Raw genomic sequence first — 57522 nt, forward strand, 5'->3', positions numbered from 1 at the left:
GCTCGCTTGTATGGTAGGACTTGAAGGGAGGAGGAGGGACAAGGCTCGATTCTGACTGTTCGCGCAGTACAGACCGTGGGAGATTTCACCCCTCCTCCTTTCACCCAAGCGCCGATAAAGAATGCATCTGGCCTAGACCGACGATAGGAACAAGCCTGCGCCTCTGGGTGAACCCTTCAAGTGTTCAAACCTTAGCGCGGAGGATTTTCAATGGCAATGCCGGTTTCTGTCGCAAAGCCGATCGTGGGGGTTGATGTCGCCAAAGATGAGTTGGTGATTTATCACGCAGAAACAGATCGACTGCAAGCGATCCCCAACACCAAAGCTGCGATCAAGAAGTGGCTCAAGGAATTGCCTGCGCCAGTGGATGTCGCCATCGAGGCCACCAATATCTATCACCAGGACTTCGCCGACCTGGCTTATGCGCAGGGCTGTGTGATCTACATGATCGGCGGCTACGAACTCAGCCATTACCGCAAAGGTGTGAAAGTTCGCGCCAAAACCGATGCGCTGGATGCTCGGTTGTTGGCTCGCTACTTGAACAACGAAGGCCACCAGTTGCACCCGTGGACCCCGCCATCGCCCCTGTATTGCCGGCTTATAAGCCTTTTCCGGCGCCGGGCAGCCTTGGTTCAGGCGCGTGTCAGCCTCAAGCAAAGTTGGTCGAACGAACCGTTGCTCAAAACGGCCTTTGAGAACCAGATAAAGGCCATGCAGCGACTGGAAATCTTGCTTGAGAAAACAATCCAGACGCAATTGGATGCAGCCGGTCTGGGCAGTCAGCTCAAGCGCTGCATGAAAGTCGAAGGAATCGGGCTGTTGAGCGGTGCGCGTTTACTTACGTCGTTTCAGCGTGGAGATTTCAGAAATGCCGATGCCTTCATCGCTTTTCTAGGGCTGGACCTGCGCATATCGGACTCGGGAAAAAAGAAGGGACGCCGCTGCCTGTCTAAGCGAGGTGACCCGGAGGCGCGCCGATTGATGCACAACGCCGCGATGTCGGCGAGCCGCACAGCGGCGTGGAAGGGTTTTTATGGGGCTTTGCGGGCTCGAGGGCTAAGCACAACCGAAGCATTAGTGGCACTGGCCCGCAAGCTTGCCCGAGTGGTATTCGCCCTGTTGAAGAACCAGAGCGAATACTTACCAAAAGGCATCTAAGGGCTAGCCATGCACCATAGAATCTCCCACAGGGTTAACAGAGCGTCAGATCAACTCACCGCACAGATCCAGCTCAACCAACCGCCGAACCTCATCCACCGGCAACCCCGCGCCAATCAATGCCTGCAACTTGCCGAACGCCGCCTCGCGGGTCATGCCGCCGCCGGACAGCACGCCAACGCCGCGCAAACGGCTGCCGGCTTCGTACACGTCCAGCTCGACGCCGCCTTCATGGCATTGCGTCACTGCCACGACCACCACGCCGCTGTCCCGCGCCCGTGCCAGGCTGGCGAGGAACGCCGGGTTGTCGCTCGGCCCGGTGCCGCTGCCGTAGCACTCCAGCACCAGGCCCTGGATGCCACTGCCCAGCAGGCCATCGATGATCTCGGCTCCGATGCCGGGAAACAGCGGCAGCGCCGCGACATTCGCCAAGTGTTTGGGCTGGTTGTAATTCAGCTGGGTTGGCAGGGAAGCCGCCTTGATGCCCCCGCCCTGACGTTCCAGACGCTTGAACGGATGACGGCCGAAGCTGCGCACTTTCGCGCAACGGGTCGGCGCCAGCAGTTCACCGTGGAAATAAAGGTGTACGCCCGGCGCCAGGCCTTGGCCCAGGGCGACCAGCGCGCCGCTGAGGTTTTCCCAGGCATCGCTGTCGGTCACGCCGGCGGGCAGCATCGAACCGGTGAAGCAGACCCGCGCATGCAGGCCCAGCAACTGGAAGCTCATCGCAGCGGCGCTGTAGGCCAGCGTGTCGGTGCCGTGGAGGATCAGCACGCTGTCGCAGCCTTGCACATCCACGGCATCGACCACCGCTTCGCGCAGTTGCTGCCAGTACGCTGGCGTCATGTTGGCGCTGTCGATCAGCGGCGCCATTTCCCGGAAGCGCCACTGGGGCACGACCAGTTCGGGTTGGCTGTGCAGGTAGTCGCGCATCCGCGCTTCGAAGCCGGATGCCGGGGCCAGGCCGTTGGCGCTGGCTTGCATGCCGATGGTGCCGCCGGTGTAGAGCACCATGACGTGCTGGGCGGCAGGATAGGTCGAGGCATTCATGGGAAGTTCTCCGAGGACGAAAACAGCAGCTTCACTCGCTGCCGCAACATAAGGTCGAGCATGACGCCGACCTTATGCTGTGTCACGCCGGACGCAGGGGATGCGCCCGGTTTTTTTCCAACAGACCGTTGATCAGCGTTGCGCTGCAGCCAGGCTTGCCGGAGCGTTGCCGGAGTCGGCGGCAGGCGCCGACGGGCTCGCTGGCCAGGCTTTGCGGTCCAGGTCCAGGTCAGGGAACTTGCTCGAATCGAAGACAGGCACCTTGATGCCGGCCGAGCGCTGGTCGTCGTAGTCGCGCAGGATGCGCATGCCGACTTTGAACAGCAGGAACAGCGCGATCAGGTTCACGAACGCCAGCAGGGTCATGGTGATGTCGGCGAACGCGAACACGGTGCCCAGGTTCTCGATGGCGCCCCAGAAAATCAGTGCCAGGACCAGGGTGCGATACGCCATCAGCGCCTTGCGGTTTTCACCCAGCATGAAGCGCAGGTTGTTTTCGCCCAGGTAGTAGTTGTAGAGGATCGAGGTGAAGACGAACAACGACAGGGCCACGGAGATGAAGACCCGGCCCCAGTCACCGACCACGGCCGCCAGGGAGTTCTGGGTCAGGGCAATGCCGTCGCCTTCGAAGCCTGGAGTGTAGAAGCCCGACAACAGGATCAGCAGCGCGGTGCAGGTGCAGATCACGAAGGTATCCAGGAACACGCTGAACGCCTGGACCACGCCTTGGGCGACCGGGTGCTCGACGGACGCAACGGCCGCGACGTTAGGCGCGCTGCCCAGGCCGGCTTCGTTGGCGAATACGCCACGCTTGACGCCCATGACAATGGCGCTGCCAATCAGGCCACCGAAAGCCTGGTCCAGGCCAAAGGCGCTCCTGACGATAGTCGCCAGCATGCCCGGCACGTGTTCGAACTGCAGCACGATCACGTAGAGGGTCACGGCGATATACGCCAGGGTCTTGACCGGTACCAGCAGGTCGGCCACTTTGGCGATACGCTTGATCCCGCCGATGAACACCAGGCCCAGCAATACCGCCAGGCCCAGGCCGGTGTAGGTGGTGTCGAGGCCAAAGGCGTTGTTCAACGAGTGAGTCACGGCGTGGGCTTGCAGGCCGTTGAAGGCGAAGCCAAAGGTGATCAGCAGCAGGAATGCCATGATCATGCCCAACCAGCGCTTCTGCAGGCCGTGCTGGATGTAATAGGACGGGCCGCCACGGTACTGGCCTTCGGAGTCGCAGCGCTTGTAGAGCTGGCCGAGGGAGCATTCGAAGAAGCTGCTGGACATGCCGACCAGCGCGGTCACCCACATCCAGAACACCGCACCCGGACCACCGAGGGTCACGGCAATGCCGACACCGGCGATGTTGCCCGCGCCGACGCGGCCGGCCAGGCTGAGCATCAAAGCCTGGAACGAACTGAGCTGGTCGGTGCTGCTTTTCAGGCTGTCACGGAACACCGCGAACATATGAAAGAAATGACGGAACTGGACGAAACGCGAGCGGATCGTGAAGTAGCCACCGAGCCCGACAATGAGCGCGATCAGCACTTTCCCTGAGAGGAAGTCGTTGATGACTTCGAGCATGAGTATTCCTCGCTGTTTTTTGTTAAAAGCAAATGCTGGCCATTTGGAAACATCGTGTTACATCCGTCGGCACGCGGCTCGACAGAGGGGGCGATGTTTCGTCCCGGTCCACTTCGCGGGTTTGTTATTAGTTCGGTTTTCGCATGTTTCGAGGCCTCGTTGACGACGACCACCCATGCGAAGAGGGGCGGCACTATACCTATCAGTGCGACGCCCGTCTGCACAGTTGTGGTGCATACGACGAAACGAACCCTTTTATCTCCTGGCCTTTCGGTCAGGTTCCTGAAGGAGCAAGCCGGTTCGCGATGGCTGGCGACGCGGGGTACAACGGCAGCGCGTCGTTGTTTGTCGCGAGCAGGCTTGTTCCTACAAATTTCGCTGGCGCCTCAGTTGACGGTTAAAAAAAAGGGCTTGGGGTACGAGTCCCCAAGCCCTCAAAAGGTGAGAGGTGTCTAGTCCCTCGACCTGGTGAGCGGTGGTGGCGTCGATCAAGCCTTGAGCGGGACCAGACGCGGAGCAATCATGTTTTCCGGGCGCAGGATGTCGTCGAGCATGGCGTCGTCGAGCAAGCCTTCTTCGCGCACCAGCTCCAGCACGCCGCGGCCGCTTTCCAGGGCAACACGGGCGATGCGGGTGGCGTTTTCATAGCCGATGTACGGGTTCAGGGCGGTGACCAGGCCGATCGAGTGCTCGACCAGCTCGCGGCAGCGCGCTTCGTTGGCGGTGATGCCGACGATGCAGTGCTCGCGCAGCATGTCCATGGCCCGTTGCAGCAGGCGGATCGAGTCGAAGATCTTGAAGGCGATCAGCGGCTCCATCACGTTCAGTTGCAGTTGGCCGCCTTCGGCCGCCATGGTCAGGGCCAGGTCGTTGCCGATGATCTGGAATGCCACTTGGTTGACCGCTTCCGGGATCACCGGGTTGACCTTGCCCGGCATGATCGAGCTGCCTGGCTGGCGGGCCGGCAGGTTGATCTCGTTGATGCCGGTGCGTGGGCCGCTGGACAGCAGGCGCAGGTCGTTGCAGATCTTCGAGAGCTTGACCGCGGTGCGCTTGAGCATGCCGGAGAACAGCACGAAGGCGCCCATGTCGGAGGTGGCTTCGATCAGGTCGGCGGCCGGCACCAGCGGCTGGCCGCTGATGGTTGCCAGGCGCTGTACGGCCAGGGCCTGGTAGCGTGGGTCGGCATTGATGCCGGTGCCGATGGCGGTGCCGCCCAGGTTCACTTCGGTCAGCAGCTCGGGCGCCAGGGTCTTCAGGCGCGCCAGGTCTTCGCTCAGGGTGGTGGCGAAGGCACGGAATTCCTGGCCGAGGGTCATCGGCACGGCGTCTTGCAGTTGGGTGCGGCCCATTTTCAAGACGTGGCTGAATTCCTCGCCCTTGGCGGCAAACGCCTGGATCAGGCTGTCGAGGCTGGCCAGCAACGCGTCGTGGCCCAGCAGCAGACCCAGGCGGATCGCGGTCGGGTAGGCGTCGTTGGTGGACTGCGCCATGTTCACGTCGTTGTTGGGGTGCAGGTACTGGTATTCGCCCTTCTGGTGACCCATGGCCTCCAGCGCGATGTTGGCGATGACTTCGTTTGCATTCATGTTGGTCGACGTGCCGGCGCCGCCCTGGATCATGTCCACCACGAATTCTTCGTGGAAATCTCCGCGGATCAACCGTGCACAAGCTTCGCTGATCGCGGCGTGCTTGGCTTCGCTGAGCTGGCCCAACTCACGGTTGGCGTCAGCGGCGGCTTGCTTGACCATTGCCAGACCGACCACCAGTTTAGGGTAATGCGAGATCGGGACACCGGAGAGACGAAAGTTGTTGATCGCTCGTAGGGTCTGGATGCCGTAATACGCTTGCGCCGGTACTTCGAGTACGCCAAGCAGGTCTTTTTCTGTGCGGAATGATGCAGCGGAGGACATGATGGAAATCATCTCAATAAGGACCCGGTCAGAGCCGGAACGCTGTGAATCCTAGGCTTTCAGAAAAATTTGGGCCAATGCTGTTAAACACTGGCCTATGCATATTCGGCATAATGCCCGTGTGACGCCGACAGTGCGGCGAGCGTGTGACCTGTTTTGGTGCGTCCCTCGGGAGGACGGTAATGAATCTAGAAAGCAAATGGCTCGAGGACTTCAGTGCCTTGGCCGCGACGCGCAGCTTTTCCCAGGCGGCCGAACGCCGCTTCGTGACGCAACCGGCCTTCAGCCGACGGATCCGCAGCCTTGAAGCGGCGCTGGGGCTGACGCTGGTCAACCGCTCGCGCACGCCGATCGAATTGACGGCGGCGGGGCAGTTGTTTCTGGTGACGGCGCGCACGGTGGTCGAGCAGTTGGGCGAAGTGCTGCGGCATCTGCATCATCTCGAAGGCGGGCAGGGAGAAGTCATCCAGGTGGCGGCGGCCCACTCCCTGGCGCTGGGCTTCTTCCCCCGTTGGATCGCTCAACTGCGTAACGAAGGCATGAACATCGCCACGCGGCTGGTCGCCACGAACGTCGGCGATGCCGTGCACGCCTTGCGCGAGGGCGGTTGTGACTTGATGCTGGCTTTTTATGACCCCGATTCAGCCATGCAGATGGATCCAGAGATTTTCCCTTCGTTGCACTTGGGCCAGACCGAGATGTTGCCGGTGTGCGCGGCCGATCCACACGCAAGGCCCTTGTTCGACCTCGAAGGCGAAGCCAGCGTGCCGCTGTTGGCCTACAGCGCGGGGGCATTTCTCGGGCGTTCGGTGAACCAATTGCTGCGCCAGCGTGCGCTGCGCTTTACCACGGTGTACGAGACGGCCATGGCCGACAGCCTGAAAAGCATGGCCCTGGAAGGGCTGGGCATCGCCTGGGTGCCTCACCTGAGCGTGCGCAACGAACTGGCCCGGGGCGAGCTGGTGATCTGCGGCGGGGCGCAATGGCATGTCCCGCTGGAGATCCGCCTGTACCGCTGCGCCCTGGTGCGCAAGGCCAATGTGCGGTTGCTGTGGCGCAAGCTCGAGGGTGGGGTAGTGCAGGGTGTCACGGGATCTTGATAGCACTGCAAACCCTGTGGGAGCGAGGCTGCTCGCGATGGCGGACTAGCAGGCAATACTTGCTCGACTGATACACCGCTATCGCGAGCAGGCTCGCTCCCACACAGGGATTTGCAATGCTGCAACATTGACTTCTAAGTCAATAAAACCACCGCTTCAGCACAAAAGGCAGATGGTCGGCGAAAGTGCGTTTAATCCTTCGTTTTCGGTATACTGCCCGGCCTTCGGTCGGTTCATCCGGCCATCATTCGTACAACAAGCCACGCCGGTTTCCTGCGTGGCTTGTTGTTTTTTGACGCGCCCCAGGGCGCCCAGAGAGAAGAGGCACGACGATGAGTGCACTGGTTGGCGTGATCATGGGCTCCAAGTCCGATTGGTCCACCCTTAGCCACACCGCCGATATGCTGGAAAAGCTCGGCATCCCTTACGAGGTGAAAGTGGTGTCTGCCCACCGTACCCCGGACCTGCTGTTCCAGTACGCCGAAGAAGCCGACGCGCGTGGCATCGAAGTGATCATCGCCGGCGCCGGTGGTGCGGCCCACTTGCCAGGCATGTGTGCGGCCAAGACTCATTTGCCAGTACTGGGCGTGCCGGTGCAGTCCTCGATGCTCTCGGGTGTCGATTCGTTGCTATCGATCGTGCAGATGCCGGCCGGCATTCCGGTCGCTACCCTGGCCATCGGCAAGGCCGGCGCGATCAATGCCGCCCTGCTGTCGGCGAGTATCCTGGGCGCCAAGCATCCCCAATTTCATACCGTGCTGAAAAAATTCCGCGCTGAGCAGACAGACAGCGTCCTGGACAATCCGGACCCACGCATTGCCTGAGGTTGTTGAAGAATGAAGATCGGTGTAATCGGTGGCGGCCAGTTGGGTCGCATGTTGGCCCTGGCGGGTACGCCGCTGGGGATGAACTTCGCTTTCCTGGACCCGGCGCCGGACGCCTGTGCCGCTGCCTTGGGTGAACACCTGCGGGCCGATTATGGCGACCAGGATCACTTGCGCCAATTGGCCGATGAGGTCGACCTGGTGACCTTCGAGTTCGAAAGCGTCCCGGCTGAAACCGTGGCCTTCCTGTCCCAGTTCGTCCCGGTCTACCCGAGCGCCGAAGCCCTGCGTATCGCCCGCGACCGTTGGTTCGAAAAGAACATGTTCAAGGACCTGGGCATCCCGACGCCGGCCTTTGCCGACATCCAGTCCCAGGCTGACCTGGAAGCCGCGGTCGCTTCAATCGGCCTGCCGGCCGTGCTCAAGACCCGTACCCTGGGTTACGACGGCAAGGGCCAGAAAGTCCTGCGCAACCCTGAAGATGTCGCCGGCACCTTTGCCGAGCTGGGCAGCGTCGGCTGCCTGCTGGAAGGTTTCGTGCCGTTCACCGGTGAAGTCTCGCTCATCGCCGTGCGTGCCCGCGACGGTGAAATCCGCTTCTACCCGCTGGTGCACAACACCCACAAGGACGGGATTCTCAAGCTGTCCGTCGCCAGCACCGACCATCCACTGCAAGCCCTGGCCGAAGACTACTCCAGCCGCGTGCTCAAGCAGCTTGATTACGTTGGTGTGATGGCGTTCGAGTTCTTCGAAGTGGACGGCGGCCTCAAGGCCAACGAAATCGCCCCGCGTGTCCACAACTCCGGGCACTGGACCACTGAAGGCGCCGAGTGCAGCCAGTTCGAAAACCACCTGCGGGCGGTCGCTGGGTTGCCTCTGGGGTCGACCGCCAAGGTCGGTGAAAGCGCGATGCTGAATTTCATCGGCAAAGTGCCGGACACCGAGAAAGTCCTGGCAATCGCCGACTGCCACCTGCATCACTATGGCAAGGCTTTCAAAGTGGGGCGCAAGGTTGGCCACGCCAACCTGCGTTGCGCCGACCGTGCCACGCTGGCCCAGCAGATCATCAAGGTCGAAACGCTGATCGCCGAACAATAGTCTGCAACGGCGGTGGAACCATTCATCGGCTAACCTCTCTCATGGCTAAGTGCCAAAACCCGATCAGGGTTTTGGCTTAGCGTTCAATCAGAGGGAAATGCCATGGGAATCATCGGAACCATTTTAATCGGCTTGATCGTTGGCCTGCTCGCACGCTTCCTGAAGCCCGGCGATGACAGCATGGGCTGGATCATGACTATCCTGCTCGGTATCGGCGGTTCGTTGGCGGCCACTTACGGCGGCCAGGCCCTGGGCATCTATCAGGCCGGCGAAGGCGCGGGCTTCATCGGCGCCCTGGTGGGTGCCATCGTGTTGCTGGTGATCTACGGCCTGATCAAAAGAAACTGATCAAACCTGATGAAGCCCTCTCCGCGCGGCGCACGGAGAGGGCTAAACTGCCCGGCGTTTCATTCCATTCTTTGCCGAGCCCTTTCATGCGCCGTCTAGTGTTGACCCTTCTTTTGCTGGGCAGTGGCCTGGCCCACGCCGCCGAGCTACCGGAAACCGACTGGCTCGAACTGATGCCCAAGTCGGACCAGAAAGCCCTCGAGGCGATGCCCGAGATCGATCACGACTCCCCCGAAGCCAGTGGCACCTTCACTGAAAAAGGTGGCTTGAAGCAAAGCAAAGGCTTGCCGGCGGTGATGTACTCGACCAAGACCGTGGCGTCGATGAATGACAAGCACCTGCGCATTGGCGGCTATCCGGTTCCTTTGGAGACCGACGCCAAAGGCCGCAGCACGTTGTTTTTCCTGGTGCCTTACCCGGGCGCCTGCATCCACGTTCCCCCGCCGCCGCCCAATCAATTGGTACTGGTGCGCTATCCCAAGGGCGTGAAGCTCGACGACATCTATACGCCGCTGTGGGTCACCGGCACCCTGAAGATCGAGAAGGTCGACAACGACCTGGCGAGCGCGGCGTATGCGCTGGATGCGGAGAAGGTGAGGGTGGTGCAGGAGGCGGATTTGTGACCGGCCGGTTGACCTGACACAGTTCCAATTGTGGGAGCGAGCTTGCTCGCGATGGCGATACGTCAGTCGATGCAGGTGTTGACTGTCAGTCCGCTATCGCGAGCAAGCTCGCTCCCACAGTAGCCTTGCGGTGTCAGAGCGGCTTGCTGCAAATACTCACGCCAAGGGTATGGCTGGCGTCCGGCAACAACGTCACCGCATCATCCATCACGTTGGCCGTCTCGATGCAAAGCATGCGCTGCCAGCCATCGTCGGCCATGTCGCTGAAGGCCTTGGCGCGCTCGGTCCAGGGGTTCCAGATCACCGCCGAGCGTGATCCGCTAGCGGTCAGTTCTATGCGTCGATTCCAATGGGGGTCGACGATGCTCAGTGTCGGTGGGGTATCGAGATAGATACGGTCGGTTTCACCGACGAAGCGCAGGTCGCCCGCCTGGGTGTGTGTATTCCAGTCGTCCAGCGTCTCGATGTAGTCCAGGCCGTCGACCCCGTCGACCTGTACGTTGCGCACATCGCTGACCGCGAAATAGCTGTGCAGCGCCTGGCTGAGGCTGACGGTCTCGCTGCCTCGGTTATGGCTGGTGAGGCGGATATGCAGTTGCTCATCCATCACGATGGTCAGCGTCAGGTCGACCTGATGGGGCCACCCAGGCAGCCCGTTTTCCGGGTAGGGCAGCACGAATTCGATTTTCAGGCGCTCGCCCACGGCCTCGATGCCTTTCAATTCCCAATCCATCGCTCGCACCAGGCCGTGGGCCGTGGCCGGTTCATTGCTGACGCGCATGGCCTGGATGCTGTCGGGGTTGCGGGTCAGGTTGCCGAACCAGGGCCAGCACACCGGCACACCGGCGCGGATGCTCTTGCCCGCCTTGAACGTAGCCTGGTCATTGAGCCAGATCAGCGGCGGCTGGCCATCCACCTGATAGCTGAGGATATGCGCGCCTTGCTGGGCCACCAGCAACTCGGCCTGACCGTGGCGGATGCGCCAACCGTTCAGTTCATCCAATTTGACGGCTTCGACATTGGGCGTAGGCATGGGGCGCATCTCGTTCAGGAACATGGACTGCAATGGACCGCAAAACGGCCCCCGCGTTTAACGGGCGCGTGGTGGAACCGAGCGAGTGCGGCCACTGCCGTCGATGGCGACGAAGACGAACACCGCCTCGGTGACCTTACGCCATTCGCTGGACAACGGATCATCGCTCCACACCTCGACCATCATCTGGATCGAGCTGCGGCCGATCTCCAACGCCTGGGTATAGAAGGACAACTGCGCACCCACCGCCACCGGCACCAGGAACGCCATGCGATCAATCGCCACGGTCGCCACGCGGCCGCCCGCCACCTTGCTGGCCATCGCAGTGCCCGCCAGGTCCATCTGGGACACCAGCCAGCCGCCGAAAATGTCGCCGAAGCCGTTGGTATCACGGGGAAGCGCGGTGATTTGCAGGGCCAGGTCGCCTTGCGGGATTGGATCTTCTTGTTCGAGCTCTATCATGCCGGGGGTGCCTCTGACCCGTAACTCTGTCTTGTCTTTCAGGTGAATAGCCGTCTTTGTAAAAAACGATTCAGCCCGAACTGCCACGTTCGTCACGTTTTTCGTAAAGGCGCGCCAAAGGGAAACTCTGCGAAACCGGCTGATCTTGTACTACATCACCAACGGCGTTTTCGCACAGCAACCCCTTACAGAGTGTCGCAAGGTTGCGAGTATATCGGGCGATAGACGTCGAGACGACCACTGGGTTCTGATTTTGACTGTCAATTACGCGCCTCTATGTGCTTTTTCGAACAATTTGCTATCGTGCCGAACCTGCCCGGGCTCTCATCAGTGTTGTCGGGCCGAGAACCGACTATAAGAGAAACCCTTGCCATGACCACTGCGCCTTCGAGCACGGCGACGCCCGCACAACCCGCCCGTCCGCTGACCCGTAACGACTACAAGACCCTGTCGCTTTCTGCCCTGGGCGGCGCGCTGGAGTTCTACGATTTCATTATTTTCGTGTTCTTCGCCACCGTGGTCGGCAAGCTGTTCTTCCCTGCTGAAATGCCCGAATGGCTGCGCCTGATGCAAACGTTTGGCATTTTTGCCGCCGGATATCTGGCCCGGCCGCTGGGCGGGATCATCATGGCTCACTTCGGCGACCTGCTGGGGCGCAAGAAAATGTTCACCCTGAGCATTTTCATGATGGCCGTGCCGACCCTGATCATGGGTTTGTTGCCGACCTACGCGCAGATCGGCATGTGGGCGCCGATTCTCTTGTTGCTGATGCGCGTGATCCAGGGGGCGGCGATCGGTGGCGAGGTACCGGGGGCCTGGGTATTCGTTTCCGAGCACGTGCCGGCGCGCCACATCGGCTACGCCTGCGGCACCCTGACCTGCGGCCTGACGGCGGGGATTCTGTTGGGTTCGTTGGTCGCCACCGCCATCAATAGCATTTATACGCCGGTGGAAGTGGCGGATTACGCTTGGCGGATCCCGTTCCTGCTGGGCGGCGTGTTCGGCCTGTTTTCGGTGTACCTGCGTCGCTGGCTGCACGAAACCCCGGTGTTTGCCGAATTGCAATTGCGCAAGGCCTTGGCCGAAGAAGTGCCGTTGCGCGCCGTGCTGCGCGACCATCGTGGAGCCATTGTCATTTCCATGCTGTTGACGTGGCTGCTGTCGGCCGGCGTCATCGTAGTCATCCTGATGACCCCGACGGTGTTGCAGACGGTGCACCACTTCAGCCCGACTACGGCGCTGCAGGCCAATAGCCTGGCAATCGTATTCCTGAGTTTCGGTTGCATTGGCGCCGGTGTATTGGCCGACCGCTTTGGTGCCGGCCGGGTGTTCGTGTTTGGCAGCGGTTTGTTGTTGATCACGTTCTGGACCTTCTATCACAGCCTGTTCACTCACCCCGAGTGGCTGTTCCCGCTCTACGCCTTGAGTGGCTTGCTGGTGGGCACCATCGGCGCAGTGCCCTACGTCATGGTCAATGCCTTCCCGGCCGTGGTGCGCTTCAGTGGGCTATCTTTTTCCTACAACCTGGCCTACGCAATCTTCGGCGGTTTGACGCCAATGATCGTGACCCTGCTGTTGAAAGAAAGCCCGATGGGGCCGGCGTATTACGTCGCGATCATCTGCGGCATCGGGATGGTGATCGGTGGGTATCTTTGGAAGAAAGGCCGCTAAGCGGCGCCGAACAGCCCTGTGGCGAGGGGATGAATCCCTTCGCCACAACATCCTGCAAACCTCAATGCTGGCCTTTCATCCAATTGTCATATTTCAGCCATAGAGTGTTCACACGGCTTCCCAATACTTGGCCGACTTAACACACCTATCTGCTAGGAGTAAGGCATGAAACTGAAGCGTTTGATGGCGGCAATGACCTTTGTCGCTGCTGGCGTTGCGACTGCCAACGCGGTTGCCGCTGTTGACCCTGCGATCCCGAGCTACACCAAGACCACTGGTGTGTCGGGCAACCTGTCCAGCGTCGGCTCCGATACCCTGGCCAACCTGATGACCTTGTGGGCCGAGAACTACAAGAAAGAATACCCGAACGTAAACATCCAGATTCAGGCCGCCGGTTCCTCCACCGCGCCACCGGCACTCACCGAAGGCACCGCCAACCTGGGCCCGATGAGCCGCAAGATGAAAGACAACGAGCTGCAGGCCTTCGAACAGAAGTACGGCTACAAGCCAACCGCTATCCCGGTTGCCGTGGACGCCCTGGCCGTGTTCGTGCACAAGGACAATCCGATCAAGCACCTGACCATGGCCCAGGTCGATGCGATCTTCTCCTCGACTCGCCTGTGCGGCGCCAAGGCTGACGTCAAGACCTGGGGCGACCTGGGCGTGACCGGCGACCTGGCCAACAAGCCAGTCCAGCTGTTCGGTCGCAACTCGGTGTCCGGCACCTACGGCTACTTCAAGGAAGAGGCCCTGTGCAAGGGCGACTACAAGCCAAACGTCAACGAGCAGCCGGGTTCGGCTTCGGTTGTGCAGTCGATCAGCAGCTCGCTTAACGGCATCGGCTACTCGGGTATCGGCTACAAGACCGCCAGCGTGAAAACCGTTGCCCTGGCCAAGAAAGAAGGCGGCGAGTTCATCGAAGACACCGAAGAAAACGCCCTGAACGGCAAGTACCCGCTGTCGCGTTTCCTCTACGTCTACGTCAACAAGGCGCCGAACAAGCCTCTGGCCCCGCTGGAAGCCGAGTTCGTGAAGCTGATCCTGTCCAAGCAAGGCCAGGAAGTCGTGGTCAAGGACGGCTACATCCCGGTTCCAGCCAAAGTTGCCGCCAAGGCACTGGCTGACCTGGGTCTGCAGGAAGGCGGCAACGTCGCCAAGAAGTAGTACCTGAGCCCGGGCCAACGCCCGGGCTGCGGTGGGAGTGCAGACCACTGCCACCGCCCAATTTTCCCATCCGCTGCCGCTTCTAGCTGGCGGCGGATTTGTTGCGTCACTTCACTGTCATCTTTCTGTCATACAGGATCGCTAGGGTGTGCGCATGAATGATCTGGCCAACTCCACAATGACTACGACTTCCCCTCCCAAGCGCATTGACTTCAATACGCCTGAGCTGCAACGCAAGCGCCGCATCCGCGCGCTCAAGGATCGCCTGACCCGTTGGTACGTGCTGATCGGCGGCCTCGCCGTACTGGCGGCCATTACCCTGATTTTCTTTTTCCTCGCCTATGTCGTGGTGCCCCTGTTCCAGGGCGCGGACCTGACCGCCAAGGACTCGATCACCCCGGCCTGGATGCAAGACGCCGGCAAACCGCTGATGATCGCCATCGAAGAACAGAACCAGGTGGCCATGCGTATTTCCGACAAGGGCCAGGCATTGTTCTATGAGCTCGACAGCGGCGCCGAGCTGCGTCGCGTCGACTTGCCGATTCCGGCCGGCGCCAGTGTGGTTTCCATCGGTGAAGACCAGCCCGGCAGCCCATTGGTGGCGATCGGCCTGTCCAACGGCCAGGCCCTGGTGTTCCGCCACACCTATAAAGTCAGTTACCCCGATGGCAAGAAAACCATTTCGCCCGCGATCGAATACCCGTACGGCGAGGCGCCGATCGCGCTGAACGAGCAGGGCGCGGCTTTGGAACACGTCAGCCTCAACGCCACCGATTCGACGCTGCTGCTGGCCGGCTCCAGTGGCGCGCAGCTGTATGTGCTGTCGCTGACCAGCGAAGAAAACATGATGACCGGCGAAATCACCAGCGAGCAGACGCGTATCGACCTGCCGCAGATGACCGAGCCAGTGAAGGACATCTTCGTCGACCCGCGCCAGCAGTGGTTGTACGTGGTCAACGGTCGCGCCCAGGCCGACGTGTTCAGCCTGCGCGACAAGAGCCTCAACGGTCGCTACAAACTGCTAGAGAACGCCGACACCCAAGTCACCGCCGCCGCTCAATTGGTGGGCGGGATCTCGCTGATCATCGGCGACTCCAAGGGTGGCCTGGCCCAGTGGTTCATGGCTCGCGATCCGGACGGTGAATCGCGCTTCAAACAGATTCGTACTTTCCAGATGGGCAGCGCGCCCATCGTCGAGATCAGCGCCGAGGAACGCCGCAAGGGTTTCGTGGCCCTCGACACCGCCGGCAAGCTCGGCGTGTTCCACAGCACCGCCCACCGCACCTTGCTGGTGGACCAGGTAGTCGACGGCCAAGGTCTGTTCGGCATGTCCCCACGGGCCAACCGCCTGATCGTGGAGCAGGGCGGCAAGCTGCAACCGTTGATGCTGGATAACCCACACCCGGAAGTGTCCTGGAGTGCGTTGTGGAGCAAGGTCTGGTACGAAAACTACGACGAACCCAAATACGTCTGGCAATCGACCGCCGCCAACACCGACTTCGAACCCAAGCTGAGCCTTTCGCCGCTGACCTTCGGCACCTTGAAGGCCGCATTCTACGCGATGCTGCTGGCCGCGCCGCTGGCGGTTGCCGCCGCGATCTACACTGCCTACTTCATGGCGCCGGGCATGCGCCGCAAGGTCAAACCGGTGATCGAGCTGATGGAAGCGATGCCGACGGTGATCCTCGGCTTCTTCGCCGGCCTGTTTCTGGCGCCGTACGTCGAAGGGCACCTGCCGGGCATCTTCAGCCTGCTGATGTTGCTGCCGATCGGCATCCTCGTCGCCGGCTTCGTCTTCAGCCGCCTGCCGGAATCCATTCGCCTGCGGGTGCCGGATGGCTGGGAAAGCGCGCTGTTGATCCCAGTGATCCTGTTCGTGGGCTGGCTCTCGCTGTACATGAGCCCGTACCTGGAAGCCTGGTTCTTCGGCGGCGACATGCGCATGTGGATTTCCCATGACCTGGGCATCACCTACGACCAGCGCAACGCCTTGGTGGTGGGCCTGGCGATGGGCTTCGCGGTGATCCCGAACATCTACTCGATTGCCGAAGACGCCGTGTTCAGCGTGCCGCGCGGCCTGACCCTGGGCTCTCTGGCCCTCGGCGCCACGCCGTGGCAGACCATGACTCGCGTGGTGATCCTCACCGCCAGCCCGGGCATCTTCTCGGCGCTGATGATCGGCATGGGTCGCGCGGTGGGCGAGACCATGATCGTGCTGATGGCCACCGGTAACACGCCGGTCATGGAGATGAACCTGTTCGAAGGCCTGCGCACCCTGGCGGCCAACGTGGCGGTTGAAATGCCTGAGTCCGAAGTCGGGGGCAGCCATTACCGCGTGCTGTTCCTGTCGGCCTTGGTGCTGCTGTTGTTCACCTTCGTCATGAACACCCTCGCCGAGCTGATCCGTCAGCGTCTGCGCAAGAAATATTCGTCGCTTTAAGAAAGGTAGAAGTCTGTGAAACAGAACTCCCTGAAAGGATGGTTCAAGAGCGGCGCCCCTGGCGTCTGGATCAGCGGTGGCGCGGTGTCCATCGCGGTCATCATGACCATTGGCCTGCTGGCGGTGATTGCCGTGCGCGGCCTCGGCCACTTCTGGCCGGCGGACCTGATCCACGCCAATTACAACGTGCCGGGCATGCCTGCGCACCTGGTGGTAGGCGAAGTCGTACAGAAAGAAGAAGTGCCTCGCGAGCGCCTGAAAAGTGCTGGCCTGCCGGTGCCGGACGAAGGCCCTGAGTTCATGACCCGTGAATTGGTCAAGGTCGGCAACCGTGACCTCAACGGCACCGACTTCACCTGGATCGTCGGCGACTGGCTGACCAACCAGACGACGCCACCGGAGCTGATGGCCCTTGAGCGCCGCGAGTGGGGCAATTTCTACGGCTACCTGGTCAACGTCAAGGAACAAGGCAAGGTCATCGCCGAGGGCGAAGCGGCGTGGCCGCAGTTGCAGGCGCGTATCGAGCGGGTCAACCAACTGGCCGACGAGCTCAAGACCCTGGAAAAAACCGACATCGGCGCGATCAACGCTGGCCTGGAGCGCATCCGCCTGCACGGTCGCAAGCTGGAGCTGGACGGCAAGCTCGACGCCGCCGCCCAGGCCGACCTGGAAAGCGAACGCGCCGAACTCAACGCTCGCTACAAGGACATCGAGGCGCGCCTGGCCGACCTGCATGGCCAGTTCAATCGCGACAGCCTGACGGCCCGCGACGCCAACGGCAAGGAAGTGGAAATCGAAATCGGCAAAGTGGTGCATGCCTACCAGCCAAACGGCATGGGCACGCTCACCAAGCTGGGTTTCTATTTCAGCAAGGTCTGGGAATTCCTCAGCGACGATCCGCGTGAAGCCAACACCGAAGGCGGTATCTTCCCGGCGATTTTCGGCACCGTGATGATGACCCTCATCATGGCAATGATCGTGACGCCGTTCGGCGTGCTGGCGGCGGTTTACCTGCGTGAATACGCGCGCCAGGGGACGATGACCCGTCTGATCCGCATTGCGGTGAACAACCTCGCCGGTGTCCCGGCCATCGTCTACGGCGTGTTCGGCCTGGGCTTCTTCGTCTACGTGCTGGGCGGTTCGGTTGACCGACTGTTCTTCCCCGAAGCCTTGCCGGCGCCGACTTTCGGTACCCCAGGCCTGCTCTGGGCATCGTTGACCCTGGCGTTGCTGGCGGTGCCGGTGGTAATCGTCGCCACCGAAGAAGGTCTGGCAAGGATTCCACGTACCGTGCGCGAAGGCTCTCTGGCCCTCGGCGCGACCAAGGCCGAGACCCTGTGGAAAATCGTCCTGCCGATGGCGAGCCCGGCGATGATGACAGGCATGATCCTCGCGGTGGCCCGTGCCGCTGGCGAAGTTGCGCCGTTGATGTTGGTGGGCGTGGTGAAACTGGCGCCGTCGCTGCCGCTGGATGGCAACTACCCGTACCTGCACCTGGACCAGAAGATCATGCACCTGGGCTTCCATATCTATGACGTCGGCTTCCAGAGCCCGAACGTCGAGGCAGCCCGCCCGCTGGTCTACGCCACGGCGCTGCTGTTGGTGCTGGTGATCGCGATCCTGAACCTGTCGGCGGTGTGGATTCGTAACCACCTGCGCGAAAAGTACAAAGCACTGGATAGTTGATTACACATCGATTTCCTGTGGGAGCGAGCCTGCTCGCGATGGCATCACCTCGGTTCTAAAATCAGACCGAGTCGCCTGAATCGCGAGCAGGCTCGCTCCCACACATACACAGATCGGCCTGGCCACTCATTGGCCAACCGAACCGAATTTGTTAGCACAGGGAGCCTCCCATGCAACACGAAGCACACACACACGGCATCAACATGTCGGCCCTGGGCCGCGACAAGCAGAGCTTGAACCTGGCTCAGGAAACCGTCGCCATCGAAGTGCCCGGCCTGAACCTGTTCTACGGCCAGAAGCAGGCGTTGTACGACGTCAGCCTGAACATCCCGAAACAGCGCGTCACCGCGTTCATCGGCCCGTCGGGCTGCGGCAAGTCCACCTTGCTGCGCACCTTCAACCGCATGAACGACCTGGTGGACGGTTGCCGCGTCGAAGGCGAGATCAACCTCTACGGCAACAACATCTACCGCAAGGGCGAAGACGTGGCCGAGCTGCGCCGCCGCGTTGGCATGGTGTTCCAGAAGCCCAACCCGTTCCCGAAAACCATCTACGAGAACGTGGTCTACGGCCTGCGCATCCAGGGCATCAACAAGAAGCGGGTCCTCGACGAAGCCGTGGAATGGGCCCTCAAGGGCGCGGCGCTGTGGGACGAGGTCAAGGATCGCCTGCACGATTCGGCCCTGGGCCTGTCCGGCGGTCAGCAGCAACGTCTGGTCATCGCCCGCACCATCGCGGTGGAGCCGGAAGTCCTGCTGCTCGACGAACCTTGCTCGGCACTGGACCCGATCTCGACACTGAAGGTCGAGGAGCTGATCTACGAGCTCAAGTCCAAGTTCACCATCGTCATCGTGACCCACAACATGCAGCAGGCGGCGCGTGTGTCCGACTACACCGCGTTCATGTACATGGGCAAGCTGGTGGAGTTCGGCGACACCGATACCTTGTTTACCAATCCGGCCATGAAGCAGACCGAGGATTACATCACAGGTCGCTATGGCTAGCCCTAGAGCCGCAAGCGTCAAGCTGCAAGCGGCAAGTAAAAAGCGATCCGAGTAACGACACACATCAGCTTGCAGCTTGAAGCTTGCAGCTCACAGCTTTTGCGGAGCAAAACCATGATTTCGAAGGAAGGCCTCACTCATCACATTTCCGCGCAATTCAACGCCGAGCTTGAAGAGGTGCGCAGCCACCTGCTGGCGATGGGCGGGCTGGTGGAAAAGCAGGTCAACGACGCGGTGACCGCGCTGATCGAGGCTGATTCCGGCCTGGCCCAGCAGGTGCGCGAGATCGATGACCAGATCAACCAGATGGAACGCAACATCGACGAAGAGTGCCTGCGCATCCTTGCCCGTCGCCAGCCGGCCGCTTCCGACCTGCGTCTGATCATCAGCATCTCCAAGTCGGTGATCGACCTTGAGCGGATCGGCGACGAAGCCACCAAGATCGCCCGTCGTGCCATCCAATTGTGCGAAGAAGGCGAAGCCCCGCGCGGTTACGTCGAGGTTCGCCACATTGGCGACCAGGTGCGCAACATGGTTCGCGACGCGCTGGACGCCTTTGCCCGTTTCGACGCCGACCTGGCGCTGTCGGTGGCGCAGTACGACAAGATCATCGACCGCGAATACAAGACCGCCCTGCGTGAACTGGCGACCTACATGATGGAAGACCCACGCTCTATCTCGCGGGTCTTGAGCATCATCTGGGTGCTGCGTTCCCTGGAGCGTATCGGCGATCATGCGCGCAACATCTCCGAATTGGTCATCTACCTGGTGCGTGGCACCGATGTGCGCCACATGGGGCTCAAGCGGATGAAGGAAGAAGTGGAGGGCACCCCGTCCGAAACCGCTAATGTTCCCGGTGAAACTGACGATAAGTAAGATTGCCAAGAAAAGCGCCCGGCCTTCTGGTCGGGCTTTTTTTTGCGCTTTTTTTAGTCGAAAGCAGCACCCCGCGAACGAAAAGTCCCGGCGTGACTGAAGCTTTTTGGCAATACGCCATCAGTAAGGCGGTATGCTTGCCGGGATTTTTTAGAGGTGTATCTGGATGAGTAAGGTCAGTGTGTTGGTCGTGGACGATGCTTCGTTCATTCGTGACTTGGTGAAGAAGTGCCTGCGCAACTACTTCCCAGGTATCCGCATCGAAGACGCGGTGAACGGCAAGAAAGCCCAGGCCCTGCTGGCCCGTGAAGCGTTCGACCTGGTGCTGTGCGACTGGGAAATGCCGGAGATGTCCGGCCTGGAACTGTTGACCTGGTGCCGCCAGCAGGACAACCTCAAAGGCATGCCCTTCGTGATGGTGACCAGCCGTGGCGACAAGGAGAACGTGGTCCAGGCCATCCAGGCCGGCGTATCCGGCTACGTCAGCAAGCCTTTCACCAATGAACAGCTGCTGACCAAGGTCAAACAGGCCCTGAACAAGGTTGGCAAGCTCGACACACTCATGAACAGCGCGCCGACCAAGATGAACTCGGCGTTTGGCAATGACTCCCTCAGCGCCCTGACCGGTGGCAAGCCCCCGACGGCGGCTGTTGCGTCGGCCCCCGCCGCCCCTGTGCCCGCCCCAGCTGCTCCAGCCCGTGGTTTGCTCAACAGCCCGCCGGTCAAGGCACCGGCCGCCACCACTTCGCCGACCAACCGTGGCCAAGGCCAGTTGCGCCTGTCCAGCGGCACCCAGCAATGCGTGATCAAGGCCCTGAGCCTCAAGGAAGCGCTGCTGGTGGTCAAGCGCACCGATACGCTGCCGCAAGTGCTGGAAAGCTCGGTACTGGATATGGAACAGGGCGACAACGCCGAGACCGCTCGTCTGAACGGCTACCTGCACGCCATCGTCGCCCATGAGCAGACGCCCGACAGCGAATGGTTGCAACTGACCTTCCGCTTCGTCGACAAAGACCCCCAAAAACTCGACTACATCTCCCGCCTGATCGCCCGCGGCACCGCCCAGAAGCACTTCGTACCGGGCGCCTGATACGGCGGCGCCCCTCAGTCCGCTTTCGTCGGATCGCCGCCCGGAGCAAGCTCGCTCCCACACTGATCTGTGTTTGTCACAAAATTTGTGTCCGCAGCAGATCCCTTGTGGGAGCGAGCCTGCTCGCGAAGAGGCCATCAGCTCCAACACCGACCGCTGATCCATTTTTGAAACATCTGCCGACTACGCTGGTCCATCCCAGCTGCTAGGCTGCTTTGCAGGCCTTCATTTCGACAGAATTCTTGCCCATGCTCGTGCCGTTGTTGTTCGCCTGTGGTCTCGTCCTGGCCGCCACCCCGGCCCTGGCCATGACCATCTACAAATCCACCGATGCCAATGGCGTGGTTTCCTATAGCGACCGCCCCAGCAAAGGCGCCCAGGTGTTCGTGTTCCGTGATCGGATGGTCGAACGCCTGGAGCGGCAGGTGTTCCTCGATATCAAGAAGCAGAAGGGCGCGGACGCGGTTTACGTGCGCAATGACCTGTATGCGCCCGTCGAGATCGAGTTGAGTTTCGTCGGGTTGCGCAACGTCAGCGGGGCGCCGAGCCGGCCGATTCGTAGGGTGATGCCGGCGCGCAGCAACCTGCGCCTGGCGCTGCTCACCGCCACCCGGCCCGGCAGGCCCCTCGTGTACACCCCAAGGTTCGAATATTCCCTGGGCGACCCGGCAGGCACCGCGCAGGCGTATCGCTACCCGCTGCCCTGGGTCGGCGGGCCGTTTCGACTGAGCCAGGGTGCCAATGGCCAATACAGCCACTACGGTCCCAAGAACCGCTACGCCATGGACATCGCGATGCCCGAGGGCACGCCGATCATCGCGGCGCGGGGCGGCGTGGTGGTCAAGACCGAAAACTCGCAGACCGGACGCGGCACCGACCCTTCCGGCAACTTCGTGCGCGTGCTGCATGACGACGGGACCATGGGTGTCTATCTGCACCTGCAAAAGGGCTCGGTGAGCGTACGGGAAGGGCAGCGGGTGGCGGTCGGTACGCCGTTGGCGCTCTCGGGAAACACCGGCAACAGCTCCGGCCCGCACCTGCATTTCGTGGTACAGCGCAATACCGGGTTGGGGCTGGTGTCGATTCCCTACCAGTTCAACCAACCGGTGGGCGACCTGCCCAATTTTGCGGTGGGTAAGCAGTAGACGTTCGCGGGGGCTTTTCGTGGCGAGGGAGCTTGCTCCCGCTGGGCCGCGAAGCGGCCCCAAAAGCGACGACTGCTGCGCCCGAAGCGTCGGACCGGCCGAGCGGGAGCAAGCTCCCTCGCCACAGGAGGCCCGCCGGGACGGTCAATCGAGCATCAACACCTTCGCCAGGATGATCTTGGGCCCCTTCATCTTTTTGATGATGATCCGCAGGCCTTCGACTTCCAGCACTTCTTCCTCTTCCGGCACGCGCTTGAGGGTTTCATAGACCAGCCCGGCCAGGGTCTCGGCCTCGATGTGGTCCAGGTCGATCCCCAACAGGCGTTCGACCTTGAACAGCGGCGTGTCGCCGCGCACCAGCAGCTTGCCCGGCTGGTAGGCCAGGATGCCGCGCTCGGCCTTGCGGTGTTCGTCCTGGATGTCGCCCACCAGCACTTCCAGCACGTCTTCCATGGTCAGGTAGCCGATGATGTTGCCATCGGCCTCTTCGACCACGGCGAAGTGCGAGCCGCCCTTGCGGAATTGTTCCAGTAATTGCGACAACGGCATGTGCCGCGACACGCGCTCCAATGGCCGGGTCAGTTCGGCCAGGTTGAACGATTCGGGAATGTGATCCAAGGCCGCCAGTTCCAGCAGCAGGTCCTTGATGTGCAGCAGGCCGACGAACTCCTGGCGCTCGCTGTCGTACACCGGATAACGGCTGAACTTGTGGCGGCGGAACATCGCCAGGATTTCCTTGAGCGGCGCGTTGAACTCCAGCGTCACCAGGTCTTCCCGGGAGTTGGCCCAGTCCACCACTTCCAGCTCGCCCATTTCCACGGCGGAAGCCAGCACGCGCATGCCTTGGTCGCTTGGGTCCTGGCCACGGCTGGAGTGCAGGATCAGCTTCAGCTCTTCGCGGCTGTAGTGGTGTTCATGATGAGGCCCGGGCTCGCCTTGGCCGGCGATGCGCAGGATGGCGTTGGCGCTGGCATTGAGCAGGTAGATCGCCGGGTACATGGCCCAATAGAACAGGTACAACGGCGCGGCCGTCCACAAGGACAGCAGCTCGGGTTTGCGAATCGCCCAGGATTTGGGCGCCAGCTCGCCGACCACGATGTGCAGGTAGGAAATGATGAAGAACGCAGTGAAGAACGACACGCCCTTGATCACTTCCGGCGACTCGACGCCGATCGCGCCCAGCAACGGCTCGAGGATATGGGCGAACGCCGGCTCACCGACCCAGCCCAGGCCCAGGGAGGCGAGGGTAATACCCAGCTGGCAAGCCGACAGGTAGGCGTCGAGCTGGCTATGGACAGTGCGCAGGATATGCCCACGCCAGCCATGCTGCTCGGCGATGGCCTCGACCCGGGTCGAGCGCAGCTTGACCATGGCGAACTCCGCCGCAACGAAAAATCCGTTGAGCAGGACCAGGATCAAAGCAAAGAGAATCATGCCGAATTCGGCGAAGAGCGTAACGAGGGACAAGCCAGGGGAAGGGTCCATGATGGAGTTTTGCAGGTTCCGTAAGTGCGTAAGGTTCGAAATCAGTGCCTGAAAAGGCAGGCATAAGTCAGCCAATGTAGCGGCTGACTTGGCGATTGCCTAGAGGGAAGGGCTGGTCGGCGTCACTCGTCGCGGTTGGGGAGGCGCGCGCGAACCACCTGTGCTGGAGCGAAATGGCAGGTGAAGGTGCTGCCGTGACCGGGCACGCTGCTGATTTCCATGCGTGCACGGTGGCGCAGCAAGACGTGTTTGACGATGGCCAGTCCCAGCCCCGTGCCGCCGGTGTTGGAGTTGCGGCTGGAGTCGACCCGGTAGAAGCGTTCGGTCAGGCGCGGCAGGTGCTTGCTGTCGATGCCGATACCGGAATCGCGCACGCTCAGGTGCGCGCCCTGTTCATCGCCCCACCAGCGGACGTGGATCCGTCCTTGTTCGGGCGTGTACTTGACCGCGTTGAACACCAGGTTGGAAAACGCGCTGCGCAGTTCCGCCTCGCTGCCTTTGAGCTGGACGGCCGGGTCGGCTTCGAGGGTGATGGCCTGTTGCTTGGGGCCGGACAGTTCCTGTGCATCCTCGACGATGATCTGCAGAAGTTCGTCGATGGGTACCGGCTGGTTGTCCGACGGGTAATCGGTGGCTTCCAGTTTCGCCAGCAGCAGCAAATCGTTGAGCAAGGTCTGCATGCGCCCGCCTTGTTGCTGCATCTGCTGCAAGGCCCGGCTCCAGCGCGGGTTCACTTCCTCGACGTTGTCGAGCAAGGTTTCCAGGTAACCGCAGATCACCGTCAGCGGGGTACGCAGCTCGTGGGACACGTTGGCGATGAAATCCTTGCGCATCTGTTCCAGCTGATGGATGCGCGTCACGTCCCGCACCAGCATCAAATGCTCGTTGTTGCCGTAGCGGGTGATGTAGAGCTGGATGCGCAATCGATCGTTGGTGGGCGAAGGGATTTCCAGGGGTTCGGCGTAGTTGTCCTGCTCGAAATATTCCTTGAACCGCGGATGGCGAACCAGGTTGGTCACCGGTTGGCCACTGTCCTGGGGGGTCTTGAGGCCCAGCAGGGTTTCGGCGGCGCGGTTCCACCACTCCAGGTTGCCTTCGCTGTCGAGCATGATCACCGCGTCTTTGAGCGCCGCGGTGGATTCCTGGACGCGGTCGATCACCGCTTGCAGGCGGCCACGAACGCGCTGGTCGCGCCGTTGCAGATGATAGATGCTGTCGAACACCTCGCCCCACAGGCCGTAGCCATCGGGCGGGGCTTCGTCGGGTTGGTGCAGGCGCAGCCACTCATGCAGGCGCAGCAATTGCTTGAGGGTCCAGGCAAGGTAAAGCGCCAGCCCCACGGCCAGGCTCCAGCCGTAATATCCGGTGATCAGGCCGATCAACAGGCATCCGGTAACCAGCAACAACATATGGCGGATGAGGGTGCCATGCCAGTTTTGATTCACGTGAACGCGCGTCCTTGTCAGCTTGTCGGGCGGTAAGGGCTCGTATCAGGCCTTTGTCGAGAAACGATACCCGGTGCCGCGCACGGTTTGTACCAGATTCTCGTAGGCATCGCCGAGGGCCTTGCGCAGGCGCCGGATGTGCACGTCCACGGTGCGTTCCTCGACGTACACGTTGCCGCCCCAGACCTGGTCCAGCAGCTGCCCGCGGGTGTAGGCGCGCTCCTGGTGAGTCATGAAGAATTGCAGCAGGCGGTATTCGGTCGGGCCCATCTCGGCGGGCTTGCCGTCGATGGTCACCCGGTGGCTGATCGGGTCGAGCAGCAGGCCGCCGACTTCGATGGGCGCTTCGCCATCCGTCGGCCCGGCACGACGCAGCACGGCCTTGAGGCGCGCCACCAGTTCCCGAGGGGAAAACGGCTTGGTGATGTAGTCGTCGGCGCCGACTTCCAGGCCCTGGATCTTGTTGTCCTCTTCGCCCTTGGCGGTGAGCATGATGATCGGAATGTCGCCGGTCAGCTCATCGCGCTTGAGGCGCCGCGCCAATTCGATGCCAGACGTGCCGGGCAGCATCCAGTCCAGCAAAATCAGGTCCGGCTTGCGGTCGACGATGATGGCGTGGGCCTGTTGGGAGTTCTCTGCTTCCATGCAGTCATAGCCGGCCATCTCCAACGCAACGGCGATCATCTCGCGAATGGGCGCCTCGTCGTCGACGATCAGAATGCTCCTGCCAACCATGGGTTAATCCTCTTGTCATTTAACTGTCTTGCGCCGCATTAGATAACGGAATTATTGCAGCTGTGTGACAGTTATTTCCACGAGCTGCAGCAAACGAGATCCTGGACTACGCTTTGAGTCCGAATCCTGACAACTGCAAAGGAAGGTTTCCATGAATTATTACACCCGATCCATCAAGGCGCTGGGGCTGGTGGCTGCTCTGGCATTGCCGGGAATGGCGTTTGCGGCTGACGAGCCGGCGATGGTCAAGGACGGTGTGCTGGTCGATCACAAGGGCATGACCTTGTACACCTACGACAAGGACGGCGATGGCAAGTCGGTGTGCAACGGCCAATGCGCAACCAATTGGCCGCCGCTGATGGCCGAGAAGGGAGATGAATCCAAGGGGGACTGGACCGTAATCAAGCGTGACGATGACTCGATGCAGTGGGCCTACAAGGGTAAACCGCTGTACACCTTCGTAATGGACAAGAAGGCCGGAGACATGACTGGCGACGACAAGATGGACGGTGCATGGAAAGTGGCCAAGACTAAATGACCTTCGGCGTTCAGATTGCGCTTGTGGAAGCTTGCTCCCGCTGGGCCGGTCCGACGCTTCGGGCGAAGCGGCCCCACAATCCAGCGGTCGCTGCGCTACCGAGCGGGAGCAAGCTTCCTTGAACAACATCGAGCCTTCACGTCACATTGACGTCCCGCTCACGGCTTTTTAACCAACGCCGCCGGAAACTGACCGCCTTAGCCCCGTGGTCTTCCGGTCGCCGCCCAATGCTCAAGTTCCGCCTTCACCCCGTGTCCTGCCTGGTTCTGCTGCTGATGCTCGCCGCCCCCGCAACCCAGGCTGCGGAGACGACGCAGGCGCGGCCTGCCGAATGGGCCCAGCCGGTGGGAAAGCAGTACAACCTCTACCAGATGTCCCCGACGCTATACCGCAGCGCGTTGCCGGATGAAGGCGCCGTCTCCCTGCTAAAAAGACTCGATATCGGCACGGTCATCAACTTCTTGCCCGATTCGGATGCCAGTTGGCTGGCGGCTCCGGGCATCGAGCGGGTTCAATTGCCTTATCGCACCAATCACGTCGACGACAGCGATATTCTAAAGGCCCTTCGAACCATCGAGGATGCCGAGGCTCATGGCCCGGTGCTCATGCATTGCAAGCATGGCTCGGACCGCACCGGCTTAGTGGCCGCCATGTACAGGATTGTCGTCCAGGGCTGGAGCAAGGAGGACGCGCTGGACGAGATGACCGAGGGCGGCTTCGGTGACAGTCACTCTTTCAAGGACGGGGTCCGCTACGTCATGCGGGTTGACGTGGAGAAACTGCGCACGGCATTGAAGAACGGCGATTGCAGCACCAGCGTTTTTGCCCTGTGCTCGCTCAAGAGCTGGGTCAACTCGACGACGACGGCGCATCATCTCGACCCTCAGACGCTTGTTCCTTCCCGTTGATCGGTCGCCTGCAAGAATTCCGCGATGGACTCGGACAGTGGCCGTGAATCGCCGCGTTCCAATATCGTTTCGCGTAGCGCCTTGCCGGTCTTTCGGTCAAACAACCCGTTGCGCTTGAACCGCTTGAATACGGTCTTGGCCAGGGTTCGGGACCAGGCGTAGGCATAAATCCCGGCGTCATAGCCCGTGACCATGTAATCCAGGCCATTGGGCCAGCGTTCGTTCTCGAACGCCGGCAAATGGCCGACTTGCTCGCGGACCTGATCGAACACTTGCTGGGGCGTCCGCCCGTCGCCGTGGCTGCGGTGCAGCTCCATGTCGAATAACGCAGCGCGCAAAAGCCCCGCATCGACCCAACTGGTTTGGGTCTTCAGATACGTCAGCAATCGGTCGGCGACTTCGTTCGGCAACGATGCCCCGGTCTGGTGGTGCTTCGATACTCGGATCAGAAATTGTTTGGAGAAGCACCACCGTTCGAACAGTTCGCCAGCGAATTCGGCGGCGTCCCGACTGAGCTCGATGATGCCCGACACGTCGCGGTATTCGACCCGGCTCAACACATGGTGCAGGCAATGTCCCAATTCGTGAAAAAGCACTCGTAACTGACGATGGTCCAGCAACAGCGGGGTCGCAGCGGAGCCTTGTGGCAACCAGCCGTTCAGCACTGCCACAGGATAACGAGGCCGCCCCTCGGCGGTGATGCGGCGGTTTCGCAGGGTGCTGGTTTGTGGAAAGCCGTTCTGGTCCGCGTGTTCGAAAGGATCGAAATAGAAATAGCCAACGGTTTCGCCTCGCTCGCTGACCTCGTAAAGCCGCACCTGCGGGTGCCAGGTCGTCACGTCCGCACGCACGATGATATCCACGCCAAACAGGTCCCGGGCGACCAAAAGCAACCGTGCGAACGTCGGCTCCAACGGGAACCAGGCGCTGACGTCCTGTTCCGAAACGCCGGCCGTTTGCCGACGAAGCTGCTGGGCCAGGTAGAGATAATCCCAAGGCTCCACCTTGCTGAAGCCTTGCGTCCTGGCGAATGCATCGAGCTGCTTCCTGTCCTCGTCGAACGAGGCTTGGTGCTGTTCGAGCTGCCCGTTGAGAAATGTCAGGACCTCCTCTGGTGACTGTGCTTGCTCCGCCTCGATCGCCATCTGCGCGTAATTCGAATAGCCGAGCAGCGTCGCGAATTCATGGCGATCCTTGAGCAACTGGCGCAGCACTTCGCCGTTGTCGTAAATCCCGGCATGGGGTCCTTGATCCGAAGCGCGCGTGCTGTAGGCGACGTACATTTGCTTGCGCAGGCTGGAGTCGTCGGCATAGCGGGTGACGATGCGAAACGATTCATCGTCAAGTGTCAGCAACCAACCGGACTGGCCCTGTTCGCGCGCTTGCCTGGCCATTTGCTGCTTGAACGCAACGGGCAGCCCGCCCAATGCTGCTTCATCCTGGAAGGACTTGCTCCAGGCCTTGTTTGCCTCATGCAAGTGTTCCAAGAACAGGCTTCGCGCACCCTCCATACGCGCCTTCAAATCTTCCAGGGTTTCCTGCGCGGCGGAGCCCATCCCGTCCCGGTGCCACTGCCGCAGGATTTTTTTCAGCGTTCTTTTCCTGACCGGGGAAAAATGCACGGCGATCTCACTGTCCGCCAGGCGCTGGTAAAGTTGAAACAATTGGGTATTGCGCAGCAGCGATCGCTGGAAATCATCCAGGCGCTCCTCGCAGTCGAGTGAAGCCCGCGCCCAGGCCTCGCCACTTCTGGTGGATGCCATGCGGTCCAGTACATAGCCGAAGCCTTTCAGTCGCCCATGGATTTCGTCCATCGCCAGCACCAGGTCGTCCCAGGTCGGGAAGGGGGCCTGGGTCTCGATGATCTCGGCGACCTTGGCCCGGCTCTCGGCAAGAATCTGGTCCAGGGCCGGGGAGAAGTGTTCGGCCTGGATCTTCGAAAAGGGCGGCAGGTCGTAAGGCTGCAGCAGGGGGTTATCAGCGTGTTGCATGGGGGCTTCCTGTCAGTCGGACGTGTCAGGTCAGTCTGATCAGGAAAGGGGGCAACCTTGCGGTAACTATGTATCGCTTCCGGGCCGAGCGGCCCGGAAGGTGATGCCGAAGATGTCAGTCGGGTTTTTTCTTCAATTTCGGGTTGGGAAAAAACTGCACCGCCTGGACTTTCGCATCGGGCGTCTTGAGCGCCGATGTGTTGACCCGGGTGCCCAATTCCTTGGGCACCGACAGGCCTTGCTCGTTGAGCGTGTCGGAATAACCACAGGCCACGCATTCGCGATGGGGCACGCCGTCTTCGTTCCACATCATCAACTTGTCCGGCTCGCTGCACGCCGGGCAGACTGCCCCGGCAATAAAGCGTCGTTTGGTAATCACAGGCCCCTCGCTCATGCTGCCGCGTCCTCGCTCAGGCCGCTATGACGCAAGAGTGCGTCAATCGACGGCTCGCGGCCACGGAAGTCGACGAACAGCACCATTGGCTCCTGGGAGCCGCCGCGCGCCAGGATCGCTTCGCGGAAGGCGCGGCCGGTGTCGGCGTTGAGCACGCCGTCCTCTTCGAACTTGGAGAACGCATCGGCCGACAGCACTTCCGCCCATTTGTAGCTGTAGTAACCCGCCGCGTAGCCGCCAGCGAAGATGTGCGCAAAACTGTTCGGGAAGCGGTTGTAGGCCGGCGGACGCATCACCGACACCTCGTCGCGCACGCCTTCGAGCACTTCCAGTACGTTACGGCCGTCGCCGTGGGTGGCGTGCAGCTCGAAGTCGAACAGCGAGAACTCCAACTGGCGAACCATCATCAGGCCGGACTGGAAATTTTTCGCCGCGAGCATTTTCTCCAGCAGGTCCTGGGGTAGCGGTTCGCCGGTTTCATAATGGCCGGAAATCAGCGCCAGACCTTCGGGTTCCCAGCACCAGTTTTCCATGAACTGGCTAGGCAGCTCCACGGCGTCCCAAGCCACACCGTTGATGCCGGACACGCCGGCATGTTCGACGCGGGTCAACAGGTGATGCAGGCCATGGCCGAACTCGTGGAACAACGTGGTGACTTCGTCGTGGGTCAGCAGCGCCGGCTTGCCGCTGTCGGCCGGGGTGAAGTTGCACACCAGGTTGGCGACCGGGCTTTGCAAGACGCCGTCGACGGTGCGGCGGCGATCACGTGCGCCGTCCATCCAGGCGCCGCCACGCTTGTTGGCGCGGGCATAGAGGTCGAAGAAGAACCGGCCGACGTGCTGGCCGTTTTCCTTGATCTCGAACAGGCGCACATCCGGGTGCCAGCTGTCGAAGCCCTTCAGCTCGGCGATCTCGATCCCATAGAGGCGCTGCACAATGGTGAACAGGCCGCTCAGCACCTTATCGATCGGGAAGTAGGCGCGCAGGGCTTCCTGGGCGACGCTGTAGCGCTGCTGGCGGAGTTTCTCGCCATAGAAGCCGCTGTCCCAGCTTTGCAGGTCGGGGCAGCCCTGTTCGGCGGCGAACGCTTTCAGTTGCTCCAGGTCCTGGGCGGCAAACGGTTTGCTGCGCTTGGCCAAGTCACGCAGGAAGCTGAGCACCTGATCGCTGGACTCGGCCATCTTGGTCGCCAGGCTCAACTCGGCGAAATTGGCGAAGCCCAGCAGGTGGGCCAGTTCCTGGCGCAGGTCGAGAATCTGTTCCATCACCGGGCCGTTGTCGTTCTGACCGGCGTTCGGGCCCTGGGCCGAGGCGCGGGTGCAGTAGGCCGCGTAGACTTCTTCGCGCAGGGCGCGGTCTTCGGCGTAGGTCATCACGGCGTAGTAGCTAGGGAATTCCAGGTTGATCAGCCAGCCATCCAGCCCTTTGGCCTGGGCGGCGGCAGCCATTTGCGCCTTGGCCGAGTCGGTCAGGCCGGCGAGGGCGGCCTCGTCCGTGACGTGCTTGGTCCAGGCCTGGGTCGCGTCGAGCAACTGGTTGGAAAAGCGGCTGCCCAGCTCGGACAATTTGCTTTGCACTTCGGCGTAGCGCTTCTGCTGCTCGGGCGGCAGGTCGATGCCCGACAGGCGGAAATCGCGCAGGGAATGTTCCAGGATGGTTTTTTGCGCCACATCGAAACCGGCCGCCTCGGGGCTGTTCGCCAGGGCTTCGAAGGCCTGGAACAGCTCGCGGTTCTGGCCCAGCTCGGTGGAGTAGGCACTGAGCGCCGGCAGGCACGCCTCGTAGGCTTCGCGCAGTTCGGGGCTGTTGCGCACGGCGTTCAGATGGCTCACCGGGCTCCAGGCCGCGCCGAGGCGATCGTTGAGCTCGTCCATCGCCAATACCAGGCCGGCCCAGGTAGGCTGCTTGACTTGGGTCTTGAGGATTTCGGCGATGGCGGCACGGTTGTCAGCCAGGATCTGCTCGATGGCCGGTTGCACGTGTTCGGCGCGGATCGCCGAGAATGGCGGCAGGTCGTAGGGCTGCAAAAGAGGGTTGTTCACGCTCACGGTTGACACCTTCGCTGGAAGAAACATCGGCCCATCTTAATTACAATCGGCGTTCACCGCAGCTAGCAGCGCCTATCACCCGATAAGAGAGAGCCTATCGTGACCCTTCGCACGTACCAGAATCACAGCCCGCGGCTTGCCCGTGGGGCTTTTGTCGACAGCACCGCGGTGGTGATCGGCGACGTCGAAATCGGCGAAGACAGCTCCGTCTGGCCGCTGACGGTCATCCGCGGCGACATGCACCGCATCCGTATTGGCGCGCGCACCAGCGTCCAGGACGGCTGCGTGCTGCACATCACCCACGCCGGCCCGTTCAACCCCGATGGCTTTCCGTTATTGATCGGCGATGACGTGACCATCGCCCACAAAGTCATGCTCCATGGTTGCGCCGTCGGCAGTCGAATTCTGATCGGCATGGGCAGCATCGTCATGGACGGCGCGGTGGTCGAGGACGACGTCATCATCGGCGCCGGCAGCCTCGTGCCGCCGGGCAAGCGCCTGGAGAGCGGCTTCCTGTACGTCGGCAGCCCGGTGAAACAGGTCCGCCCGCTGACCGACAAGGAACGCGCATTCTTCACCTACAGCGCGGCGAACTACGTAAAGCTCAAGGACCTGCATCTGGCCGAAGGCTACGACCAGCCCTGAACCGTCCCGCCACTGCCCAGGAATTTTCATGCACTACCAGACTGTACTCTTCGACCTCGACGGCACCCTTACCGACCCCAGGGAAGGCATCACCCGTTCGATCCAGTTCGCCCTGAGCAAACTGGGCATCGACGAACCCGACCTGACCCGCCTCGAACACTTCATCGGCCCGCCTCTGTTGCAGGCTTTCATGCAGTTCTACGGCTTCGATGAAGCGAAAGCCTGGGAGGCGGTGTCTTTCTATCGCGAGCGCTTCAAGGTCACCGGCCTGTACGAAAACCGCGTGTTCGATGGCGTCCTGCCGCTGCTGGAAACCCTCGCCGACCAAAATCGGCAGCTGTACATCGCCACGTCCAAGCCCTGGGTTTTCGCCCGGGAAATTGCCCGCCATTTCGACTTCGCCAAGCACTTCAAAGTGATCTACGGCAGCGAACTGGACGGCACCCGCACCGACAAGGTCGAGCTCATCGCCCATCTCATGGCCGAAGAAAGCCTGGACCCGGCCGCCACCCTGATGATCGGCGATCGCAAACACGACCTGATCGGTGCCCGGAGCAACGGCCTGGACGCGGCAGCAGTGGGGTATGGGTTTGGCAGTTTCGAGGAATTGAGCGCGGAAAACCCGGTGCACCACTTCCAGACGTTGGATGAGCTGCACCGGGCATTCCTGCGAACCTGATCAAGACATTGACAAAGCCTGACAGCTTGCCTAACGCCCGTGGCGAGGGAGCTTGCTTGCGCTGGGCCGCGCAGCGGCCCTAATAATCTTGCGTTCGCTGCGCAACCGAGCGGGAGCAAGCTCGCTCGTCACGGGACCGAGGGCGTCGCTGGGCCGTCCCTCTGGGTGCTACCTAAAAATGAGACTGGCGTCATGGCCTCGAAAACGCTCTCTCCAGGCACCTTGATTGTTGCCATTCATTGCTTGAAGATCTCTCGCTCGTTGATGCCTCCCTCTGCCTGGAAACGACCCGAATCATGACGCTCTACCGCCTCCACGAAGCCGATCTCGACATCCCTGACAGTTGGCAGGACCAGAGCATCAATATCTTCAAGCTGCCTGCCGTTGGCGGTGCCAAGGAAGCCAGTTTCGTCATCAGCCGCGATCCGAGCCGGGGCGATACGCCGTTCAACGACTATGTCGACCAACAACTGGCGAGCGCCGAACAGCAGTTACCGGGTTTCAAGCTGATCAAGCGTTGGGATTTCTTGCTGCATGAGCGCGCCGCAGTGTTGCTTGATTACAGCTGGCAGCGCGAAGGGCGCGAGTTGATGCTGCGCCAGGTGTTTATCGACCGCCAGCCCGTGGGGCTGATTACCACGCTGACGACAACGCCGAACGATCTCGTGTTTCACGAGCCGGCCTGGAAAGCGGCCATGCATTCCTTCAAGGTCTTGCCGGCGACCGCCTGATCATTCCAGGAAGAAGACAACGCAATGGACATGCTGGCTGCTGCGCGCCTTGGCGATGAAATAGCCCACGGTTTTGGTGTCGCCGCGATGGTCGCCGGTGCCGTGGCCGGGGCATTGATCGGCGCGGCGGTTGTGGCGGCCACCGTGGCGACCGGGGGCGTGGCGCTGGCAATCATGGCCGGTTCGATTGCCGCCGGCGGGTTGTCGATGTTCCAGATCCTCAAGGGCCTGAACACCATTTTCAACTTGCCCGAGCCCACGACAGGGGCGTTGATCATGGGCAGTCTCAACGTGCACATCAACCGACGCAATGCCATGCGCGCTGGCGTCGATATGTCGGCCGGTTGCACGGGGCTGCCGATGAACCATCCGATCTGGCCGTTCCCGGTGCTGATCGCCGAAGGCAGCGCCACGGTCTACATCAATGGGAAACCGGCGGCGCGGTTGCAGAGCAAGATGGTCTGCGGCGCCCACATCAAGACTGGCAGCGCGAATACGTTCATCGGCGGGCCGACGGTCTCGGTGGCGTTTGTCCTCGACATCGAAGGCTGGCTGCACACCGGACTTGAAGCATTGGGGTTGGTGGCCATGGGCGCTGCCGCCGTGTTGGCTGCGATGGCCGGGGCGGCGGCTTTTGCCGGGTTCGTGGTCATCGGTGGCGCCATGATGGGCGGCATGGCGCTGCTGGGCGACCTGGGCGACCGCCTCGGGCCCGGTTATCGCGATCTGCTCCAAGGCATCGCCGGCATGGCGCTGCTGGGGCTGGGGCCGAAAATGGCGCGTCTCGGCGCGGGGCCAAAACCGCGTGTCGCGGCCTACAAGCCAGGCACGACCGAGGCCGATATCATGGCGATCCCCAAGGGCAGCCGGCCACCGCCGAGCGACTATCTCGAAGGCCCATACATCGACAAGCACCTCAAGACCTTCGAGGATGAGGGCGGCAGTTTCCTCTTCACCGCCGACGATATTTCCAACCCCAAATACGGGTCGTTCAACCCGAACAAGTTCGTTATGGCGAAGTCGGACCTGAACGCGGTGGTCGCCGAGTACAAAAAAACCGGCGACGTTTCGGTACTGGAATCGGCCTTGGGTTACGATCCGGGGTCGCTGGTGGGCAAGGACATCTACATGATGAACCTGGACAAGCCCAAGGTGCTGATGCCGACCGGCAACGAGGGCGGTGTGAACTCCCTATGGCGACCCGGCGGCCTGACCCATCCAGGCGGCATGCGCGAAGCCGTGCTGGACAACGTGCCCATCGCCCACGGCAACGACATCAATGCGCTGATGACGACCCGAGACGTAGTGAGAATCCAATGAACAACCCGCAAGACAACGTGCTGCTGTTGGCCCTCGCCAATGATGAATTGGATAAATTCCTGGTGGGCGAGCCGTTCTACTTTCTCGAGGCCAAGAACGACAACGACGAGCCCCAAAACGTAGTCGCGGCGTTCGACCGGTTGATCATGCCCTACTGGCTCCAGACCCATGACCCGAGTTTCCCGGCGCGATTCGTGGCGGGCCTGTTGCGGATGCTGGCGACATATCCAGACCGGACACGGGCGATCTACATCGCTGCCGATTGGGTCTGGTATTACCGTTTCTGCCAGGACAAGCAGCGCCAGCAGCCGCTGGGCCCCTACGGCGATCTGTTCGACGTGGACATGGGCGGCGTCGCCTTGGCCCTCAAGCGCCTGTTGGAAAACCACAAGGCCGAACTGGTGGCCGATACGCGGTGGGCCGGTGCGGCGTGGAACAGCCCGGACGGCATGTGGACGCCCTTGATGCGTTCGGCGGTGATGGTGCGGGACAAGTTGGGCGGGCCGGATTTCGTGCCGGCCAATATCTGAGCCGGCCATTGCCTGGTCAGGACAAAAAGCCGACATCGCAGGTACGAAGCCGCTCTGTAGCGAGGGGTTCACGCCTGCGCATCAAAACGTCAACGAGCCCTTGATCGTCGCCCAGTGCGCTGCCTCGGCATCGCCCAGCTTCTGGGCTTTGACATAACTCAAGGCAAGCATATTGCGCGTGCCCGGCAATACCAGCGCCAGTTGATACTGGAAGACCTTCTCGTTGCCCTTGTTGAACTGGCTGCGTAATTCAATGGCTTCGACTTCCTGGTTCGCACCCACGCGCAGGGTGGCGCCCGGCTGGCAGCGCAGGTCCTGGACTTGTTTCTCCAAGCGCTTGAGCTGCTCGTCGAGATTGCTTTGCAAGGTTTCACCCTCGGCCAGCAGGCTGCGGCTGACGATCAGCGACGTGCCCAGTTCAGGGAACTTTAGGATATTGATCGAGGCGTCGAGCAACTCGGCGGGCGGCAGTTGCAGCTGGAATTCGTTGAGGCGGTAAGTCATGGTGCTTGGTTCTCTGAATTAGCCCTTGGGCGCCGGGAACGCGGCGGCGACGTTCGCGTCGATGCTGGCCTTGACGCCCTGACCGTCCGGCGTGGCGCCGGGGCCGCCGCCATTGTTCAGGTGCAGCACGCCGCCGGTGTTGAATTCGGCATCGCCGCTGGCGTAAAAGCTGATTTGCACGCCGGTCAGGTTGATCTGGCCGCTGGCGTTGAGCTCCAGGATGCTTTCACCGCACACCAGGCGCAGGTTCTCGCCCACTTCGATGACGTAGCTCTGGCTGATGCTGTCGGTCTTGCGCTGGCCCACCGACAAAATGTCCTCCTGCTTGACGATGCGCAGGCGGTTGTTGCCGATGGTCACGGTTTCGTTGTGGCCAATGCTTTTGTTGCGGTCGTGGCCCACCGAATGGCTCTCGTCCACCTCGACCACGATGTCCTGGTTGCGCTCGGCATGGATGTACAACTGCTCGGCGCCTTTCTTGTCTTCCATGCGGATTTCGTTGAAGTTCGCCGGCGTGCCGCCTTTGCTCGAACGGCTCTTCATGCCGCTCTGGGTGGCATTTTCAGGCAGGTCGTAGGGCACGGTCTGCTCGGCGTTGTAGACACGACCGGTGATGATCGGCCGGTCAGGGTCGCCCTCGAGGAAGCTCACGATGACTTCCTGGCCGATGCGCGGAATCTGCATCGAGCCCCAGTTCTTGCCGGCCCAGGACTGCGACACGCGAATCCAGCACGAGCTGTTTTCGTTGGATTGGTCGTGCCGGTCCCAATAGAAGTGCACCTTCACCCGGCCGAACTGATCGGTCCAGATTTCCTCGCCCTTGGGGCCGACCACCAACGCGGTCTGCGGTCCCTTGACGATGGGCCGGTGGGTGATCGCCATCGGCCGGAAGCTCTGTTGGGCGTCGATACAGGTCAGGCTGCTTTCGAACTGTGCCGAAGGCGCGCCGACGCCGCTCTCGCCGCTTTCCTGGGAGATGTAATAGCGCGCGCCGACGATCAGGTATTCGCGGTTCTGGTCCTGTCGGGTGAAACCGGTGAGGCTGAACAGATGCCCCGACCCCAGGCCCCGGGCGTTGCCCGCCAGCTCGACCTGCTCGTGCTGGGTCTGCAAGGCTTCGATTCGGGTGCGGGCGTAGTGCTCGCCGTCTTCGCTTTGCACGTAGGTGCCCGGGTAATCGAACAGCGGATAGTCGCCGGCAGCATGCGGGCGGGGCATGGCCGAGCGCACGTCGATGCGCGCGCTGGGGCGCTGGAAATCATAGTCGTTAAGCTCCAGCGAACCCGGCTGGACTTCCTGGGCCAGGTGCCAGTCGTGGATATGGTCGCGCTCGCGCTGCTGCTCGTTCTTCGGGTAGTAAGGCACCGATCCATAGCCGGGCGCCGTGGTGTGGGCGCCGTAGGCGTCGGCCAGCACCAGCACATGACGGCCCTGTTCATGGCGGAAGAAGTAGTAGATGCCTTCCTGCTCCATCAACCGACTGACGAAATCGAAGCTGGTCTCGCGGTACTGGACGCAGTATTCCCACTCGCGATACGGGCGGCTGAGGGTGTCTTCGAAGTCGGAAAAACCCAGGTCGCGAAACACCTGCTTGATGATCTGCGGGATGGTCAGGTTCTGGAAAATCCGGCAGTCGGAAGTGCGTGTCAGCAGCCACAACCAAGGGCGCAGCGTGGCCTGGTAACTGGCGAACTGGCCCTGGTCGACGTTCTGGCTGAAGCGCGCAACGATGCCGTGGAAATGCCGTTCGCCGCCACCGTCCAGCTGAACGCTCACGCACATCGGTTTGCCGAGCACCTGATTGAGGTCGATGGCGTTGTCCAGCGAGTGCAGCTGCAACTCATAGTTGAACAGCCGCCCCAGCTCTTCGCCGCCGCCCATGTCCTTGAGCAACAACACCTCGGGCCCCAGCGGGCTGGTGATCTTGGCCAGGCGTGAGGCTTGGTTGAATAGCATCGGTGATCTCATGTAAAGGGTAATAACTGACGGAACCGAATAGCCCTTGTGGGAGCGAGCCTGCTCGCGAAAGCGGTGTGTCAGTCAACAAGGATGTCACTGACAGATTGCATTCGCGAGCAGGCTCGCTCCCACAGGGTCGTGCGGTGTTACCTGAAGTCAGGCCGCATCGCTGAAATCGTACTTCAGTTCATTGTCCACCGCGCTGATCCGCACGCCGGCCATGGCCTTGCCTTCGAGCATGCGGGTGAGGAACTCGCGGCTCATGTCCGGCAGCAGGCTGTTGGTCAGGATGGTGTCGATCATGCGCCCGCCGCTTTCGGTTTCGGTGCAACGCGAGACGATCAGGTCGATCACCGCGTCGTCGTAGTCGAAGGTCACTTTATGGGTGCTCTCCACGCGCTTCTTGATGCGGTTGAGTTGCAGGCGGGTGATGGCCTTGAGCATCTCGTCGCTGAGCGGGTAGTACGGGATTGTCACCAGACGACCGAGCAGGGCCGGCGGGAAAATTTCCAGCAGCGGCTGGCGCAGGGCCTTGGCGATTTCTTCCGGTTCTGGGACGTTCTGCGGGTCCTTGCAGACCTGGGCGATCAGCTCGGTGCCGGCGTTGGTGGTCAGCAGGATCAAGGTGTTCTTGAAATCGATCACCCGGCCTTCGCCGTCCTCCATCACGCCTTTGTCGAACACCTGGAAGAAGATTTCGTGCACGTCCGGGTGGGCTTTTTCCACCTCGTCCAGCAGCACCACGCTGTACGGTTTGCGCCGCACGGCTTCGGTCAGCACGCCGCCTTCGCCGTAGCCGATGTAGCCCGGTGGCGCGCCCTTGAGGGTGGACACGGTGTGGGCTTCCTGAAACTCGCTCATGTTGATGGTGATGACGTTCTGCTCGCCGCCGTACATGGCTTCGGCCAGGGCCAGGGCGGTTTCGGTCTTGCCCACGCCGGAGGTGCCGGCGAGCATGAACACGCCAATCGGCTTGCTCGGGTTGTCGAGGCCGGCGCGGGAGGTCTGGATGCGCTTGGCGATCATCTGCAAGGCATGGTCCTGGCCGATGATGCGTTTTTTCAGGTGCTGGTCGAGGTTGAGCACGGTTTCCAGTTCGTTGCGGGCCATGCGGCCCACCGGGATACCGGTCCAATCGGCAACCACCGAGGCCACGGCCTGATAATCCACGGTCGGCAGGATCAATGGGTTTTCACCTTGCAGGGCGGTCAGGCGCTGTTGCAGGTCCACAAGTTTCTCGCGCAGGGCGTGGCTTTCGTTGTCAGAAGCTTCGCTGCGGTCTTCGCTGTCCACCGCGCCGACGCGCTCGCGCAGGGTGGCGCGGGTTTCCAGCAATTGGTCCACCAGGGTTTTCTCTTCGGCCCAGCGGCTTTCCAGCTCCGCCAGACGCTCACGTTCGGCGCCCAGCAGGCTTTCGCTCTGGGTCTGGCGGCTGCCGATGGCCACGCCGATGGCGTGCTCGCGGGCAATGATTTGCAGCTCGGTTCCCAGCGCTTCGATACGGCGGCGGCTGTCGTCCACTTCGGCGGGCACGGCGTGCAGGCTGATGGCGACGCGGGCGCAGGCGGTGTCCAGCAGGCTCACGGATTTATCCGGCAACTGGCGCGCGGGAATGTAGCGGTGGGACAACTTGACCGAGGCTTCCAGGGCTTCGTCGAGGATCTGCACCTGATGGTGTTTTTCCATGGTCGAGGCCACGCCGCGCATCATCAGCAGGGCCTTGTCTTCAGACGGTTCGGCGACTTGCACCACTTGGAAGCGGCGGGTCAGGGCCGGGTCTTTTTCGATGTGCTTCTTGTACTCGGCCCAGGTCGTGGCGGCCACGGTGCGCAAGGTGCCGCGGGCCAGGGCCGGCTTGAGCAGGTTGGCCGCGTCGCCCGTACCGGCGGCGCCACCGGCACCCACCAGGGTGTGGGCTTCGTCGATGAACAGGATGATCGGCTTGGGCGAGGCCTGGACGTCTTCGATGACCTGGCGCAAGCGTTGTTCGAATTCGCCTTTCATGCTCGCGCCGGCCTGCAACAGGCCCACGTCGAGGCTGCGCAGCTCCACGTCCTTGAGGGACGGCGGCACGTCGCCGGCGACGATGCGCAAGGCAAAGCCTTCGACCACGGCGGTCTTGCCCACGCCGGCTTCACCGGTGAGGATCGGGTTGTTCTGCCGACGGCGCATGAGGATGTCCACCAGTTGGCGGATCTCTTCGTCACGGCCGACGATGGGGTCGAGCTTGCCGCTGCGGGCCTGCTCGGTGAGGTCGACGGTAAAGCGCTTGAGCGCTTCCTGCTTGCCCATGGCGCTAGGGGCCATCGCGCCGCTGGCCTCGCCCGGCACCGCGCCGGCGTTGAAACCGTCGCTGGCGGCCAGGGCGTTTTCAGGCGAGTCGCCAACGTATTCATCGAAGCGTTCGCTCAAGGCTTCAACCTTGACTTTGTCGAACTCCGACGACAGGCCCAGCAGCGCGTGGCGCAGGCTCGGCGTCTTGAGGATGCCCAGCACCAAATAACCGGTGCGCACCTGGCTTTCGCCGAACATCAGGCTGCCGTAGACCCAGCCGCGTTCCACGGCTTCTTCAACGTGGGAGGACAGGTCGGTGATTGATGTCGAACCGCGTGGCAAACGATCCAGTGCCTCGGTCAGGTCACGGGCCAGGCGCGCCGGCTCGATGTTGAACTGGCGGATGATGCGGTGCAGGTCCGAGTCCTGCAGTTGCAGCAATTGATGAAACCAGTGGGCCAGCTCCACATAAGGGTTACCGCGCAATTTGCAGAACACGGTGGCGGCTTCGATGGCTTTGTAGGCCACGCTGTTGAGTTTGCCGAACAACGCGGCGCGACTGATTTCACCCATGCTCATGGCTCCTTGAGGTCTGTGAGGTGTTGGCCTGTTCGGCGTAATGCCGGGCCAGTATTAGATCGTTGGCATCTTTTTCAGGTCGTCCCAGCCAGGTGTTGAAGCCCAGGCGGAAACGGCCATTGAGTTGTAGTGGGGGCACTTCGGGCTGTTCCAGCACCAGGTTCAGGTCCCAGTCCAGCTCGTGTCCCAGGTATTCCGCGACCCAGGCCACCAGCTCGTTGAACGGTTGGCTGCCGGGCAGCATGCCCATGTAGTCATCGAGCTTGAGCGGGCCCAGGCGAATGCGGAATTTGTGCTGGCGGTCCCACACGAAACGGCCCAGGCAGAAGTCCACGCCCAACTGATGGGCGCTGACACCGACGCGGCTGCGCTCCGGCAGTTCCAGCCACTGGCCGACGTATTCTTCGATTTCCACCGGCAGGCCGAAATACTCGCTGAGGATCGCCTTCAGGCCGTCCGGATAACGGGTTTGCGCCGAGAGGTGGCCACTGTAGTGCAGCTTCGCCGTGTCGGGGATCAATCCTTGGTTGAGCAGGCTCGGCATGCCCCGGCCGCTGAGTGCCGCCAGGCGCGCCGACCAATAGTCATCGTCCGGGCGATCGTGGCTGACGGTCGGCCGCGCTTCGGCCCAGGCCCGGTAGAACAGGCTGAGCAGGCGATGGTGGAACACGTCGAGGAAGCGCTTGCTGGTGCTGTCGCCATTGTTGCGCTGGCGTTCGCGCACGTATTCGGTGATGTGCAGCGGCATCGGGCCGTTGGGGCCGCCGAGGCCGAAGAAGAACTGTTCCAGGCGCGCCGGCGCGCCGTCCACGCCCGGTTGCACCGAGGCCAGGGTCGCCGGGGCGAAGGTACAGTCGGCCTGTTGCCCGAGGCGCAACGGGTCATCGGCCAGGCGCAGGGAATGGCCCAGGCGCGGCAGTTCGGGGGTTTCACATTCGATGCGCCGCAACGCCTGGAAAAAGTCGTATTCCCAGGGTTCCTGGTGCATCGCCTCCAGGGTACTCACAGGGTCGGACGACGTCCGGGCTTGGCTTTCCATCGCATGATCTCGCCGCGTTCGGTGGTACGGATCACCGTCTCGGTAAAACTGTTGATCGACACGTAGCGTGCCAGGAAGCGCTCCAGTACCGCGCCGAGCAGGAACACCCCGGTGCCGCGAAACGCGTTTTCATCGAATTCCAGGGTGATCTCCAGGCCACGCCCAAAGACGATCGGGCCGGGCATCGGCAGGCGGCGGGTGCACGCCTTGCTGCTGACCTCCCGTAAGCCTTCGATCTGCAATTGCAGCGCGGCGTCGTTGCTGTCGCCGTACAGTCGCAGCAGCTCACGCAAGGCGGCGGCGCCTTGGCCCTGTTCGCTCAACGACAGGTAGTTCAGGGACAACTGGCTGATCAATCGCCAGGCCTTGGCGTCATGGGCATGGCTGGCCCGTGGGCGACTGGGACCTGCCACGCAACGCACCGCGCCCACCGGCGCACTGTCGGCCAGGGTGAAATCGGTCTTGCCGTTGCCCACGCTCATGAACAGCGGCAGATCGCGGTTGGTGCACAGCGCGGTCACCCCCAGCTGGCGCAAGTCGTGGCGATAGGGCGCTTGCTGGCTGTCAACCAGGCTGACAAAGGTCTCGCTGCCGACGTAGGTCGAGCGCGGGCCGTTGCGGCGCTGGTCGCTGGACAGCACGCGGGGTTCGCGGCGTACGGTGTAATAGGCTTTGTCGCGGCCGTAGCGGGACGGATCGCGCACCGCATAGAACGGCAGGAACGGTTGCTCCGGCCCGGTGCCGTGGCCGGTCAATCCGGTCAGCGAATGCACTTCGAAATCCATCGGCCGGGTGCGGTCGGCAATCACATGGTGTTCGTTGACCCGGTCCGACAAGTGAATGCGGTCCAGGCGCTTGGGAAACAGATTGATCGCCGGGGTGCAGAACGGCAGGAATTGCGAGGCGCCGACACTGCCTTCCAGGCTCGGATCGTGACGGTCGAACAGCACGATCAATTCCAGCTCCTGGCCTTCGCAGCGCTTGACCGCGCGGCTGAGCTGGGTGAAGTCGACGAACAGGAAGCGATGGGGCAGGGCGAAATATTCCTGCAGCAGCCGATAGCCCTGGAAAGCCCGCGACACCACCGGCAATGCGGCCTCGGCGTCATCGAAGCCTTGGGAACGCAATGCATCCTGGGGCAACCGTTCGACCCAATTGCCGCCGGGCTGGCGCGCGAACACCGCGCAGGCGTTGCCCAGCAGCTGTTCGTAAAGGCGGAAGGGCTGTTCGTCGGCGCCGCTGAGGTACAGCGGCAGATTGTCCAGGGCCAGGCTGTTGAACGGCAGCTCGGCGCCGGTGCGCAGGGTCAGGCGCAGGCCGGCCTTGGCTTTCGGTTCGCTGGCGGCCAAACGCCCGAGCACGGCGGACGGGTTGCCGAAATATTCGGCCTGGCTGACCTGCAACGGCCACAACGTCACCGGGTGAGCGGTGCGGTACTCGCAGCAAGTCTGGGACTCGCGACCCAGGGCGGCGCGCAGCACGGTATCGCGGGGCAGCGGGAAACCACTGCTCAGCGAGCCTTCGTCCGGGTCGGCCTGCATTTGCACCACGGTCATCGACGGCGTCGGCGCCAGGTAGTGCGGGTAGGCGATTTCCAGCAGGTTGTGGGTGAAGGTCGGGTACTCGGCGTCGAGCTTGAGTTGTACCCGCGCCGTCAGATAGGCGAAGCCTTCCAGCAGGCGCTCGACATACGGGTCGGCGCAGTCCATCCCGGCCAAGGTCAGCCGGCTGGCGATCTTGGGGTATTCCTTGGCGAACTCCGCGGCGCTTTCGCGCACGTGGTGCAGTTCCTGGTTGTACAGCTCCAGCAGGCGCGGGTTCATGGGCGTCTCCGCTGGTCGGCGTTGACGACGCGCACGTGGCCGGTTTCCAGGTCCAGGTCGGTTTGCAGCATCAGGCGCAGCGGCACCGGCTGCGCCCAGAGGTCGCCTTCGATCTCGAAGCTCAGGGCGTTGTGGTTCATCTCGGCCGTCGCCCGGGCTCGCACGCGCAACGTGTGACGCAGGATGCGCGGTTCGAACGTGGCGATGGCCTGATGGATCAAGGTTTCCAGGGCGGCGACGTCGACGTTCGACGCGCTGTTGCCCGCCAGCGCCGGCAGGCCGAAATTCACCACCGACGTGCCCGCCGGCGTGTGCAGCGTGGCATCGCCGTCGAGCAGCGAGGTGGTGTTGAGCAGCCACGCCAGGTCACGCAGCACCGAGGCTTTCAATTGCGTCAGGGAAAGCACGCGCTTGTCGGCGCTTTCCTTGGGGTTGGTCGGATCGTCGTCGGTCAGCCGGTCCAGCAAGGACGGTTGCAAGCGATCGCGGGTGGCGATTTCGGTTACCACGTGAATGGCGCTACGTACATTTTCTGGTCCGCTCCCGGGCCGCAGAATGCATAGATGCTTACCGGAGCTGCTTCAAAGCCCTGCGGCATCTGACGGATAGCCTGCATCTTGGTGATGCAATCGCGACTGGGCGCGGGCATGTGCTCGCTACGCCAAACCGCAAATATCGGTACTTCGTTGAACTTCTCCACGCGCAGCTGCTGCTTGTCCAACATAAAGCTGCAGGGCCATTCCATATCCAATTGCATGCGGCTCTGGTCGGATTTGAGCAGTGCGCACTGGCCTTGATCGTCAATCAGGCTAAGTGCTTGCCCAACGAAAACAGCTCGGGTTGCCGTCGTCTCGGTATGTTCGGCACATGCGCTCAGGCAAACCAGATTCATCGCCAGGCAAGCAGCGAGCAGGTGCTTTTTCATCATGTCAGCTCCCAGAACCAGACAGCCTTGGACCTGTAGAAAAGATCACCGGTTTGAGTCACGCCCCGGTTCCATAGATCGATGTGATCGCCGGTGCGGTTTTCCTCGGTCTGGCCCTGTTGCCGATAACAGTCTTTGAAGAATATCAACCCGGTCTTGCTCATCAACTTCTGCCGGTCGGCGGCGCTATTGCTGAGGATGGTAGGTCGCCCCAGATGGTGCTTCCACAACCAGTTCGCCAACGATTCGGCGCCCCTGGCGTGTTCATGGGCACACTTGGGTTCGGTGTAGGTGAATTTATTGACTTTGATAGTCTTCTCGGCATTGAGCGTCACGCTCATGCGTATGGCGCACTGGTTGGCCCACGGACCGTCGCAAGGCTTTGCATCGGGATGGGTTATCCGCAAATCGGAATACGCTTTCCACAAATTGATAAACGCAGGCTTGGCCATGACTCAGACACCGGGCAGGAAAGGATGGGATGCGAGCAAGCACCAAACACCCCCGGCGCGTGGCGCCAGGGGCGTGTTCGATTACACCTTGACGTTCTGACGGATGTTCCAGCCGAACTTGACCGGGCCGCCTTCCTTGGTGCCGTCGGCTTTCTGCGGCTGGTAGTCCACCAGCACCTTGGCGAAGTTCAGGGTGACGTTTTCGGTCAGGCGATCATCGCCACCCGAGCCGCCGGTGCTCAGGGAAGTGATCAGCACTTCTTCCAGGTTGATGATCATGTACTCGACCTGGTTTTCGCCGCCGGCCTTGCGCACGGTCAGCTTGACCTTGTCGACGTGCTTGCCGCTGGCGCAGTGCATCATCAGGTTCGGTGAAGCCTTGTCGACGTACTTGGTCAGAGACAGGTCCTGGATGCTCACCTTGCCCGCGCCACCGCCACTGCCCACGTGCATGTTGCCGGTCTGGGACATGCCCCAGCTCCAGTTCAGGACGTCGATCTCGTCCTTGTGGACCTTGTCCATGGACTCGCCCTTGATGTCGCCGATCTTGATGAAAATATCAACAGCCATGTTTTCTCCCTGTGTGGTCTCTACCACGTTGTTTGGTTGACGCTGACCTTGCGAAATCTGTTTTGCCGAGCGGAACTAAGGTGATCTCCAAACTGCTGAAGATCCCTTGTGGGAGCGAGCCTGCTCGCGATGGCGGCGGGTCAGGCAACGCAGGTGGCGACTGATCCACTGCCATCGCGAGCAGGCTCGCTCCCACATGTTCTATTGCGTACGTTCAGTGGGTTTTTAAGCGCCCTTGGCCGAAGGCAGTTTCGATACCAGGCGCAGCGACACGGTCAGCCCTTCGAGCTGGTAGTGCGGACGCAGGTAGAACTTGGAGTTGTAGTACCCCGGGTTGCCTTCGACTTCTTCGACGATCACTTCGGCGGCAGCAAGCGGGTGCTGGGCCTTGGTGGTCTCGGTGGAGTGCGCCGGATCACCGTCGACGTAGTTCAGAATCCAGTCCTGCAACCAGCGCTGCATTTCGTCCTTCTCTTTGAAGGAGCCGATCTTGTCGCGCACGATGCACTTGAGGTAGTGGGCGAAACGGCAGGTGGCGAACAGGTACGGCAGGCGCGCGGCCAGGTTGGCGTTGGCGGTGGCGTCCGGGTCGTCGTATTCGGCCGGTTTCTGCAGGGACTGGGCGCCGATAAACGCGGCGAAGTCGGTGTTTTTCTTGTGCAGCAGCGGCATGAAACCGTTCTTCGCCAGTTCCGCTTCACGGCGGTCCGAGATAGCGATTTCAGTCGGGCACTTCATGTCCACGCCACCGTCGTCGGTCGGGAACGTGTGGGCCGGCAGATTTTCCACTTCACCGCCCGACTCCACGCCACGGATGCGCGAGCACCAGCCGAAGTGTTTGAAGGAACGGTTGATGTTCACCGCCATCGCGTAGGCCGCGTTGGCCCAGGTGTACTTGGAGCTGTCGGCGCCGTCGGTGTTTTCTTCGAAGGCGAAGGCTTCCACCGGGTCGGTCTTGGCGCCGTACGGCAAGCGCGCCAGGAAGCGCGGCATGGTCAGGCCGATGTAGCGCGAGTCTTCCGACTCACGCAGCGAACGCCAGCCGGCGTATTCCGGCGTGGTAAAGATCTTGGTCAGGTCGCGCGGGTTCGACAGTTCCTGCCAGGAGCCCATGCCCATCACGGTTGGCGAGGCAGCGGCAATGAACGGCGCGTGCATCGCGGCGCAGACTTTCGACAGTTCGCCCAGCAGTTCCACGTCCGGTGGCGACTGGTCGAAGTAGTAGTCGCCAACCAGGCAGCCGTAAGGCTCGCCGCCGAACTGGCCGTATTCTTCTTCGTACATCTTCTTGAAGATCGGGCTCTGGTCCCACGCGGTGCCCTTGAATTTCTTCAGGGTCTTGTGCAGATCAGGCTTGGAGATGTTGAGCACGCGGATCTTGAGCTGCTCATCGGTCTCGGTGTTGTTGACCAGGTAGTGCAGGCCACGCCAGGCGCTTTCCAATTGCTGGAAATCCGGGTGGTGGATGACCTGGTTGACCTGGGCGGTGAGCTTGGCGTCGATGGCGGCGATGATCGACTCGATCGACTTGATGGCGTCGTTGGACACCAGGTCGGTCTGCGCCAGGGCCTGTTCGGCCAGGGTGCGCACGGCGGTCTCGACGGCTTCGCGGGCACGTTCGGTCTTGGGTTTGAATTCTTGCAGCAGCAGCGAGGCGAACTCGCTGGTTTCTTCGGTGGCGCCCAGGTTCTGGGGCTGATTGTCGCGTACCAAATCGTTCATGATTGTTAGTCCTTAAGCCTTGGGCTCTGCGTCGGCGGGCTTCGGCGCGCTCGCCAGGGCCTGCAACAGCGCTGGGTCCTTGATCGCCTTCATGATGATTTCCTCGGCGCCGGTCTTGCCGTCCATGTAGGTCAGCAGGTTGGCCAATTGGGTACGCGCTTCGAGCAGCTTGTTCAGCGAGTCGATCTTGCGCGCCACGGCTGCCGGGCTGAAGTCGTCCATGCTTTCGAAGGTCAGGTCCAGGCTCAGGTTGCCTTCGCCGGTCAATTCGTTAGGCACATGGAACGCCACGCGCGGCTGCATGGCCTTGAGGCGCGAGTCGAAATTGTCGACGTCGATCTCGAGGAACTTGCGATCGGCCACCGGTGCCAGAGGCTCGGCGGGCTTGCCGGCGAGGTCGGCCATTACCCCCATGACGAAGGGCAACTGGACCTTTTTCTCGGCGCCGTAGAGCTCGACGTCGTACTCGATCTGCACTCGAGGCGCGCGGTTGCGCGCGATGAATTTCTGAGAACTTTGCTTCGCCACGTTGCTGCTCCTGGTCGCTTGAGCGACGGTGTTGGCGTCATCGGGAGGTACCTATGACGTGACTGCGTGATCCGCTCGCTTTTTATTCGCTTTCCGGGCCGCGCAGGTTTTCAAATTGACTCATGCCGTCGGGAATCAGATTGCGCACGATCGCCGCGAAGTCGGCGTGCACCAGATTCTTCGCCCGATTCAACAGCACCGGCAGCGGGCTGGAGGGCTCATGGCGGGTGTAGTACGCCAGGATCCGGTCCAGGCTGCGCAGCACGTCGTCACGGTTGTTGATTTCCCCCGGGACGGTACTGCGGGGCGCGCCTGGTGAGCTGGTGTATTCGACGGGTGCGGTGTCGTCGGTTTCGACAGGATCGGCAAGGTCGCTGTCGCCGCTCTGCGGGGCGAACTGACCGAGTATCTGCAACGCCATTTTCAGCGGCTGCTTCAACGGGCCGAGGTCCACGCCTTGGGCGGAACCGACCTGGTCGCTGACCTGCTGTTCGATGGCTTCGGCGGCGCTGCGGGCTTCCAGCAGGGCGGCACGGATGACTTCCAGCTGCTCGGGGTCGCTGTCGAGCAGGGCGCCGGCGAGCTGTTCGGCGCCGAGACTTTCATCGGGGAAACTTTGCAAGCCGCTGGCATTGGCGGCGGCGCGCAGGCTGACGGCGCCGAACGTTCGCGAGCGGGCCAGGATGCTCTCGCGCAACAGGCGAATGGTGACGTCCGACGTCAGGCCGGCGAGGGCATTGATGCGCACGGTGGGGTCGTTGTCGTCATCGGCGTCCAGGCGCGGGTGCAGGTCGGCCCAATATTGCTTGAGCAACTCGCTGATCAGCGTCAATGCGCGGGCGAGGCCGGGAATGCCTTCCAGGGCCAGGGAGCTCTGCAACAGGAAATGAGTGATGCGCAGGTCTTTGCTGCGCTGCAACAGGTCCAGGCTCTGCTGCTGGATGCTGCGCCATTCAGGGGGTTCGGCGGGCAGGATCGAATCGCCCATGCTGCGTTCGGGCTGGCCTCGGGAATCACGTTCCAGACGCAAGAAATCCGCGTCATATTCCAGGTCTTCACCGCAAGGCGAATTCGCGGAAACGGCGGCGAGCAACAAAGGCACATCCACTTGGATCGATCTCCCTATCACCCGCTGAAGAAGTCGGGCAGTGCACACGCAAGTTTCGGATGAAACTTCACATGTTCCTTGAGGATAATGGCGCTATAAGAGCGTAGTGATCTTAAAGTGCCATCATGTATATTCAAGAAGTTGTGCATTTTTGGTGTAGTACTTATCCGTTGTCAAGGTAAGCTATTTCGCCGATGTGACAGTTGTGAGGTGCTTAACAACCCGCGCGACTCGTAGGTCGAAGCAGGCACTGGAACAGGTTTTTTTGTCACGCAGGCCGGTTAAGATCAGCGATCATGCTGGCAAAAAGCCGTTCCGGTCGCAGGCAAGGATCCCATGTCGCATCGACGGGGCCCCGTTCTTATGTATCGCCAGCGACAAGAAGTATTCAGCAAGGAGGCGAGATGCCGCTGTGTTTGACTATCACTAGTTATCACAAGATTACCCCCGGACAATGTTCTGAAAAGACCTTGGGTCAGGGTGTGATGGCAATTGGCCGTAGTTCCGATAATGATTGGGTTTTGCCGGATCCGGAACGCCTGGTCTCGGGCAAGCATTGCGTTATCCAATACAAGGACGGGCGTTATTACTTAACCGACAACAGCACTAACGGTGTGGAGTTGGTCAAGGCCGGTATTCGCCTGCGCAAAGGCAATAGCGAGCCGTTGCAGGACGGCGAGATCATCCGCATTGGCGATTATGAGATCCAGGCGCGGGTCGACTGCGACCTGCCGATGACCGACAGCAATCCGTTCGCCGAAGCCCCCAGCAGTTTCGAAGCCTTGATGGGCCGTCAGAGCGCATCCGTGAATACGCCTTCGCCGATGCCCGTCGCCATGCCGGCCCACTTCCAGGGCGTATCGTCCATGGACACACTGCCGGACCTGTTCGACTTCCTCACCCCGCCCAGCGTCCCGCCGGCGACCCAGCCGGATCATGTGCCGGCCGAGCAGCACGATTTCCGTGCGCCTACGCCGATCCCCCGCCCGACCCCCCCGCCTGTGGCTGAGCCGGTGTTCGAGCCAGTGGCGGGAACGCCGGCCCCGGTCATTCCGGCAGACTGGGATCTGTTCAGCGACAAGCCAGCGCCCGTGGCACCGATTCCCGTTGCGCCGCTGCCCGAGCCGGTTCCCGTACCGGCAATCCCTGTGGTTGAGGTCGTTGCGCCGATTGAATCCGCGCCGCGACCAGAAGCGCCCTTCAGCCGCGTCGAACCGACGACCTCCCCGGTGCAAACCTCTCAACCCGACCTGCTCCAGGCTTTCCTGCGCGGCGCCGGGCTGGATCAGTTGCGCCTGGACAAGGCCAACGCCGAGGCGCAGATGGAGAGCATCGGGCGCAGTTATCGCTTGATGGTCGAAGGGCTGATCGATGTACTGCGCGCCCGCAGCAGCCTCAAGGGTGAATTCCGCATCCAGCAGACGATGATCCAGCCGGTGGAAAACAACCCGCTGAAGTTCGCCCCCAATGTCGATGAAGCCCTGCTGTTGCTGTTGCGCCATGGCAACCAGGCATTCATGGCCCCGGACGTGGCGGTGCGTGACAGTTTCGATGATCTGCGCGCCCACCAGTTGGCGGTCATGGCCGGCGTGGAAGCGGCGATCAAGCATTTGCTGGCGCGCTTCGAGCCGGCGCAACTGGAAGAACGCATGGCCAAGCCTGGTGGACTTTCAGGCATTTTCAGCGGCTCGCGACAGGCCCAGTACTGGCAGCAATTCACCGAGCTCTACAGCAACATTTCCCGGGAAGCCCAAGAGGATTTCCAGGACCTGTTCGGTCGTGAGTTCAGCCGCGCTTACGAAGAGCACAGCACACGACAGCGACGCCGTTGAGCGGCGCCGCCTTAACGATACTGATCAAGACAACAACGGATAGCTCAAACGTCATTGAGGACGCAGGATGATCCCCAGGTTTTTACTCGCAGTCGCCGTAGCGCTTCTGCTGACGGCGTGCGCCAAGGATGCGGCCCAACCCCAGCCCGAAGAAGCTGAGGCCGACACCGCCGCCATCGAGCTGCACTTCCATTCCATCGCCGGGCTCAACCCCGGTGCCTCCGGCCAGCCAGCGCCGGTGCGGGTGCGTATTTTTGAACTGAAGAATGCGGCCACTTTTGGCCGCGCCGATTATTTCGCCTTGGCCGAGCGGGCCCAGGCGACGCTCGGTGCGGACCTGATCGACCAGGACGAAGTGCTGATCCAGCCGGACCAGCAATTGAGCCTGAAACGTGAGCTCGACCCGGCCACTCGGCACATCGGAATACTGGTGGGCTATCGCGAGTTGGACCAGTCGCTATGGCGCACGGTGATGAATGTACCGGCGCGCGAATACACCGAATACCAGATCAGCCTCGACGTGCGCGCCGTGCGCAGCGCCGTCGTCGTTCCCCCATCCAGCCCTGCCCAATAAGGAATCGGAGCCCCCATGTCCTGGAACAATCGCGTGGTCTGGTCGGAAGGCATGTTCATTGGAACGCAGCACTTCCAGCAGCATGACCGTTACCTGGAAAACCTCATCGACGCCCGCAGCCGCCCCTTGTCGGCCGGTGCCTGGGGTTTTTCCGAATTGCTGATCGACCAGGGCCTGCTGGCCCAGGGCAAGCTGGCCATCCTCTCGGCTCGGGGCCTGCTGCCGGACGGCACGCCGTTCAACATTCCCCAGGATGATTTGGCGCCGACCCCACTGAACATCGACGACAACCTGCGCGATGGCGTGGTGTACCTGGCGTTGCCGCTCAAGCGCGCCGGTGCCCGCGACACCGTGGACGAAGGTGAAGACCTCGGTGCTGCGCGTTATGTCAGCCAGGTGTGTGAAGTGCGCGACGACAACGCGCCGTTCGAAAACCGCGCGCCGGTGGCCGTGGGTTCCCGGGCGTTGCGCTTGTTGACCGAACAGGATGGCATCGGCGACTACGCCGCGATTGGCGTGGTGCGCATCAAGGAAAAACGCGCCGACCGGGCCCTGGTCCTCGACGACAGCTACATTCCACCGCTGCTGGATGTGGCGGCTTCCAAGCCACTGGCGGCGTTTCGCAGCGAACTGCTGGGCCTGCTGCATCAACGCGGTGAAGCCTTGGCCGGGCGGGTGGTGGCCTCGGGGGCCGGTGGCGCCTCGGAGATCGCTGATTTCATGCTGCTGCAACTGGTCAACCGCGCCCAGCCGCTGATCCAGCACCTGAGCCAGTTGACGCCGCTGCACCCCGAGCGCTTCTACAGCGAACTGGTCAGCCTGGCGGGAGAGTTCTCGACCTTTACCGCGTCAGCACGGCGGCCGCAGCCCTATCCGCAGTACCAGCACGATGACCTGGCGCTCAGCTACGCGCCGGTGATGCAGGCCTTGCGTGAGGCCCTGTCGATGTTGATCGACAGCAAGGCCACGCCGATCCCGATCGTTGAAAAAGCCTACGGCATTCACGTGGCGATGCTGGCCGACAAGACCCTGCTCGACAGCGCCAGTTTCATCCTGGTGGTACGCGCCGACGTGCCCGCCGAAACCCTGCGCGGCCGCTTCGGCCAGCAGAGCAAGGTCGGCTCGGTGGAGCACATCCGCGACCTGGTCAACCTGCAATTGCCGGGCATCGGCCTGCTGCCGTTGCCGGTAGCGCCACGCCAACTGCCGTACCACGCCGGTTCCACCTATTACGAGCTCGACCGGGGCAGCGATCACTGGCAGCAGTTGAGCAACTCCGGCGGCTTTGCGTTCCACATCGCCGGCCAGTTCCCGGGGCTGAACCTGGCGTTCTGGGCGATCCGAGGATAAACCGCGATGAGCAACGACGATCGTACCCAGTTCATGCCGACGCCCGGTGGCCGCGGCGCGGATCCGTTCCGTCCGGACCCGGCACGCCAACAGCCGACGCCCGCGCCGTTGTCGATGCCGGCCGCGCCGGTCCTGACCGGCAAGGCCCAGGGCCTCAACCCGTTGGAAAGCGCCGCCGGCCCGTTGCTGGCTCTGCTGACGCGCTTGCGCAACACCATCGCCCATCCGGCGCCGGCCAGCTTGCGCGCGCAACTGTTGGCCTACCTGCGCCAGTTCGAAGAGCGCGCCGAGGCCGCCGGCGTGGTGCGCAACGACGTGTTGCTGGCCCGCTACGCCTTGTGTACCGCCCTGGATGAAGCGGTGTTGAGCACCCCATGGGGTGGCACCAGCGATTGGGGCAAGCAAAGCCTTTTGATCACCGTGCATAACGAAGCCTGGGGCGGCGAGAAGGTGTTCCAGTTGCTGGAGCACTGCCTGCAAAGCCCGCGCGAGCGCTTGTATCTGCTGGAGCTTTTGTACCTGTGCATGTGCCTCGGGTTCGAAGGCCGTTATCGGGTAATGAACGACGGCCGCAGTCAATTGGAGGCGTTGCGCGAGCGTACCGCGGGCGTCATTCGCAGCGCTCGTGGCGACTACGAGCGCGAGCTGTCGCCGCACTGGCGCGGTGTCACCGTGGCCCGTGATCGCCTGGCGCAATTCATGCCGCCGTGGATCGCCCTGGCCATCGGCGCGGCGCTGCTGCTGGCGCTGCTGTTCGGCCTGCGCATGAAGCTGGCCTCCGACGCCGAGCCGGTATTCAAGAACATCCACTTCCTCGGTGAGATCCCGGTGCAGACCATCGACCGTCCCGTGGTCCAGCCCAAAGTGATCGAGCGCCCCCGCCTGGCCGGTTTCCTCGCCGACGAAATCCGCTCCGGCAAGGTCGCCGTGGAAGACGCCGTCGATCGCTCGGTGGTGACCATCCGTGGCGATGAACTGTTCGCCTCCGGCAGCGCCAGCATCAAAGACGATTTCCAACCGCTGATGCTGCGCATCGCTGACGCGGTGCGCAAGGTCAAGGGCCAGGTGCTGGTGACTGGCCACAGCGACAATCGCCCGATCGCCACCCTGAGATTCCCGTCCAACTGGGCCTTGTCCGAGGCGCGGGCCCGGTCGGTGCTGGACATTCTTTCGGCCAAGACCGGCCAACCCGAGCGCTTCAGCGCCGAGGGTCGCAGCGACACCGAGCCGCTGGCGTCCAACGCCACGACCGAGGGGCGCGCGCGCAATCGACGGGTTGAAATCACAGTGTTGGCGGAGGGGGTCGAGTGAAGGCGTTTTTCAGTTTCATGATCCGCTGGGTCATTCCATTGCTGGGCCTGATCGCCCTCAGTCTGATCATCTGGTTCCTTGGGCCGCTGCTCGATTGGCTGGTGCCAGAAGGCCGCCGCTGGGCGTTGATCATTCTGGTGTTCGCAGTGTGGATCGCCTACCGGGTGTTGCGCATTATCCAGGCTCGGCGCCAAGCCGCCGAAGTGATGCGCAGCCTGGCCGCGCAGACGCCGCCGGACCCCACCAGCATCGCCACCGCCGAGGAACTCGAAACCCTGCGCCAGCGCATGGACGAAGCCTTGGCCTTGCTCAAGAAAGCCAAGCTCGGCGGTGACGAGCGGCGCAACCTCTACGAGCTGCCGTGGTACGTGATCATTGGCCCGCCCGGTTCCGGCAAGACCACCGCGCTGGTCAACTCCGGCCTGCATTTCCCGTTGGCCGCGCAGCTCGGCGCCGGTGCGGTGCGCGGCGTCGGCGGTACGCGCAACTGCGACTGGTGGTTCACCGACCAGGCCGTGCTGCTCGACACCGCTGGCCGCTACACCACCCAGGACAGTGACGCGGTCGTCGACAAGGCAGCATGGCTGGGCTTCCTCGGCCTGCTGAAAAAACAACGGGCACGTCGCCCCATCGACGGCGCGTTCATCGCCATCAGCCTCTCGGACCTGCTGCTGGGCAGCGACGCCGAACGCGCGGCCCACGCCGCGGCGATTCGCTTGCGGATCCAGGAGTTGTACACCCAACTGGGCGTGCGTTTCCCGGTCTACCTCATGCTCACCAAGCTCGACCTGGTGCCAGGCTTCATGGAGTACTTCGATAGCCTGAGCAAGGAAGAACGCGCCCAGGTCTGGGGCATGACCTTCGCCCTGGACGATGGTAAGAGCAACGACAGTCCGTTGGCGCACCTGCAAAGCGAATTCGCCCTGTTGGAACAGCGCCTGAACGACCGCTTGGTCGAGCGCTTGCAACAAGAGCGCGACCCGGCGCGGCGCGACCTGATCTACGGCTTCGCGCAGCAGTTCGGTGCGTTGAAGGATTGCCTGCAAAGCTTCCTCGACGGCGTGTTCAAACCCAACGCCTTTGAAGAGCGGGTATTGCTGCGCGGTGTGTACTTCACCAGCGGCACCCAGGAAGGCAGCCCGATCGATCGTCTGATCGGCTCCATGGCCCAGAGCATGAACCTGGACCGCCAGCACCTGGCGCGCCAGACCGGCACCGGACGCAGCTACTTCATCGAAAAACTGTTCAGCGCCGTGGCGTTTGCCGAGCGCGGGCTGGTGGGGGTGGACCCGAAAGTCGAGCGCCGGCGCAAGTGGATCGCTCGTGGCGTGCTCGCGTCCACCGTTGTGCTGGTGTTGGTGGTCAGCACGTTGTGGTGGGTCAGCTATCGCGCCAACCAGGCCTACATCGCCCAGGTCGACCAGAAGGTCGCGCCGCTGGGCCAGACCGTGCAGAACCTCAGCCCGGCCCAGCGCGACGTGCTTGCGGTGTTGCCGTTGCTCAACGCCGTGAAACACCTGGCCGACGACGCCCCCGATTGGGCTGAAGGTTTGGGCCTCTATCAGGGCGACATGCTGGAAGCCGAGTCCGGTAGCGTCTACCGCAAGCTGTTGATCGCGGTGTTCGCGCCACGCCTGCTGACGCGCATCGAAGAGCAACTGCACAGCGGCGGCAATTCGGACTTCCTCTACGAAGGCTTGAAGGCCTATCTGATGCTCGCCGATAACGAGCATTACGACGCCGACTTCATCAAGGCCTGGATCGCTTTGGATTGGGATCGCAGCTTGCCACGGGACTTGCCAGCCGAGCAGCGCCAAGCCCTGACCGGACATTTGCAGGCACTGTTCGAACGGCGTCCGCCGACCGCGCGCCTGGACCCACGGCTGATCGAAGACCTGCGCCGCCAGTTGCAACAGTTGCCGGTGGCCCAGCGCGTCTACGACCGCATCAAGCGCCAGAAGCTGCCAGAAGGCATTCCGGACTTCCGCATCAACGAAGCCGCCGGGCGTGACGCTGCGCTGGTGTTCAGCCGCAAGAGCGGCAAGCCGTTGGGCGAACCGTTGAGTGGGTTCTTCACGGTCAAAGGGTATCGCCAGGGCTTTTTGCTCAGCAGCCTGAGCCAGACTGGCACCTTGGCTGAAGAGCAATGGGTGCTGGGCCATGAAGAGGCCGACCAACAGAACGTCGCCAGCCTGGCCGCCGATGTGCGTCGCCTGTATTTCCAGGACTACATGCGCCAATGGGACGCCTTGCTGGCCGACATCGACTTCGTGCCGATCACCAGCGTGGCCCAGGCCGCCGATGTGCTGCGGGTGATTTCCGGCCCGACCTCGCCGCTGAAAAAACTGCTGGTGGCAGTGGCGAAGGAAACCGACCTGCAACAGGATGAGCGCCTGCTGGCCGCCCAAGGCGCGCCGGTGGAGGGCAGCGTGGACAAGCTCAAGGAGCGCCTCGGCAGCCTGCTCGGCCAGGAACAGGCGACGTCGAACGCGCCGACGGCGAGCGATGATCCGATCACCGCGCATTTCGCCGAGCTCAACAGCATCGTCAACAAGAACGAAGGCGAACCGGCGGCCATCGACGGCCTGTTGTCCGACATGAACGCGCTGTACGTGCAAGTCAGCGCCATGGTCGGCGCCAGCGGCGATGCCTTGCTCGGCGAGGCCAAGAACCAGGCGTCGGCCGCCGCTACCCGGGTGAGCCTCAACGCCGAACGCCAGCCGCCACTTGTGCAGGGCTTGGTCAAGTCAGTGGTCAATTCCACCACCAACACCATGATGGGCGGGGTGCGCAATCAACTGAACGCGGCCTGGACCAGCGAAGTGGTGAACATCTACCGCCAGTCCCTGGCCGGGCGTTACCCGATGTCGCCAGGCAGTGCGCGGGACGCCACCCTTGATGACTTCGGCCAGTTCTTCGGCGTCGGCGGGGTGATGGACAACTACTTCCGCAAGTACCTGCAACCGTACGTGGATACCTCGACGCAAACCTGGCGCTGGCAGCCGGGCGCGGCGCAGAAGCTCGGGATTTCTCCTGGCGTGTTGCAGACCTTCCAGCGCGCGGCGACCATCCGCGATGCGTTTTTCCGCTCCGGCGGCACCCAGCCGATGGTGCGCTTCGAGCTCAAGCCGGTGGCGATGGATTCGACCATCACCCAGTTCCTGCTCGACCTCGACGGTCAGCAGCTGAGCTACGACCACGGCCCGAGCCGCCCGACCGCGCTGCAGTGGCCGAACCCCGGCAGCATCGGCGTG

General features: G+C 62.1%; 49 protein-coding genes (1 of these 49 only partly in view). 26 read left to right on the forward strand and 23 right to left on the reverse strand.

All coding sequences use genetic code 11. The features are described 5' to 3' along the window. The first annotated feature begins 210 nt into the window (after positions 1-210). The gene (locus tag ACLK1G_RS20575; RefSeq protein WP_420766120.1) at positions 211-1158 is read left to right on the forward strand and encodes an IS110 family RNA-guided transposase; all 948 of its coding nucleotides are present in this window, start codon (positions 211-213) and stop codon (positions 1156-1158) included. Between the two features lie 45 nt (positions 1159-1203). On the opposite strand, the gene ACLK1G_RS20580 is transcribed toward ACLK1G_RS20575, so the two are convergent. The 3 genes from ACLK1G_RS20580 to aspA all read right to left on the reverse strand — a co-directional run bounded on the left by ACLK1G_RS20580 (position 1204) and on the right by aspA (position 5705). Next, positions 1204-2208 carry an asparaginase gene (locus ACLK1G_RS20580; RefSeq protein WP_420767103.1) on the reverse strand — a complete coding sequence of 335 codons (1005 nt, stop codon included), beginning with the start codon at positions 2206-2208 and terminating at the stop codon, positions 1204-1206. Positions 2209-2340: 132 nt separating this feature from the next. Beyond that, the gene (locus tag ACLK1G_RS20585) at positions 2341-3792 is read right to left on the reverse strand and encodes an alanine/glycine:cation symporter family protein (RefSeq protein ID WP_420767104.1); all 1452 of its coding nucleotides are present in this window, start codon (positions 3790-3792) and stop codon (positions 2341-2343) included. Between the two features lie 488 nt (positions 3793-4280). Continuing rightward, entirely contained in the window at positions 4281-5705 is a 1425-nt protein-coding gene (gene aspA / locus ACLK1G_RS20590; protein ID WP_030139110.1) for an aspartate ammonia-lyase, read from the reverse strand. 182 nt (positions 5706-5887) lie between these two features. Between aspA and ACLK1G_RS20595 the strand changes: the two genes are divergently transcribed. From ACLK1G_RS20595 to ACLK1G_RS20615, 5 genes are all read left to right on the forward strand, one after another. Beyond that, complete coding sequence (locus ACLK1G_RS20595; RefSeq protein ID WP_420767105.1) at positions 5888-6805, forward strand: LysR substrate-binding domain-containing protein; 918 nt, start codon at positions 5888-5890, stop codon at positions 6803-6805. 332 nt (positions 6806-7137) lie between these two features. Next, complete coding sequence (gene purE / locus ACLK1G_RS20600) at positions 7138-7629, forward strand: 5-(carboxyamino)imidazole ribonucleotide mutase (RefSeq protein ID WP_420767106.1); 492 nt, start codon at positions 7138-7140, stop codon at positions 7627-7629. 12 nt (positions 7630-7641) lie between these two features. Further along, complete coding sequence (locus ACLK1G_RS20605; RefSeq protein WP_420767107.1) at positions 7642-8727, forward strand: 5-(carboxyamino)imidazole ribonucleotide synthase; 1086 nt, start codon at positions 7642-7644, stop codon at positions 8725-8727. Positions 8728-8829: 102 nt separating this feature from the next. Then, positions 8830-9075, forward strand: coding sequence for a GlsB/YeaQ/YmgE family stress response membrane protein (locus tag ACLK1G_RS20610; protein ID WP_186611365.1), 246 nt, complete (start codon positions 8830-8832; stop codon positions 9073-9075). 86 nt (positions 9076-9161) lie between these two features. Continuing rightward, positions 9162-9698, forward strand: coding sequence for a DUF3299 domain-containing protein (locus tag ACLK1G_RS20615; RefSeq protein WP_082112055.1), 537 nt, complete (start codon positions 9162-9164; stop codon positions 9696-9698). A gap of 133 nt (positions 9699-9831) precedes the next feature. Here the strand turns inward: ACLK1G_RS20615 and ACLK1G_RS20620 are convergent, their stop codons facing one another. Then, the gene (locus ACLK1G_RS20620; RefSeq protein WP_420767108.1) at positions 9832-10731 is read right to left on the reverse strand and encodes a D-hexose-6-phosphate mutarotase; all 900 of its coding nucleotides are present in this window, start codon (positions 10729-10731) and stop codon (positions 9832-9834) included. A gap of 57 nt (positions 10732-10788) precedes the next feature. Beyond that, positions 10789-11193, reverse strand: coding sequence for an acyl-CoA thioesterase (locus ACLK1G_RS20625; RefSeq protein ID WP_030139126.1), 405 nt, complete (start codon positions 11191-11193; stop codon positions 10789-10791). Between the two features lie 372 nt (positions 11194-11565). On the opposite strand from ACLK1G_RS20625, the gene ACLK1G_RS20630 reads away from it, so the two are divergent. The 8 genes from ACLK1G_RS20630 to ACLK1G_RS20665 all read left to right on the forward strand — a co-directional run bounded on the left by ACLK1G_RS20630 (position 11566) and on the right by ACLK1G_RS20665 (position 22269). Then, positions 11566-12864, forward strand: coding sequence for an MFS transporter (locus ACLK1G_RS20630; protein ID WP_420767109.1), 1299 nt, complete (start codon positions 11566-11568; stop codon positions 12862-12864). A gap of 165 nt (positions 12865-13029) precedes the next feature. Continuing rightward, entirely contained in the window at positions 13030-14028 is a 999-nt protein-coding gene (locus ACLK1G_RS20635; protein WP_420767110.1) for a phosphate ABC transporter substrate-binding protein PstS, read from the forward strand. A 154-nt stretch (positions 14029-14182) separates the two neighbouring features. Next, entirely contained in the window at positions 14183-16468 is a 2286-nt protein-coding gene (locus ACLK1G_RS20640; protein ID WP_420767111.1) for an ABC transporter permease subunit, read from the forward strand. A gap of 15 nt (positions 16469-16483) precedes the next feature. Then, complete coding sequence (pstA, locus tag ACLK1G_RS20645) at positions 16484-18154, forward strand: phosphate ABC transporter permease PstA (RefSeq protein WP_420767112.1); 1671 nt, start codon at positions 16484-16486, stop codon at positions 18152-18154. A 170-nt stretch (positions 18155-18324) separates the two neighbouring features. Continuing rightward, complete coding sequence (gene pstB / locus ACLK1G_RS20650; protein WP_420767113.1) at positions 18325-19158, forward strand: phosphate ABC transporter ATP-binding protein PstB; 834 nt, start codon at positions 18325-18327, stop codon at positions 19156-19158. A 114-nt stretch (positions 19159-19272) separates the two neighbouring features. Further along, positions 19273-20034, forward strand: coding sequence for a phosphate signaling complex protein PhoU (phoU, locus tag ACLK1G_RS20655; RefSeq protein WP_030139132.1), 762 nt, complete (start codon positions 19273-19275; stop codon positions 20032-20034). 166 nt (positions 20035-20200) lie between these two features. Then, complete coding sequence (locus ACLK1G_RS20660; RefSeq protein ID WP_420767114.1) at positions 20201-21124, forward strand: response regulator; 924 nt, start codon at positions 20201-20203, stop codon at positions 21122-21124. 248 nt (positions 21125-21372) lie between these two features. Then, positions 21373-22269: a peptidoglycan DD-metalloendopeptidase family protein gene (locus tag ACLK1G_RS20665; protein WP_420767115.1), complete on the forward strand. Its 897-nt coding sequence runs from the start codon at positions 21373-21375 to the stop codon at positions 22267-22269. A gap of 144 nt (positions 22270-22413) precedes the next feature. On the opposite strand, the gene ACLK1G_RS20670 is transcribed toward ACLK1G_RS20665, so the two are convergent. The 3 genes from ACLK1G_RS20670 to phoB all read right to left on the reverse strand — a co-directional run bounded on the left by ACLK1G_RS20670 (position 22414) and on the right by phoB (position 25934). After that, complete coding sequence (locus ACLK1G_RS20670; RefSeq protein ID WP_420767116.1) at positions 22414-23754, reverse strand: hemolysin family protein; 1341 nt, start codon at positions 23752-23754, stop codon at positions 22414-22416. A gap of 122 nt (positions 23755-23876) precedes the next feature. Further along, positions 23877-25163, reverse strand: coding sequence for a phosphate regulon sensor histidine kinase PhoR (phoR, locus tag ACLK1G_RS20675; RefSeq protein ID WP_420767174.1), 1287 nt, complete (start codon positions 25161-25163; stop codon positions 23877-23879). Between the two features lie 81 nt (positions 25164-25244). Continuing rightward, on the reverse strand, positions 25245-25934 hold the full coding sequence (gene phoB / locus ACLK1G_RS20680; RefSeq protein ID WP_003177195.1) for a phosphate regulon transcriptional regulator PhoB: 690 nt from the start codon (positions 25932-25934) through the stop codon (positions 25245-25247). 151 nt (positions 25935-26085) lie between these two features. Here phoB and ACLK1G_RS20685 point away from each other — a divergent pair, with 151 nt between their 5' ends. Beyond that, positions 26086-26472, forward strand: a complete 387-nt coding sequence (locus tag ACLK1G_RS20685) for a COG4315 family predicted lipoprotein (protein ID WP_420767117.1) — start codon at positions 26086-26088, stop codon at positions 26470-26472. A gap of 227 nt (positions 26473-26699) precedes the next feature. After that, the gene (locus ACLK1G_RS20690; protein ID WP_420767118.1) at positions 26700-27380 is read left to right on the forward strand and encodes a dual specificity protein phosphatase family protein; all 681 of its coding nucleotides are present in this window, start codon (positions 26700-26702) and stop codon (positions 27378-27380) included. Here the strand turns inward: ACLK1G_RS20690 and ACLK1G_RS20695 are convergent. The 3 genes from ACLK1G_RS20695 to prlC all read right to left on the reverse strand — a co-directional run bounded on the left by ACLK1G_RS20695 (position 27356) and on the right by prlC (position 31813). Further along, positions 27356-29371 carry a M3 family metallopeptidase gene (locus tag ACLK1G_RS20695; RefSeq protein WP_420767119.1) on the reverse strand — a complete coding sequence of 672 codons (2016 nt, stop codon included), beginning with the start codon at positions 29369-29371 and terminating at the stop codon, positions 27356-27358. The two genes, ACLK1G_RS20690 and ACLK1G_RS20695, sit on opposite strands and share 25 nt — an antisense overlap. Before the next feature lie 115 nt (positions 29372-29486). Continuing rightward, positions 29487-29765 carry a YheV family putative zinc ribbon protein gene (locus ACLK1G_RS20700; protein ID WP_420767120.1) on the reverse strand — a complete coding sequence of 93 codons (279 nt, stop codon included), beginning with the start codon at positions 29763-29765 and terminating at the stop codon, positions 29487-29489. Beyond that, complete coding sequence (gene prlC / locus ACLK1G_RS20705) at positions 29762-31813, reverse strand: oligopeptidase A (protein WP_420767121.1); 2052 nt, start codon at positions 31811-31813, stop codon at positions 29762-29764. Before prlC ends, ACLK1G_RS20700 begins: the two co-directional genes overlap by 4 nt. Positions 31814-31912: 99 nt before the next feature. On the opposite strand from prlC, the gene ACLK1G_RS20710 reads away from it, so the two are divergent. From ACLK1G_RS20710 to ACLK1G_RS20730, 5 genes are all read left to right on the forward strand, one after another. Beyond that, the gene (locus ACLK1G_RS20710) at positions 31913-32458 is read left to right on the forward strand and encodes a gamma carbonic anhydrase family protein (RefSeq protein WP_420767122.1); all 546 of its coding nucleotides are present in this window, start codon (positions 31913-31915) and stop codon (positions 32456-32458) included. Between the two features lie 28 nt (positions 32459-32486). Then, positions 32487-33137: an HAD family hydrolase gene (locus ACLK1G_RS20715; protein WP_420767123.1), complete on the forward strand. Its 651-nt coding sequence runs from the start codon at positions 32487-32489 to the stop codon at positions 33135-33137. A gap of 296 nt (positions 33138-33433) precedes the next feature. Then, positions 33434-33868, forward strand: coding sequence for a DcrB-related protein (locus tag ACLK1G_RS20720; RefSeq protein ID WP_420767124.1), 435 nt, complete (start codon positions 33434-33436; stop codon positions 33866-33868). A gap of 24 nt (positions 33869-33892) precedes the next feature. Beyond that, entirely contained in the window at positions 33893-35188 is a 1296-nt protein-coding gene (locus ACLK1G_RS20725; RefSeq protein WP_420767125.1) for a PAAR domain-containing protein, read from the forward strand. After that, a complete protein-coding gene (locus ACLK1G_RS20730) occupies positions 35185-35718 on the forward strand; it encodes a hypothetical protein (RefSeq protein ID WP_420767126.1) in 534 nt (177 codons plus the stop codon). Before ACLK1G_RS20725 ends, ACLK1G_RS20730 begins: the two co-directional genes overlap by 4 nt. A gap of 81 nt (positions 35719-35799) precedes the next feature. On the opposite strand, the gene ACLK1G_RS20735 is transcribed toward ACLK1G_RS20730, so the two are convergent. The 12 genes from ACLK1G_RS20735 to tssA all read right to left on the reverse strand — a co-directional run bounded on the left by ACLK1G_RS20735 (position 35800) and on the right by tssA (position 49201). Then, complete coding sequence (locus tag ACLK1G_RS20735; protein WP_420767127.1) at positions 35800-36222, reverse strand: DcrB-related protein; 423 nt, start codon at positions 36220-36222, stop codon at positions 35800-35802. Between the two features lie 18 nt (positions 36223-36240). After that, complete coding sequence (locus ACLK1G_RS20740) at positions 36241-38178, reverse strand: type VI secretion system Vgr family protein (protein WP_420767128.1); 1938 nt, start codon at positions 38176-38178, stop codon at positions 36241-36243. A gap of 159 nt (positions 38179-38337) precedes the next feature. Further along, positions 38338-41028, reverse strand: coding sequence for a type VI secretion system ATPase TssH (gene tssH / locus ACLK1G_RS20745; RefSeq protein ID WP_420767129.1), 2691 nt, complete (start codon positions 41026-41028; stop codon positions 38338-38340). Beyond that, positions 41021-42073 carry a type VI secretion system baseplate subunit TssG gene (gene tssG / locus ACLK1G_RS20750; RefSeq protein ID WP_420767130.1) on the reverse strand — a complete coding sequence of 351 codons (1053 nt, stop codon included), beginning with the start codon at positions 42071-42073 and terminating at the stop codon, positions 41021-41023. Before tssG ends, tssH begins: the two co-directional genes overlap by 8 nt. Continuing rightward, positions 42037-43896 (reverse strand): type VI secretion system baseplate subunit TssF, encoded by a 1860-nt coding sequence (tssF, locus tag ACLK1G_RS20755; RefSeq protein ID WP_420767131.1) that lies wholly within the window; start codon positions 43894-43896, stop codon positions 42037-42039. Before tssF ends, tssG begins: the two co-directional genes overlap by 37 nt. Next, positions 43893-44405, reverse strand: a complete 513-nt coding sequence (tssE, locus tag ACLK1G_RS20760; protein ID WP_420767132.1) for a type VI secretion system baseplate subunit TssE — start codon at positions 44403-44405, stop codon at positions 43893-43895. The genes tssF and tssE overlap by 4 nt, the downstream gene beginning before the upstream one ends. Then, a complete protein-coding gene (locus ACLK1G_RS20765; protein ID WP_420767133.1) occupies positions 44399-44824 on the reverse strand; it encodes a hypothetical protein in 426 nt (141 codons plus the stop codon). The genes tssE and ACLK1G_RS20765 overlap by 7 nt, the downstream gene beginning before the upstream one ends. Next, positions 44821-45273, reverse strand: a complete 453-nt coding sequence (locus tag ACLK1G_RS20770; RefSeq protein ID WP_420767134.1) for a T6SS effector amidase Tae4 family protein — start codon at positions 45271-45273, stop codon at positions 44821-44823. The genes ACLK1G_RS20765 and ACLK1G_RS20770 overlap by 4 nt, the downstream gene beginning before the upstream one ends. Positions 45274-45354: 81 nt before the next feature. Continuing rightward, positions 45355-45843, reverse strand: a complete 489-nt coding sequence (locus ACLK1G_RS20775; protein ID WP_420767135.1) for an Hcp family type VI secretion system effector — start codon at positions 45841-45843, stop codon at positions 45355-45357. Between the two features lie 225 nt (positions 45844-46068). Continuing rightward, entirely contained in the window at positions 46069-47565 is a 1497-nt protein-coding gene (gene tssC, locus ACLK1G_RS20780; protein ID WP_030138240.1) for a type VI secretion system contractile sheath large subunit, read from the reverse strand. Between the two features lie 12 nt (positions 47566-47577). After that, positions 47578-48093: a type VI secretion system contractile sheath small subunit gene (gene tssB, locus ACLK1G_RS20785; protein WP_186633609.1), complete on the reverse strand. Its 516-nt coding sequence runs from the start codon at positions 48091-48093 to the stop codon at positions 47578-47580. Between the two features lie 82 nt (positions 48094-48175). Further along, a complete protein-coding gene (gene tssA, locus ACLK1G_RS20790) occupies positions 48176-49201 on the reverse strand; it encodes a type VI secretion system protein TssA (protein WP_420767136.1) in 1026 nt (341 codons plus the stop codon). Positions 49202-49605: 404 nt separating this feature from the next. Here tssA and tagH point away from each other — a divergent pair, with 404 nt between their 5' ends. The 5 genes from tagH to tssM all read left to right on the forward strand — a co-directional run. Next, on the forward strand, positions 49606-51033 hold the full coding sequence (gene tagH / locus ACLK1G_RS20795) for a type VI secretion system-associated FHA domain protein TagH (protein WP_420767137.1): 1428 nt from the start codon (positions 49606-49608) through the stop codon (positions 51031-51033). Between the two features lie 67 nt (positions 51034-51100). Beyond that, positions 51101-51607, forward strand: coding sequence for a type VI secretion system lipoprotein TssJ (tssJ, locus tag ACLK1G_RS20800; RefSeq protein ID WP_420767138.1), 507 nt, complete (start codon positions 51101-51103; stop codon positions 51605-51607). A gap of 15 nt (positions 51608-51622) precedes the next feature. Beyond that, positions 51623-52957 (forward strand): type VI secretion system baseplate subunit TssK, encoded by a 1335-nt coding sequence (gene tssK / locus ACLK1G_RS20805; protein ID WP_420767139.1) that lies wholly within the window; start codon positions 51623-51625, stop codon positions 52955-52957. Positions 52958-52963: 6 nt separating this feature from the next. After that, complete coding sequence (locus ACLK1G_RS20810; RefSeq protein WP_420767140.1) at positions 52964-54268, forward strand: DotU family type VI secretion system protein; 1305 nt, start codon at positions 52964-52966, stop codon at positions 54266-54268. Then, on the forward strand, positions 54265-57522 hold the 5' portion of the coding sequence (gene tssM, locus ACLK1G_RS20815; RefSeq protein ID WP_420767141.1) for a type VI secretion system membrane subunit TssM. Its footprint extends 243 nt past the window's final position; 3258 of the gene's 3501 nt are visible here — the first part of the coding sequence; the start codon lies at positions 54265-54267; the stop codon falls past the right edge of the window. The genes ACLK1G_RS20810 and tssM overlap by 4 nt, the downstream gene beginning before the upstream one ends.

This window comes from Pseudomonas algeriensis (genome assembly GCF_048847255.1).
Classification (GTDB): domain Bacteria; phylum Pseudomonadota; class Gammaproteobacteria; order Pseudomonadales; family Pseudomonadaceae; genus Aquipseudomonas.

Bases quoted from the DNA above. Each gene is read 5' to 3' on its own strand.
- ACLK1G_RS20575 (WP_420766120.1), top strand. From the start codon at position 211: ATGGCAATGCCGGTTTCTGTCGCAAAGCCGATCGTGGGGGTTGATGTC.
- ACLK1G_RS20580 (WP_420767103.1), bottom strand. From the start codon at position 2,208: ATGAATGCCTCGACCTATCCTGCCGCCCAGCACGTCATGGTGCTCTAC.
- ACLK1G_RS20585 (WP_420767104.1), bottom strand. From the start codon at position 3,792: ATGCTCGAAGTCATCAACGACTTCCTCTCAGGGAAAGTGCTGATCGCG.
- aspA (WP_030139110.1), bottom strand. From the start codon at position 5,705: ATGTCCTCCGCTGCATCATTCCGCACAGAAAAAGACCTGCTTGGCGTA.
- ACLK1G_RS20595 (WP_420767105.1), top strand. From the start codon at position 5,888: ATGAATCTAGAAAGCAAATGGCTCGAGGACTTCAGTGCCTTGGCCGCG.
- purE (WP_420767106.1), top strand. From the start codon at position 7,138: ATGAGTGCACTGGTTGGCGTGATCATGGGCTCCAAGTCCGATTGGTCC.
- ACLK1G_RS20605 (WP_420767107.1), top strand. From the start codon at position 7,642: ATGAAGATCGGTGTAATCGGTGGCGGCCAGTTGGGTCGCATGTTGGCC.
- ACLK1G_RS20610 (WP_186611365.1), top strand. From the start codon at position 8,830: ATGGGAATCATCGGAACCATTTTAATCGGCTTGATCGTTGGCCTGCTC.
- ACLK1G_RS20615 (WP_082112055.1), top strand. From the start codon at position 9,162: ATGCGCCGTCTAGTGTTGACCCTTCTTTTGCTGGGCAGTGGCCTGGCC.
- ACLK1G_RS20620 (WP_420767108.1), bottom strand. From the start codon at position 10,731: ATGCCTACGCCCAATGTCGAAGCCGTCAAATTGGATGAACTGAACGGT.
- ACLK1G_RS20625 (WP_030139126.1), bottom strand. From the start codon at position 11,193: ATGATAGAGCTCGAACAAGAAGATCCAATCCCGCAAGGCGACCTGGCC.
- ACLK1G_RS20630 (WP_420767109.1), top strand. From the start codon at position 11,566: ATGACCACTGCGCCTTCGAGCACGGCGACGCCCGCACAACCCGCCCGT.
- ACLK1G_RS20635 (WP_420767110.1), top strand. From the start codon at position 13,030: ATGAAACTGAAGCGTTTGATGGCGGCAATGACCTTTGTCGCTGCTGGC.
- ACLK1G_RS20640 (WP_420767111.1), top strand. From the start codon at position 14,183: ATGAATGATCTGGCCAACTCCACAATGACTACGACTTCCCCTCCCAAG.
- pstB (WP_420767113.1), top strand. From the start codon at position 18,325: ATGCAACACGAAGCACACACACACGGCATCAACATGTCGGCCCTGGGC.
- phoU (WP_030139132.1), top strand. From the start codon at position 19,273: ATGATTTCGAAGGAAGGCCTCACTCATCACATTTCCGCGCAATTCAAC.
- ACLK1G_RS20660 (WP_420767114.1), top strand. From the start codon at position 20,201: ATGAGTAAGGTCAGTGTGTTGGTCGTGGACGATGCTTCGTTCATTCGT.
- ACLK1G_RS20665 (WP_420767115.1), top strand. From the start codon at position 21,373: ATGCTCGTGCCGTTGTTGTTCGCCTGTGGTCTCGTCCTGGCCGCCACC.
- ACLK1G_RS20670 (WP_420767116.1), bottom strand. From the start codon at position 23,754: ATGGACCCTTCCCCTGGCTTGTCCCTCGTTACGCTCTTCGCCGAATTC.
- phoR (WP_420767174.1), bottom strand. From the start codon at position 25,163: ATGTTGTTGCTGGTTACCGGATGCCTGTTGATCGGCCTGATCACCGGA.
- phoB (WP_003177195.1), bottom strand. From the start codon at position 25,934: ATGGTTGGCAGGAGCATTCTGATCGTCGACGACGAGGCGCCCATTCGC.
- ACLK1G_RS20685 (WP_420767117.1), top strand. From the start codon at position 26,086: ATGAATTATTACACCCGATCCATCAAGGCGCTGGGGCTGGTGGCTGCT.
- ACLK1G_RS20690 (WP_420767118.1), top strand. From the start codon at position 26,700: ATGCTCAAGTTCCGCCTTCACCCCGTGTCCTGCCTGGTTCTGCTGCTG.
- ACLK1G_RS20695 (WP_420767119.1), bottom strand. From the start codon at position 29,371: ATGCAACACGCTGATAACCCCCTGCTGCAGCCTTACGACCTGCCGCCC.
- ACLK1G_RS20700 (WP_420767120.1), bottom strand. From the start codon at position 29,765: ATGAGCGAGGGGCCTGTGATTACCAAACGACGCTTTATTGCCGGGGCA.
- ACLK1G_RS20715 (WP_420767123.1), top strand. From the start codon at position 32,487: ATGCACTACCAGACTGTACTCTTCGACCTCGACGGCACCCTTACCGAC.
- ACLK1G_RS20720 (WP_420767124.1), top strand. From the start codon at position 33,434: ATGACGCTCTACCGCCTCCACGAAGCCGATCTCGACATCCCTGACAGT.
- ACLK1G_RS20725 (WP_420767125.1), top strand. From the start codon at position 33,893: ATGGACATGCTGGCTGCTGCGCGCCTTGGCGATGAAATAGCCCACGGT.
- ACLK1G_RS20730 (WP_420767126.1), top strand. From the start codon at position 35,185: ATGAACAACCCGCAAGACAACGTGCTGCTGTTGGCCCTCGCCAATGAT.
- ACLK1G_RS20735 (WP_420767127.1), bottom strand. From the start codon at position 36,222: ATGACTTACCGCCTCAACGAATTCCAGCTGCAACTGCCGCCCGCCGAG.
- ACLK1G_RS20740 (WP_420767128.1), bottom strand. From the start codon at position 38,178: ATGCTATTCAACCAAGCCTCACGCCTGGCCAAGATCACCAGCCCGCTG.
- tssH (WP_420767129.1), bottom strand. From the start codon at position 41,028: ATGGGTGAAATCAGTCGCGCCGCGTTGTTCGGCAAACTCAACAGCGTG.
- tssG (WP_420767130.1), bottom strand. From the start codon at position 42,073: ATGGAAAGCCAAGCCCGGACGTCGTCCGACCCTGTGAGTACCCTGGAG.
- tssF (WP_420767131.1), bottom strand. From the start codon at position 43,896: ATGAACCCGCGCCTGCTGGAGCTGTACAACCAGGAACTGCACCACGTG.
- ACLK1G_RS20765 (WP_420767133.1), bottom strand. From the start codon at position 44,824: ATGATGAAAAAGCACCTGCTCGCTGCTTGCCTGGCGATGAATCTGGTT.
- ACLK1G_RS20770 (WP_420767134.1), bottom strand. From the start codon at position 45,273: ATGGCCAAGCCTGCGTTTATCAATTTGTGGAAAGCGTATTCCGATTTG.
- ACLK1G_RS20775 (WP_420767135.1), bottom strand. From the start codon at position 45,843: ATGGCTGTTGATATTTTCATCAAGATCGGCGACATCAAGGGCGAGTCC.
- tssC (WP_030138240.1), bottom strand. From the start codon at position 47,565: ATGAACGATTTGGTACGCGACAATCAGCCCCAGAACCTGGGCGCCACC.
- tagH (WP_420767137.1), top strand. From the start codon at position 49,606: ATGCCGCTGTGTTTGACTATCACTAGTTATCACAAGATTACCCCCGGA.
- tssJ (WP_420767138.1), top strand. From the start codon at position 51,101: ATGATCCCCAGGTTTTTACTCGCAGTCGCCGTAGCGCTTCTGCTGACG.
- tssK (WP_420767139.1), top strand. From the start codon at position 51,623: ATGTCCTGGAACAATCGCGTGGTCTGGTCGGAAGGCATGTTCATTGGA.
- ACLK1G_RS20810 (WP_420767140.1), top strand. From the start codon at position 52,964: ATGAGCAACGACGATCGTACCCAGTTCATGCCGACGCCCGGTGGCCGC.